Raw genomic sequence first — 57,671 nt, 5'->3', positions numbered from 1 at the left:
GGAATGTTGCTGACGATACCGGTCAGCGAGGCGCAGCCGCCCCACAGGATCAGGCACCAGAAGATCAGTTTTTTAACGCTGCGGCGTTCGGCGTAAATCGCCCCTGGGATCTGGAAAAAGAAGTAGCCCAGGAAGAACAGCGCCCCCAGCAGCGAGGACATGCCTTTGGTAATACCGAGATCGTCATTAATCCCGGCGGCGGAAGCGAAACTGAAATTTGCACGATCGAGATAGGCCAGGCTGTAGGTGATAAACACAATGGGCATGATGAACCACCAGCGTTTTGGCGCGATTGTCTGCGTTTTCATCGGGTACTCCTGTCTCTGTAGGGGGGCGCGAGCTATACATCGCCCAGTTGCTGACGTGTCGGCAGACCTTCGCTGTCGCCAATAACCTGAATCGCCATCGAACCAATTTTATTGCCGCGACGAATCGCCTGTGGCAGCGACTGACCTTCCAGCAGGGCGCTGATCACCCCGACCGCAAAGCCATCGCCCGCACCCACGGTATCGACGACGTTTTCCACTTTTATCGCCTCTACCTGTCCCTGTTCTCCGCTGGCGGTTTTATACCAGGCACCGTCACAGCCGGTTTTAATCACCACGGCTTTCACCCCTTTATCAAGGTAGAAATCCGCGATGGCTTCCGGCTGACGATAGCCGGTAAGGATCAGTCCCTCTTTCTCACCGGGCAGCACCCAGTCGGCATATTCCGCCAGCAGATTGAGCTGCTTACGCATCTCCTCTTCGCTGCGCCACAGCACCGGCCGCAGGTTAGGGTCAAAGGAGAGAGTTTTGCCGCGCGCCCGCATCTCTTTGGCGGCGTACTTCAGCAGTTCCAGTGAACTCTCTGACAGCGCCGCCGCCACCCCACTCAGGTGCAGATGGCGGGCGGAACCAAAATAGTCGGCGTCAAAATCATCGACCGACAGATGGCTGGCCGCCGAGCCTTTGCGGAAATATTCCACCAGCGGGTCAGAGCCGTCATCGACTCTGGACTTGAGCTGGAAACCGGTGGGATAGCGGTTATCTACCCGCACCTGGCGGTGATCGATACCCTCTTTCTCCAGCTGCTGGCAGATAAAACGGCCAAAGGCGTCATCCCCGACGCGGCTGACCCAGCCCACCTTCAGCCCAAGACGCGCCAGCCCGGTCGCCACATTGAGCTCTGCGCCCGCTGCGCGTTTAACAAAGGTTTCTGCCGCGGCCAGGTCGCCGGTTTCACGGGCGACAAACATCGCCATCGCTTCCCCGATAGTGACCACGTCCAGTGGACCCTTATGATGCATAGTGTGATGCGTCGTCATCTTCACTCCTTACACGTTACGCAGCAGCGACACATAGTGGCGGGTGACCGCCACCAGATCGTCGCCTTCCAGCGGAAACTCAATGCCGCGCGGCACCGAGCCGGGCAGCTGTTGCAGCAGGCTACGCCAGTGATCGTCAGCCTCATCCAGCGCAATCGCGCGGAAGCTATTCTGGTGCGGCACGGCGGCTTTGACATGCACATAGCCAACCTGCGCCGCCAGTTGCTGCGCCGCCTGGTCGGCGTCCTCGCCGGTCCAGCACCAGTTCCCCATATCAAAGGTCATGCTGATCGGCAGATCGGCCGCGCTGACCGCCTGGAAAAAGGCCACGGAGGGGGCCAGCCGGCCATGCTCAGTCTGGTCATTTTCCACTGTCAGCTGAAACGGCAGATCGGCCAGCAGCGCCTGCAACGGCTCGCGAGGCAGCACACCGCTGAACGCCCCCAGCGCCACTTTCAGTCGCTGCGCCTTTAGCTGGCGCGCTTCTTTAACGTAGTGGGTCAGGCGTGGATTGATCTCGCCGCCGTCACAAAACAGCGTATCGGGCACCGAATAGCTGGCGTGCAGCTGATGCTGCGCCACCGCCTCAGCCAGCGCCGGTAAATCGGCCAGCGCCGCCTCATCGAGCAGTTCACGGCGGATCTCCACCCCGTCAGCGCCCGCCTGCTGGATGATCGGCAGCAGCGCACGCTGTCCGCCGAGGGCGGCAATCTGCGCGTGGCCATAAGCGGCGGTCACCACGATGATGTCAGGTTTCATGTTGTGCTCCAGGACCAGATCCTATTCTTAACATAGTTAACAATCCTGGATGGAACCGGTTCCAAAGCAAAGCAGCAAAGGGTGAAATTATGATCGTGCTCACGAAGCGAGCACGCAGGCGGGGAGGAAAGTCTGAAAATCAGATAAGAGGCTGGCTGGAGCCGCGGACGATCAGTTCACCCGGAAAAACCCGTTCGGTTACCGGCAGCTCACTGCCCTCGATACGGGTAATCAGCAGTTCCAGCGCGCTGTGACCAATCTGCCAGGTGGGCTGCTTCAGCGTAGTAATTCCGACGCCAGCCAGCGCCGCCCACTCCAGTTCGTCAAAACCGAGCAGGCCAATATCGCGTCCCCAGTGCAGGTTGATGCGTTGCAGCGAGCGCGCCACCTGGAGCGTCAGAGCACCGTTGGCGACCATCACCGCCGCCCGTTTACCCGCGTGACGCTGATGGAACGCGCGCAGCGCCTCGTCCAGCGCGGCGGGCTGATGCAGCGACAGCTCGCTGTTCTCATGCGCAATCTGTGGATAGCCCGCCAGCAGCTGGCGGAACGCCTGTAAACGCTCGCGGCGCGTATTGACGCTGCCCAGCGGCTCACTCAGAAACAGCAGCGCCTCGTAACCATTCTCAACCAGATGGCGGGTGGCGGTTTCCGCCGCTTCGGCGTTGTTTAAGCCGACCACATCGCAGGGGAAGTCAGGAATTTTGCGGTCGATCAGCACCATCGGCAGCAGAGACTGTTGCAGGTGATTCAGCACCTCTTCACGCATCCCCACCGCGTTGACCACGATGCCTTCCACCTGATAGCTGCTCAGCAGTTGCAGATAGTGCTGCTCCAGATCCACTTCATTGTTGGTGTTACACATCAGCAGCGTGAAGCCCTGCTCGCGGCAGGCCGCTTCGATCCCGCTCATCACATCAACGGAATAGGGATTGGTAATATCGGCAATAATCAGTCCGATCAGACGGGTGCGCCCCCGCTTCAGGCCGCGTGCCATCTGGCTTGGCCGATAGTTAAGCGCGGTGATCGCCTGTTCGATTCGCGCTTTTAAATCAGCGGAGAGCAGATGCAGCTCACCGTTGAGATAGCGTGAAACGCTGGTTTTACCGGTTTGTGCCGCGTGAGCAACATCGCTGATGGTGGCGCGAGGCGGCCTGGTCTTCATGAGATACCCTGCGAAATAAGAAACCCGGCAGAGACTAGCACAAGCGAGGCCCGGCGCAAAAAAGCACGGGCGGAAACAGAGAGGTGGGAGGGGCCTGCCACGCCGTTTTAATCGGGCCGCCATAAAGCCCCTGCTGGATCTGTCCGCAGAATTTAACCGGCTGCGGGAAAGATCTGCGCCCCCGACAAGGGCGCAGCGGTTTATCCCAGCGGGCTGAGGGTGATCTCAACGCGGCGGTTTTGCGCTTTGCCTGCTTCACTGCTGTTGCTGGCGACCGGATTATCCGGGCCTGCACCCTGGGTGCGCAGACGATCGCTGGCGACGCCCTGCACGATCAACGCGCTGGCGACGCTCTCGGCACGCTGCTGCGACAGGCGCATATTCAGCGCGCGCGTACCGGTGCTGTCGGTGTAGCCCACCACGTTGACGGCGGTTTTCGGATACTCTTTCAGCACCATGCCGACGCCGGTCAGGGTATTGGCCCCCGCCGGTTTCAGATTGCTGCTGTTGGAGTCGAAGGTGACATTGTTTGGCATATTCAGGACGATGTTATCGCCTGCACGGGTCACGCTGACGCCGGTGCCGCGCATCTTGTCGCGCAGTTTCGCTTCCTGCACGTCCATGTAGTAACCCACGCCACCACCCAGTGCCGCGCCGCCTGCGGCACCAATCAGCGCCCCTTTACGGCGATCTTTCTTCGACGAGGAGAGCACGCCGACACCCGCTCCCACTAAAGCGCCCAGGCCAGCGCCTACGCCTGACTTACCCGCCTGTGATTCGCCGGTGTAAGGATTGGTGGTACAGCCTGGCAGGGCCAGGCTTCCGCTTAATAACAAGGTTATCGCAATTAATTTCTTCTGCATTTTTGTTCCCTTACATTCGACACACAGGGGAAAACTTTCCCCATAATCGGCACGATTATGCCGTGTGGCGATCGGGATGAGGTGAGGAAAAATCCTGATTTGCAGAGAATCACGCTTTAATGTTGTCAGGATGGCAAAAACAGCTGGTCTGATGATCGTTTATCAGGCCGCAGGCCTGTAAAAAGGAGTGGCAGATTGTCGGCCCGATGAATTTAAAACCACGCAGCTTTAACGCCTTCGACAGCGCAATCGCCTGCTCTGAGGTGGTGGGCGCCAGACGGTAGTCGGGGTAATGGTGAACGATTTGCGTGTTATCGACAAATTGCCAGACGAAGCGGCTAAAATCTTCGCCTTTGGCTTCCATCGCCAGATAAGCGCGGGCGTTGGCGATAATCGCGGCGATTTTACCCGGATGACGGATAATGCCGCTGTTAAGCAGCAGCGCCGCACTATCCGCGCTGTCCATCTGCGCGATGGCCTCCGGGTCAAACTGGTGGAACGCCGCCCGATAGTTCTCGCGCTTTTTCAGTACGGTGATCCAGGAGAGTCCCGCCTGCTGACCTTCCAGGCAGAGCATCTCAAACAGCGCACGCTTGTCTCGCTGCTCAACGCCCCATTCCCTGTCGTGATACGCCAGATAGAGCGGATCCTGCGTTACCCAGCCACATCGTTGCATCCCAAAGCTCCTTTTTTGAAAATATTCCAGCGGTCCGCTTGATCTTAGAAGTAATCGGTTGATAGTTAAACGATCAAAGGGTAAATAACAGATGTTAAGCAGATCTTAAGCAAGACCCCCGATAATCACTTCAGCTTTGACTGGAGAACCGATGTTGCAGAGAAACGGTTGGAAAGGTCTGTGGACCTGGTGTGGTGCAGGGCTGTTACTCTTAACGCAACCGACCTTTGCCGGCGGCGGCGCTTCTGCTGCGCCTCACCAGTCGGACTATCTGCCTGACTACAACACCATTCTGGCCGAGAAAATTTCCCGCTCTTCGCTTATCTTCAGTGATGACAACCGCGCCCTGTTTGAAGCCGCGCTCAACTCCCCTGCCGCCTCTCCGGTGTCGCTCTACAGTGAAACCGGCAGCGTAGGCAGCACGCCGCTGGGAAAACGCTACCGGGCGGGGGTCGAGATGCCGCTGTCTTCCTCACTCTCCACCGGCCCGATGGCGCAGTATGCGGTCGATCCTCAGCTGATGAGCTGTCTGCAATGCGACTACAGCGATCAGCAAAGTCGCGAGCAGAGCGCCAGCGTCGGCTGGCGCATTGATTCCCGCCAGGGCTGGATATCGCCCTGGGCGCAGCTGAGCTATCACTATTCGCTGACCGATGCGCCGCCGAACGAGCGGCAGACGGCGAACAGTTCGCCGGATCAGACCAATGGCATCGACCTGAGCGTCGGTGCACAGGTGCCGCTGAACAATAATCTGGCGGCTTTTGCCTCTTTTTCACAAAGCGAAGCGCTGAATAATCAGGAGCAGCTGCTTTACAGCTTTGGCTTCAGCGCCAGCTTCTAGCCGGGGCATGAAAAGAGAAAGGGAACCGGATGTTTAAAATATAATGAGTCCGCTAATCATTATACCGGTAACACTATGCGCAAAGATTTGACAATTATTGGCCGCGAAATCACGGTTTTTCTCATGGCTGCCCTGTTTCTCACCCTGACCATCGTTCCCATCTATATCGATGTCGCCTGGATGCACAACGCCTTACATGAAACCTCTTTTACTGAAACCACCCAGGAACTGATGCTGGCGTCGATCGCCCTGCTGTTTTTTATCGCGGCTCAGCGTCGCCCGGCCCAGCGCGGCGCGCTGACCCTGGTGGCAGGCTTCTACAGCTGTATGCTGATCCGCGAGCTGGACTTCGCCTTTGATACCATTCAGCACGGCAGCTGGGTCTGGTTTGCGCTGGCGGTCACGGCGGGCTCTCTGGCTGTCGCCCTGCGGACGCCGAAAAAAACCGTGCACGCACTGGCTAACCTGCTGCTGCATCGCAACTGGCCGGTGATGGCCTCCGGCTTTCTGGTGGTGCTGATCTTTTCGCGGCTGTTTGGCATTCATGCGCTGTGGCAGCATCTGATGCTGGGCGATTACAACCGCGTGGTGAAGAATATGGCCGAAGAGGGTACGGAACTGCTGGGTTACAGCCTGTGCTGGCTCGCCTCGGTGCGCTACCTGTGGCAGACCCGTGCGGCAACGGTGCCGGTCAGCGTCCAGGCCACTGAATCGGCCTCTGCCCGCCCCGCCTCTTCTCCGGCCACCTCGCACTGACAGGGTCGCGGTTTTTGAGCGATCCGCACCGCTAAAAAAGGTACAATAACCCCTTCTGCGTCGGCGGCTGGTCCCCGGCGCAAGGTGTTCGTTAACCTCAGGTCTTTTCATGTCAGCTAAAATCTTAACTTCAACACTCATTGGCATGGATGCCTTCCGACAGGATCCGCTGACTGCCCTGCAACAGGCGGAAAAGGGCACGCTGGCAGTGTTAGAAGATTATGCCCCGGTGATGTACGCCATCACCCCTGCGCGTCTGGCCGAGCTGCTGGCGCTGGAAGCCGCTGCCCGCCAGCCAAATGATGTGGCGCTGGATGAGAGTCTGTATGACGATATGCCCGCCGCCATCTCTACCCCGGCGGGCAAATTCGCCATGTATCCGGGCTGGCAACCGGACGCCGACTTTACCCGCCAGGCCGCCATCTGGGGCGTGGCGCTGAACGAGCCGGTCACTGCCACCGAGCTGGCCGCGTTTGTCGCCTACTGGCAGGCCGAAGGCCGGATGTTCCATCATGTGCAGTGGCAGCAGAAGCTGGCGCGCAGCATCCAGATGAACCGTGCCGCCAACGGCGGGCAGCCGAAGCGTGATATTACGCAGTTGCCTGATCCCGATCGTACCATTCCCGATGGTTTCCGAGGTGAGTAATGAAAACGCCGAACGATCTTTTTAGCCGTCTGAAAAAAATGATGCCCGCCGGTACCCGCCCTAAATTTTCCAGTGGCGAAGAGCTGCTGGCGTGGAACCAGGAACAGGGACGCCTGCGTTCAGAGGCGATCGTGCGGGAGAACCGCGCGATGAAAATGCAGCGCGTGATGGGCCGCTCCGGCATTCGTGAACTGCACATCAACTGCTCGTTTGATAATTACCGGGTAGAGAACGAAGGGCAGCGCAAAGCGCTGGAGCTGGCCCGCCAGTACGCCGCCGAGTTTGAAGGCAGCATCGCCAGCTTTGTCTTTTCTGGCCGTCCCGGCACCGGTAAAAACCATCTGGCGGCGGCGATTGGCAACGACCTGATCCTGCGTGGCAAAAGCGTACTGATTGTGACGGTTGCCGATCTGATGTCGAGCATGAAGGGCACCTTCAGCGGCAGCAGCGGCATTACCGAAGAGCGGCTGATTCAGGATCTCAGCAGCGTGGACCTGCTGGTGATTGATGAGATCGGCATGCAGAGCGAGTCACGCTACGAAAAAGTGATCATCAATCAGATTGTTGACCGCCGTTCCTCGTCGAAGCGTCCGACCGGGATGTTATCCAACCTCGACCACGCCGGGATGAACACGCTGCTGGGCGAACGGGTGATGGACCGTATGCGCCTCGGCAACAGTCTGTGGGTGCGTTTCGACTGGGAAAGCTATCGCAGCCGGGTGCGCGGCGACGAATATTGATGCCGATAGCGGAGGCGGGCAGAAAATCCACTTCGCTTAACCCGCTGACCCGACGCCGATCCCCTTCTTTGTCACAGGCTTCGGGTTGTGTGAAACAGCGCGCAAAAGTGTGGGATGACGAACAGGCACGGGCTGATAAACTAGATTCATCCTCCTCTGTTGGGTGAATCCGTGATGAAAACAAACGGCAAAGGCCCTGCACTGCTGCGACTGAATAACCAGAAACGGGTGATGACCCAGTTGCGTAAGCTGCGCGTCACCTCGCGTCAGGATCTGGCGCAGACGCTGGCTCTCAGCAAAAATACCGTCTCATTAATTATTGATGACCTGCTGGAGCAGCAGCTGATTGAGGAGCTGGGCCCGGTCAGCGTGGCGGCGGCCGGACGGCCCAAAATCGGCATTACCCTGCGCCCGGAGCGGCTGAAGAGCGCCGGGGTGATGGTCGAGCGTAACGTTATCCACTGGCGCATCTGCGACTACTTTTCCCAGGTGCTGGCTGAACAGACGCTGCGCACCGAGACCCGTAATCCAACCCGATTGCTGGCTGAACTGGCGATGCTGTGCCGTGAACTGACAGAGAAGCACCCCGATTTACTCGGCATCGGTATCGGTTTTCCCGGCATCGTCGACCCCCGACGCGGCTGGATGCACCTCTCATCCCATCTCGAATGGCAGGATGTTGACCTGCTGACCACGCTGCGCAAGCACATACGCCTGCCTGTCCGCATTATGAATAATGTCAAAGCCGCCGCGCTGCTGGCGGTACAGCAGGCGGGATTGTCAGTGGAAAGCGGTCACTTTTATCTGCGCATTTCAGAAGGGATTGGCGGCGCGCTGGTGCAGCATGGCGAGGTGTTTACCGGTCACAGCTGGACCGCAGGCGAAGCGGGGCATCTGATCGTCCAGCCCGGCGGCCCGCGCTGCTGTTGCGGTCGCCGCGGTTGTCTTGAAGCGCTGGTCAGCCAGCCGGCGGTTAAACAGCAGCTGGCGCAGCGTCAGCCCGGCCTGAGCTGGCAGAACCGCGACAGCGCCCCGCGCGTGGTGGATGAGGTGATGACCCAGGCGGGCAGCTATCTTGGCGCAGCGCTGAGCCAGATTATGCTGCTGCTTAATCCCGCCACCATCATTATTGATTGCCCCTGGAACGTCAGTGCCGCATTCTGCCAGGCAGTGCGCGAGACCGCGAATAGTAATGCGCTGGCGTTTACGGCTGCCCATACGCAACTCTGTTTTCCTGAACAGCGGATCGATCCGGCTAACGGGCTGGCGCTGGCGGTGATTGAGCAGAGTGAGCAGCGGGTGGGGTGACAGGGGTGAACCTGCCCTCACTTTCAATACTCTCCTCTCACGTCTGCGAGCCTGGCTTGAAGCCCTTTTCAGTCCTCATTACCCACTGAAAGAGTCCCCTACACCAGATTCTCCCCAAAATGCTGGCGATACTCTTTTGGCGTAGTGTCGTAGCTCTTACGAAATACCGAATAAAAATACTGAAGCGAAGGATAGCCGCACATCTGTGAGATCTCGTTGATGTTCAGCGACGACGAAGCCAGCAGTTCACGCGCTTTTTCCAGTTTTTCGCGGTGGATCATCGCATGAATGGTGTCGCCGGTCTCATCGCGGAAACGCTTTTCCAGGTTAGAGCGCGACAGCCCGACCGCATCCAGTACCTGCTCCACTTTAATTCCCTTGCAGGCGTTAAAGCGGATGTAGTGCATCGCCTGAATCACCGCCGGATCGCGCAGTGAACGGAAGTCGGTCGAGCGGCGGGCAATTACCTTCACCGGCGGCACCAGGATGCGCTGAAGCGGTAAAGGCTGCTTATCCAGCAGCCGGTGCAGCAGCTTCGCCGCCTGATAGCCCATCTGCCGCGTGCCCTGCGCCACCGAAGAGAGCGCCACCCGCGACAGGTAGCGGGTCAGCTCTTCATTATCAATCCCGATCACCGCAAGTTTCTCCGGCACCGGTATTTTCAGGTGTTCGCACGCCTGAAGCAGATGCCGCGCCCGGGCGTCGGTCACGGCGATAATCCCGGTCTGCTGTGGCAGGGTTTGCAGCCAGTCGGCCAGCCGGTTCTGGGCGTGCTGCCAGTTTTCCGGTGCCGTCTCCATGCCCTGATAGACCACGCCCTGATAGCGCTCCCGCATCATCAGCTGGCGAAACGCATGTTCCCGCTCCTGTGCCCAGCGCTTGCCGCTGGAGGCGGGCAGGCCGTAGAAAGCAAAGCGGTTGATGCCCTTCTCCTTCAGATGCAGAAAGGCTTTCTCCAGCAGCGCGGCGTTGTCAGTGGCGATGTAATGCACCGGCGGATAATCTTCCTGCCGATGGTAGGAGCCACCCACTCCGACAATCGGGACCGGGACATTCGACAGCAGGGTTTCGATGGAGCGATCGTCATAATCGGCGATCACCCCATCGCCCAGCCACTCACGGATGTTGTCGATGCGGCAGCGGAAATCCTCTTCGATAAAAATATCCCAGTCGGTCTGCGACGCCTGTAGATATTCCCCGACGCCCTCCACAACCTGGCGGTCATACACTTTGTTGGCGTTAAACAACAGGGTGATGCGATAGCGTTTATCATGCATGGTGGCGCGTTCCCTTAACTCTTCAGCGCATTGCATAACACGGCTGCAAAGGGCAAAAAAATTGTTTGCGCCACAATGTGATCGTCCGCGCGATTATACCCGGCGGCGCGTGGCGGTATCCATCCACACCGCCAGCAGCAGAATGGCCCCCTTGACGATGTACTGCCAGAAGGTAGGGACATCCATCATGCTCATGCCGTTATCCAGCGAGGCCATGATAAAGGCCCCCATCACCGCGCCAGCGACCGAACCGACACCGCCCGCCAGGCTGGTGCCGCCAATCACGCAGGCGGCGATGGCGTCGAGTTCGGCAATGTTACCCGCCGAAGGCGAACCGGCACCCAGTCGCGAACTGAGGATCAGCCCGGCAATCGCCACCATTACGCCGTTGATGGCAAACACCGCCAGTTTGGTGCGCGCCACATTAATGCCGGAGAGACGCGCCGCGTCGATGTTGCCGCCGATGGCGTAGATGCGACGGCCAAAGGCGGTGCGGGTGGCCATAAACATCCCGGCCAGCAGCAGCAACGCCAGCAGTAACACCGGGGTTGGCACACCGCGATAATCGTTCAGCAGCCAGATGGCCCCCAGCACCAGTATCGCGGTGATCGCCTGTTTACCCACCGTGCCGCTGGCCGCACTCTGCGCCAGGCCAAGCTGCTGGCGACGCAGCCGTAAGCGCCATTGCCATAGCATAAACAGCGCCAGACCGGCGAAGCCAAAGCCGAAGCCGACGCCGCCTGGCAGATAGCTCTGACCAATCTGCGACATCCCCGGCGTGATCGGCGCAACCGTGGTGCCATCGGTGATCCCCACCAGAATGCCGCGGAACGCCAGCATCCCCGCCAGCGTCACGATAAACGAAGGCACTTTGCGGTAGGCGACCCACCAGCCGTTCCAGGTGCCGAGCAGCAGCCCCATCACCAGCGTGACCACGATGGTCAGCGGCAGCGGCCAGCCAAGCCAGACGTCAAATATCGCCGCCGCCCCGCCCAGCAGACCCATCATCGAACCGACGGAGAGGTCGATCTCCGCCGAGATAATCACGAACACCATCCCCACCGCCAGAATGCCGGTAATGGCGGTCTGACGCAGCAGGTTGGAAACGTTACGCGCGCTGAGCCACGCGCCATCGGTGGTCCAGGTAAAGAACAGCGCAATCAGCACAATCGCGCCCAGCATCACCAGAACCTGTAGGTTAGGCAGCGTGAACCGGCCCGGTGACGGTTTGCCCGGCGTGCCGGAGAGACGACCTGGGGTACTTTCACTTTTAAGCATAATGTTCACTCCGCAGGGCGGCTTCCATCACCTGCTCCTGAGTCAGGTTATCGTTAATCAAATCAGCTTTGATCTGCCCTTCATGCATCACCAGCACCCGATCGCTCAGGCCCAGCACTTCCGGCAGCTCAGACGAAATCACAATCACCGCGATCCCCTGCTGAACCAGCGCATTAATCAGCAGGTAGATCTCCTGACGCGCGCCAACGTCAATCCCGCGCGTCGGTTCATCCAGGATCAGGATTTGCGGATTCAGCAGCAGACACTTCGCCAGAATCGCTTTCTGCTGGTTGCCGCCGCTCAGCCGCCCTATCGGCAGTTCCGATGAGGAGGTTTTCACCCGCAACCGGCTGATTGCCTCATTGATCGCCTGCTGCTCCTGCGCTTCATCCAGGGTTGAAAGCCGGTGGCTGAACTGATCCAGCGCCGCCAGGGTGATATTTTTGCCCACCGCCATCAGCGGCACGATGCCATCTTTTTTGCGATCTTCCGGCACCATCGCGATGCCGTGCGCAATCGCGGCGCGGCAATCGGTGATCCTGACCTGTTTGCCATTGATCCAGATGTCACCCTGCCAGCGCCCCGGCCAGACGCCAAACAGACACTGCACCGTCTCCGTTCTGCCCGCGCCAACCAGTCCGGCGATGCCGAGAATCTCGCCGCGCCGCAGGGTGAAAGAGACGTTGTTAACGCGGCGGATATGGCGGTTAACCGGATGCCAGGCGGTGAGGTTCTCCACTTTCAGCACCTGGTCGCCAATCTGATGCGGCGCATGGGGATAGAGCGCGGTCAGCTCGCGTCCGACCATCATGGTGATGATGTCATCTTCGCTCAGGCCCGCCGCCGCCCGCGTGGCGATATGCTGACCGTCACGAATCACACAGATGATGTCAGAGATCGCCTTAACCTCGTTCAGCTTGTGGGAGATGTAGATACAGGCGATGCCATGCTCACGCAGGTTACGGATGATGCCGAGCAGCACCTCCGTCTCCTGCTCGGTCAGGGAGGAGGTCGGCTCATCCAGGATCAGCAACCGCACCTGCTTGTTAAGAGCACGGGCAATCTCCACCAGCTGCTGCTGTCCCAGTCCCAGCTCACCCACCCGCGCCGCAGGCGAGACGTTCAGTCCGACTCGCGCCAGCAGCTGCTGACAGCGCAGGGTCATGGTTTCATCATCCACCATGCCGAAGCGCCCCAGCTCAGCACCAAGGAAGATGTTCTCCATCACCGTCAGCTGCCGCACCAGCGCCAGCTCCTGGTGAATAATCACAATGCCTTTGCGTTCGGTATCGCGAATGGTCTGCGCCTGAATTTCGTCACCGCCGAAGCGAATCTGTCCCTCAAACTCCCCGTGCGGATAGAGTCCGCACAGGATTTTCATCAGGGTCGATTTGCCTGAGCCGTTCTCGCCGCACAGTGACATCACTTCTCCCGCATCCAGTTGCAGGCTGACATCATTCAGCGCCTTCACCGCGCCGAAACGCTTGGTGATATTGTTCATTTCCAGCAGCATCGACTGTCCTCCCTCACGCGGTGCGCGGTCAGAGTTCGCTCTGTTTGTGGAAACCGTCTTTCACCACGGTGCTTTCAATATTGTCTTTGTTGACCGGAATCGGCTTCAGCAGTCGTGACGGCACCTCTTTCAGGCCGTTGTTGAGCTTGCCGTTGCTGGCTGGCGTTTTACCGTCGCCCAGCTCCACCGCAATTTTCGCCGCTTCGGTCGCCAGCTCGGTGATCGGTTTGTAGACCGTCATGGTCTGGGTGCCCGCTTTGATGCGCTTAATCGCCGCCAGATCGGCGTCCTGACCGGAGATCGCCACTTTGCCCGCCAGCCCCTGCGCGCTTAATGCCTGAATCGCCCCACCGGCGGTGGCATCGTTAGAGGCCACCACCGCATCGATATGGTTGCCGTTGGCGGTCAGGGCGTTTTCCATAATTTTCAGCGCGTTTTCCGGCAGCCAGGCATCGACCCACTGATCGCCGACAATTTTGATGCTGCCCTTGTCGATATAGGGTTTTAACACTTTCATCTGACCGGCACGGAACAGGCGCGCGTTATTATCCACCGGCGATCCGCCCATTAAAAAATAATTGCCCGTCGGCACCTGTTTAACAATACTCTCCGCCTGCAACTCACCCACTTTTTCATTATCGAAAGAGATATAAAAGTCGATGTCCGCGTTATTAATCATACGGTCATAGGCCAGCACCTTAATGCCTTCCCGTTTCGCTTCCGCGACAACGTTACTCAACACCTGACCGTTATAGGGAATAATCACCAGCACATCGACACCGCGGTTAATCATATTTTCAATCTGCGACATCTGGGTCTCTTCATTGCCGTTCGCAGACTGCACAAACACCTGCGCCCCCAGCGATTCCGCCTGTTTGACGAAAATATCGCGGTCTTTCTGCCAGCGCTCCAGACGCAGGTCATCAATCGCCATGCCGATCTTCACTTCTTTTGCCACGCTGGTCTGGCTGAACAGCGCCAGCGCCGCGCAGGCGGCGAGCAGTGCATGTTTCATTTTCATTATGATCATCCTGTAGGTTGAGGCTATTGTCGTTGCAGGCCGATGAACCAGGCGGATGAATTGTTGCCCCTATTTTCCCGTCACATCAATTACTGATTTTTATCCGGCTATTACGTTTTTTGGTTTATTTCTTTTTTTATGAGCGCGATCGAAATTTCATCTTTTTAAGACAAGGTTATTACCCCTGCAACATCTCACCGAAAAGAGATTATTTTGCGAGCCAGCGCACAAATAATAATTATCTTACACCCGGAGTGAAATATCGTAATTGAGCTGTGCCTGTCGCCATTATCAAATATCGCTTCAACGCAGACCATTCGGGTCCTGATGCTAAGGAGCAAACCATGCACGCTTATTTCGATCAGATCGATCGGGTTCGTTATGAAGGCCCCCAGTCGACTCATCCCCTCGCTTTCCGTCACTACAATCCTGATGAGGTGATCCTCGGCAAGACCATGGCGGAGCATCTGCGCTTTGCCGCCTGCTACTGGCACACCTTCTGCTGGAACGGCGCAGATATGTTTGGCGTCGGCGCGTTTGATCGCCCGTGGCAGAAAAACGGTGATGCCTTACAGCTGGCTAAGCAGAAAGCGGATGTCGCCTTTGAGTTTTTCCATAAGCTGAATGTGCCGTGGTACTGCTTCCATGACGTGGATGTCTCACCGGAGGGCGATTCCCTGCACAGCTATCAGGAAAACTTTGCCGTGATGACCGATAAGCTGCTGGAGAAGCAGCAGGAAACCGGGGTGAAGCTGCTGTGGGGCACCGCGAACTGCTTTACCCATCCGCGCTACGGAGCCGGGGCTGCCACCAATCCCGATCCCGAAGTCTTTGCCTGGGCCGCGACCCAGGTGTGCAGCGCGATGCAGGCCACCAAAACGCTGGGCGGCGAAAACTATGTGCTGTGGGGCGGTCGTGAAGGCTATGAAACCCTGCTGAATACCGATCTTCGCCAGGAGCGCGAGCAGATTGGCCGCTTTATGCAGATGGTGGTTGAGCATAAACACAAAATCGGCTTCCAGGGGACGCTGCTGATCGAACCGAAACCGCAGGAGCCGACCAAACATCAGTATGACTACGACGTCGCCACGGTTTATGGCTTCCTGAAACAGTTCGGGCTGGAGAAAGAGATTAAGGTCAACGTCGAGGCGAACCACGCCACGCTGGCGGGCCACTCGTTCCATCACGAAATCGCCACCGCGATTGCGCTGGGTATCTTCGGCTCGGTGGATGCGAACCGCGGCGATGCGCAGTGCGGCTGGGATACCGATCAGTTCCCGGTCAGCGTGGAAGAGAACGCGCTGGTGATGTATGAAATTCTCAAGGCGGGCGGCTTTACCACCGGCGGCTTAAACTTTGATGCCAAAGTGCGTCGTCAGAGCACCGACAAATATGATCTCTTCTACGGTCATATCGGGGCGATGGATACCATGGCGCTGGCGCTGAAAGTGGCGGCCCGGATGATCAGCGACGGTGAACTCGATAAACGTGTGGCGCAACGCTACAGCGGCTGGAATGGTGAGTTCGGCCAGCAAATTTTGAAAGGCGAGTTTTCACTGAGCGCGCTGGCGGCGCATGCTCAGCAGCAGCAGCTGAATCCACAGCACCACAGCGGACGCCAGGAGCAGCTGGAAAATCTGGTGAATCACTATCTGTTTGATTTCTAAACCTTCAGGAGCAGAGCATGTTTATCGGGATCGATTTGGGCACCTCTGGCGTCAAAGTGGTGCTGATGGATGCACAAGGCAACGTGGTGGCGACAGAGACTTCGCCGCTACAGGTTTCGCGTCCGCAGCCGTTGTGGAGCGAACAGGATCCCGAAAGCTGGTGGCAGGCGCTGGATCACGCGATGCAGGCGCTGAGCGCGCAGCAGGATCTGCGCGCTGTGGAGGCCATCGGGCTGAGCGGACAGATGCACGGTGCCACGCTGCTCGACAGCGCTAACCGTGTGCTGCGCCCGGCGATGCTCTGGAATGATGGCCGCAGCGAGGCGCAGTGCCGTGAGCTGGAGCAACGGGTGCCGGATTCGCGGGTGATCACCGGCAACCTGATGATGCCCGGCTTCACGGCACCCAAACTGTTATGGGTTCAGCAGCATGAACCCGCGATTTTCAGCCAGATAGCCCGGGTGCTGTTGCCCAAAGACTATCTGCGCTGGCGGATGAGTGGCGACTTCGCCACCGATATGTCCGATGCCGCAGGCACGATGTGGCTGGATGTGGCGCAGCGTGACTGGAGCGATGAGATGCTGCGCGCCTGCGATCTCAGCCGTGAACAGATGCCGCAGCTCTATGAGGGCAATGCCCTGACCGGCACCTTAGATGCCGGACTGGCCACGCGCTGGAAGATGAACGCCGTGCCGCTGGCGGCGGGCGGGGGCGACAATGCCGCCGGTGCCATTGGTGTCGGCATGACCGAACCGGGCCAGGGCATGCTGTCGCTGGGCACGTCAGGCGTCTACTTCGTGGTGAGCGACGGTTATCTCAGCAATCCGCAGCGCGCGGTACACAGCTTCTGCCATGCGTTACCCCAACGCTGGCACCTGATGTCGGTAATGCTCAGCGCCGCCTCCTGTCTCGACTGGGCGGCGACGCTGACCGGTTGCCGGGATGTGCCGGAACTGCTGGCCGAAGCGGAACGGGCGCGTGGCGATGTGCCATCGCTGTGGTTTCTGCCCTATCTCTCCGGTGAACGCACGCCGCACAACAACCCCAATGCCAGAGGCGCGTTTTTTGGCTTTACCCACCAGCATGGCCGTCCTGAACTGGCGCGGGCGGTGCTGGAAGGGGTGGGATTCGCGCTGGCTGAGGGGATGGATGCGCTGCATGACTGTGGCGTACAGCCGCAGAGCATTATGCTGATCGGCGGCGGTGCGCGCAGTGCCATGTGGCGTCAGATGCTGGCGGACATCAGCGGTCAGACGCTGGATTACTGTCATGGCGGGGAGGTTGGCCCGGCACTGGGTGCCGCCAGGCTGGCGCAGCAGGCGCTGGACGCGCAGGTTATCGTCCCCACGCCCGCGCTGGCAGAGCGCCACCAGCCGGACCCTGCGCGGCTGGCCGATTATCGGTCGCGCCGCGAGACATTTGCGCAGCTCTATCGACAGCTGCTGCCGCTGATGAACTAACTGATCTGGCAGGCGCTGCCTGCCAGTGGATCAGCCAATCGCGCCCAGCGTATCTTCCTGACCCTGTTTCTTTGGCAGCAGGAACAGCGTCGCCACAATATCCAGCAGGTAGATCAGCGCCAGCAGGGTGATCGCCGCCGCAAAGGAGAACTGACTCGCCAGCAGACCAATCACTACCGGGCCAAAGCCGCCCACGCCACGCCCCAGGTTGAACAGGACATTTTGCGCGGTGGCGCGCACCTGCGGCGGGAAGGTGTCGGAAATCAGCGCGCCGTAGCCACCAATCATGCCGTTAACAAACATCCCCATGATCGCGCCGGTAAACAGCATGATGGTCGGGTCGCGCAGCTGCGCATAGATCACCACCATCATCACCGCACCAAACTGATAGAGCAGGAAGATCTTCCAGCGGGCAAAGCGGTCCGCCAGCACGCCAAACAGCCAGATACCAAAGGTCATCCCGACCACCGTCACCGCCGTCCAGAGGCCCGATTTGGTCAGGCTGAAGCCAAAGCTGGAGGAGAGGTAGCTCGGCATCCAGATCATCAGGCCGTAGTAACCAAAGTTCTGCACCGAGCAGAGAATAAAAATGCCGAGGCTGGCTTTGGCGGTGGTGCGGTCACGCACCAGCAGCTTCAGGCGCGCCGGAAAAGAGAGGGAGGGCACATGCTTAATCTGCCGTTGAAACGCCTCCGGTTCGCCCATGCCGCGCCGGATGGCAAACGAGACCAGCGCAGGCAGCAGACCCACCAGAAACATGCCGCGCCAGCCGATGATATTCAGCAGCGGCGGCGTGATAAAGGCCGCCATCAGCACCCCCAGCTGCCAGCCGATGCCGACCCACGCCGACGCGCGATTACGCTTCTCTTCGGGCCAGGCTTCGGCAATCAGCGCCATGCCGATACCAAACTCTCCGCCCAGTCCCACACCCGCCAGCGTTCGCCAGGCGAGCAGATCCCAGTAGCCCTGCGCCACCGCACAGAGGCCGGTAAAGACCGAGAAGAGCAGGATGGTGACGGTCAGCATGCGGATGCGGCCGTAGCGATCGCTGAGATGACCAAACACAATACCGCCGATGACCGCGCCAATCAGCGTCCAGGTCACCAGCGATCCCGCCTGTGATGGATTGAGCGCCAGCGACACGCTGATCGCCGGCAGCATAAAGCCGAGGATCAGCAGGTCAAATCCATCCATGGCATAACCACTGACCGCAGCCAGCATCGCTTTAGCCGGCGTCACGTCCGGCTTTGATTGGGGAGAGGGGGACATCATTCAGCACCTTGTAGTGAAAAGTGCCGCAATTATAAAGAGAGTTCAGGATGTGACCAATTGAAAAGGCTTATTCCTGCGCCCAGGCGGGCGCAGGAGAGCCAGAGATCAGGAAGGGCGGTTGCTGCCGTCGTCGCCCGACAGCAGTTCGTCGAGCCGATCGCCGCCAACGTGACGGAAATCCTGACCTTTGACGAAATAGAAGATAATTTCGCAGATGTTCTGGCAGCGATCGCCAATACGCTCAATGGCGCGGGCGCAGAACAGCGCGGTCAGCACGCTGGGAATGGTACGCGGATCTTCCATCATGTAGGTCATCAGCTGACGCACAATGCCTTCGTACTCTTTATCGACCTTTTTATCTTCCCGGTAGATGGCGATCGCCTCGTTGAGATCCATACGGGCAAAGGCATCCAGCACGTCGTGCAGCATCTGCACGGTGTGACGACCCAGCGACTCCAGGCTGACCAGCAGCGGCAGATGCTGCTGGCCGAACTTCTCCAGCGCGGTGCGGCTGATCTTCTCCGCCACGTCACCAATCCGCTCCAGCTCAGAGATGGTTTTGATGATCGCCATCACCAGCCGCAGGTCGATAGCGGTCGGCTGACGTTTGGCGATGATGCGCACGCAGGCTTCATCAATCTCCACTTCCATCATATTGACCTTCTGGTCGCCGTCGATCACCCGCTGCGCCAGCTCGCCATCCAGATTGTGCATCGCGGTAATCGCGTCGGTCAGCTGCTGCTCGACCAGGCCGCCCATGATCATCACCTGGGTACGGATGTGCTCCAGCTCGGCATTGAACTGACCGGAGATATGTTTGTTCAGATTCAGATTATCCATGTCGATCTCCTGTCAGATCATCAGCCGTAGCGGCCGGTAATGTAGTCTTCAGTCTGCTTCTGCGCAGGCTTGGTGAACAGCGTGTCGGTATCGCTGAACTCAATCAGTTCGCCCAGATACATAAAAGCGGTATGGTCGGAACAGCGTGCGGCCTGCTGCATGTTGTGCGTCACAATCACCACGGTGTAATCCTGCTTCAGCTCGGTGATCAGCTCTTCAATACGGCCGGTCGAGATAGGATCGAGCGCCGAGCAGGGCTCATCCAGCAGCAACACTTCCGGGCGGATCGCGATGCCGCGCGCAATGCAGAGACGCTGCTGCTGGCCGCCGGAGAGACTGTAACCGCTCTGATGCAGCTTGTCTTTGGTTTCATTCCACAGCGCCGCTTTGGTCAGCGCCCACTGCACCCGCTCATCCATGTCGGCGCGCGACAGCTTTTCAAACAGGCGGACCCCAAAGGCGATGTTGTCGTAAATCGACATCGGGAACGGCGTCGGCTTCTGAAACACCATGCCGACGCGGGCGCGCAGCAGCGCAATATCCTGCTGCGCCGCGAGGATGTTGTCGCCATCCAGCAGAATATCCCCTTCCGCGCGCTGCTCCGGGTAGAGCGAATACATCTTATTGAAGGTCCGCAGCAGGGTCGATTTACCGCAGCCCGAAGGGCCGATAAACGCCGTTACCTGATTTTTAGCAATATCCAGATTGATGTTCTTCAGCGCATGAAACTTGCCGTAATAGAAGTTCAGATTACGGACCTGAATTTTACCGGCTGATGCCGTCGCGATACTCATCATTCATCTCTCTTATACAGCGCCGCCGCGGCCGCGCCGGAAGTTAACCGTGTTTACCTTTGGCGAAAATCACCCGCGCCACGATGTTCAGCAGCAGCACGCAGAGGGTAATAATCAGCACGCCCGCCCAGGCCAGGCTCTGCCATTCGGCGAACGGGCTCATGGCGAATTTAAAGATGGTGACCGGCAGGTTCGCCAGCGGCTGCATCATGTCGGTGCTCCAGAACTGGTTCGACAGCGCGGTAAACAGCAGCGGCGCGGTTTCACCGGCGATGCGGGCAATCGCCAGCAGTACGCCGGTGATAATGCCGGAGACCGAGGCTTTCAGGGTGATCGCCGAAATCATCTTCCACTTGGGCGTGCCGAGCGCATAAGCCGCTTCACGCATGCTGTCTGGCACCAGCCGCAGCATGTTTTCCGTGGTACGAATCACAATCGGCACCTGCAACAGCGCCAGCGCAATCACCCCGGCCCAGCCGGAGAAGTGCTGCATCTTTGACACCACAATGGTGTAGACAAACAGCCCCACCACAATCGAGGGTGCCGACAGCAGAATGTCGTTAATAAAGCGGATCACCTCCGACAGGAACGATTTCCGGCCATACTCCGCCAGGTAGATCCCCGCCATAATGCCCAGCGGCGTCCCGAAGAAGGTGGACCAGAAAATCAGTAATCCGCTGCCGGCCAGGGCGTTCGCCAGGCCACCACCCGCCGTATTCGGCGGCGGCGTCGATTCGGTAAACAGGGACCAGGAGAGTCCATCAATCCCCCGCGATACGGTGGTAAACAGGATCCAGACCAGCCAGAACAGGCCAAACGCCATGGTCAGCAGCGACAGCGTCAGCGCTATCCTGTTCTTGGTGCTGCGCCAGGACTGCATTTTACGGCGTGACGCATCAAGTTCGGCGCGCGCCTGTACTTCCATCGTTGTCATGACCGCGCTCCTTCACTTTTCGCCAGGCGCATAATCATCAGTTTTGAAATCGCCAGCACGATAAAGGTAATAACAAACAGAATCAGCCCCAGCTCCATCAGCGCGGCCACATGCACCCCGGACTCCGCTTCGGCGAACTCATTGGCCAGTGCTGAGGTGATGCTGTTGCCCGGCATAAACAGCGAAGGGCTGTCGAGCTGGTAGGTGTTGCCGATAATAAAGGTCACCGCCATGGTTTCACCCAGCGCGCGCCCTAAGCCGAGCATAATGCCGCCAATCACACCATTTTTGGTGAACGGCAGCACGATGCGCCAGATGACTTCCCAGGTGGTGCAGCCGATGCCGTAGGCGGACTCTTTCATCATCACCGGCGTCTGCTCAAACACATCGCGCATCACCGAGGCGATATAAGGGATGATCATAATGGCCAGGATCACCCCCGCCGCCAGAATACCGATACCAAACGCCGGGCCGGAGAAGAGTTCGCCGACAATCGGAATGCCCGACATCACGTCGTTGACCGGGGTCTGGAAATATTCGGCAAACAGCGGGGCGAAAACAAACAGGCCCCACATGCCGTAAACAATGCTGGGGATCGCGGCCAGCAGCTCAATGGCAGTGCCCAGCGGGCGACGCAGCCAGCCTGGCGCGAGTTCAGTCAGAAACAGGGCGATACCAAAGCTCACCGGCACCGCGATAATCAGCGCGATGATCGAGGTGACAAGGGTGCCGTAGATGGGAACCAGCGCACCAAATTGTTCGTTGGGGGCGTCCCAGGTTTTGGTCCACAAAAAGGAGAAACCAAACTTCTGGATGCTGGGCCACGAGGAGATGATCAGGGAGACGATAATGCCGCCCATCAGCAACAGGACGATCAGCGCGGCCAGCTTCACCAGCGCACCGAAAATTCTGTCACCTTGTTTGCCTGGGGCTTTGAACGCCGGCTTGGTTGCAGCCATAGAAGTCTCAGTCTTCAGGAGTTATCAGGGCGGCGCTACGCCGCCCGTGGGGTCTGACCGGCGCATTATCCGGTCAGGGTCGGTCAATTACTGATAAAGCGCCTTACCAGAACTGTCTTTGATGTTAGCTTTCCAGGCCGCGCGGATCTGAGCCGTCACGCTCTCTGGCAGCGCGGCATAGTCGAGCGCGGTCGCGGTTTTGCCGCCATTTTTGTAGGCCCAGTCAAAGAACTTCAGCACTTCACTGCCTTTGGCCGCATTCGCCTGATCTTTGTAGATCAGAATGAAGGTGGTTGAGGAGATTGGCCACGCATCCGCGCCCTTCTGGAAGGTCAGATCCTGAGCGAACGATTTGCTCCAGTCTGCGCCTTTGGCGGCGTTGCTGAAGCTGGTTTCGCTCGGGGCGACCGGCTTGCCATCGGCATCCATCAGTCTGGTATAGGTCAGGTTGTTCTGTTTGGCGTAGGCGTATTCCACATAGCCGATTGAACCTGGCAGACGCTGAACAAAGGCGGCGACGCCGTCGTTGCCTTTACCGCCCAGACCCACCGGCCAGTTAACGGTGTTGCCTTTACCAATTTTGCTGTTCCACTCTTCGTTCACTTTCGCCAGATAGCTGGTGAAAACGAAGGAGGTGCCTGAACCGTCAGCGCGGCGTACCACGTTGATGTTGGTCTCTGGCAGTTTTACGCCCGGATTGAGTTTAGCGATCGCCGGGTCGTTCCACTTTTTGATGGTGCCGAGGTAGATGTCGCCCACGGTTTTGCCATCCAGCGTCAGCTGGCCCGATTTGATGCCCGGCAGGTTAACCGCCAGCACCACCCCGCCGATCACCGTCGGGAACTGGAACAGGCCATTTTTTTGCAGATCTTCATCTTTCATTGGCGCATCGGACGCACCGAAATCGACGGTTTTGGCGATGATCTGTTTCACGCCGCCCGATGAACCGATGCCCTGGTAGTTGATTTTGCTACCGGTGGCTTGCTGATACTCTGCTGCCCACTTGGCATAAACCGGCGCCGGGAACGTCCCGCCTGCGCCCGTCAGATCGGTGGCCGCATAAGCAGATACCGCGCTGACGGCAAAGGTGGCGGCGAGAATTCGGGCTACGGTGCTACGCATCAGTGTCATATTCCCTCCAGGGGAGAAAAGTCAGGCTCGGGGCCGTTTTAGTAAGAGTCAGTGATTGCTGCTGGAGGGAAAATAGGACAGTTTGATGACAGTGAAATGTACGAAATATGACAGTTATGTGACAGGGAGTGCAGCAGAATTGCGCTGACATTTTTCTGGTAAAGCCTTTTTGCACCAGTTTAATCGGCCAGGCAACGACCTGACCGTCAACAGGCTGATTAATGGTGTGGCGACACCTCAGGGCATTGATAAACCGGGAGCTTAGGAGGCTTTTTCGCTGGCGGCGTTACCTTAGGCTGTTCAGGGATCAGACCGGAAATCGCCTGAACAGGAACATTATAATTATTGATGACTATTGTAGGTTGCCTTTCGCCAGCAGGCGCATCAACAACCTTTTTTGGCGTATCGGATGGCGGCTCAACTAAGGGAGGTTCAGTCTGTTTATTCTCTTTGTCGGCTTTCAGGCATGATTCCGTTCTCATACCGCGAGCCAAATGGCGTGACTGACCGCGCATGTTATAGCCATCTTTGGGTAATTCAGCATAAACATACTCTCCATTATTGTTACAAAACCGGATGAAATGTTTATCGCCTGTGCCCCACAAAATATCGACCTGCTTAAGCGTTGCAGTAAATTCTCTCTCTTTACTATCTTTATTTAATGTTGTTAAGCCAGATAACTCTCTATCACAGCTTCTACAGGATAATTCGATTATTTCCTCGCTGTCTTTCTTCAGCAGAATTTCAATATTGGTTTTCCTGAAGCCCGCCATTTCCATGCTGTTTTTGACAAAATTATTCAAGCCAAACCAGCCCAAACAAGTATAAGCAATGAAATAAAACAAAAAGAATAGTAACAACGCTGCGAGGAAGTTAAAAGCTTTATAAATTGTGTAGGTATGAACACTGGTTGAAGGTGCTGATGGTAGTAACGCATTTTTTCCCAGCCGTGAAACAGGGAAATAGACAAATATCAGCCAAAACGATGCAGAAACCAGTGTAAGTAAAACACCCTGCCCCAGGAAAGACAATGAAGAATTATTTATTACGTGATCTTTATTTAAAAAATAGTTCACATATAAAACAACCAAAAAAGCCACGATAAAAAAAACGAAAAAAACAGAATTTTTCGTTGCTGCTTTTTTCTTTATCTGGCGCAAATCAGATATTAAAAAAGCATAATTGATTAAAATCACCCCAATCGAGACTGGAATAAAAAGGCGAAGGACAATAGCCAGAATAGCAAGAGAATTACCAAATGAAAGCCCATCCGGGGCATAATTAATAATATGGTAACAGTAATAATAGATAAAAGCGAAACCCACCACCGCCGATGATGAAAAAAATCCAGCTAAGAATTTTTTTAAACTATACACAATTTTCCCCAAGAGCGTGATTAGCCCGTAAAGATAAAAAGGCCCACCTGATTAGATGGGCCTTAAACATTATTCTACCGTAACCGATTTCGCCAGGTTACGCGGCTGGTCGACGTCGGTGCCTTTGATCAGCGCGACGTGATAAGAGAGTAACTGCAACGGCACGGTGTAGAAGATTGGCGCGATTACCTCTTCAACGTGCGGCAGCGGGATAATCTTCATCCCGTCACTGTCGCTGAAGCCCGCGTCCTGATCGGCAAACACATAGAGCAGGCCGCCGCGGGCGCGCACCTCTTCGATGTTGGATTTGAGCTTCTCCAGCAGTTCGTTGTTGGGTGCCACCACGATCACCGGCATATCCGCATCAATCAGCGCCAGCGGGCCATGTTTCAGCTCACCTGCGGCGTAGGCCTCCGCATGAATGTAGGAGATCTCCTTCAGCTTCAGCGCCCCTTCCATCGCAATCGGGTATTGATCGCCACGTCCCAGGAACAGCGCGTGATGCTTGTCAGAGAAGCCTTCCGCCAGGTTTTCAATCAGCTTATCCTGCGCCAGCATCTGCTCAATCCGGCTCGGCAGCGCCTGTAACGCATGGACAATCTCATGCTCGGTGTCGGCAGACATGCCTTTCAGCCGCCCCAGCTTCGCCACCAGCATCAGCAGCACCGCCAGCTGGGTGGTAAAGGCTTTGGTGGAGGCGACGCCGATTTCGGTGCCCGCTTTGGTCATCAGCGCCAGATCGGATTCGCGCACCAGTGACGAACCGGCCACGTTGCACACCGCCAGCGAGCCGAGGTAGCCCAGCTCTTTAGAGAGGCGCAGCGCCGCCAGGGTATCCGCCGTCTCACCCGACTGTGACAGGGTGATCAGCAGGCTGTTCCTGCGTACCGCGGATTTGCGGTAGCGGAACTCCGAGGCGATCTCAACATCACAGGGAATATTGGCCAGCGACTCAAACCAGTAGCGTGACACCATGCCGGAGTTGTAGGAGGTGCCGCAGGCGATAATCTGAATATGCTCCACCTGGCTCAGCAGCGCTTCTGCGCCCGCGCCCAGCTCGCTGAGATCGACCTGGCCGTGGCTGAAACGCCCGCTCAGGGTGCTTTTCAGCGCCATCGGCTGTTCGTAGATCTCTTTCTGCATGTAGTGACGGTAAATCCCTTTGTCACCGGCATCATATTGCAGGTTCGACTCGATCTCCGGGCGGGCGACGGTGTTGCCTTCGCGGTCAACGACCGTGACATCGCGACGGCTGATCTCGGCAATATCGCCCTCTTCCAGATAGATGAAGCGGCGGGTCACCGGCAGCAGCGCCAGCTGATCGGAGGCGATAAAGTTTTCGCCCATACCGCGGCCAATCACCAGCGGGCTGCCGGAACGGGCGGCCACCAGCAGCGACGGATCGCGGCTGTCCATGATCACCATGCCATAGGCACCGCGCAGCTGCGGAATAACGCGCAGCACCACTTCACGCAGCGAGCCGCCCTGCTTCTGCTCCCAGTGAACCAGATGCGCCACCACTTCGGTGTCGGTTTCTGAGACAAACACGTAACCGCGCGCAATCAGCTCAGCGCGCAGCGGCTCATGGTTCTCAATGATGCCGTTGTGCACGATGATAATGTGCTCAGAGACGTGCGGATGCGCATTGGCTTCCGATGGTTCTCCGTGCGTTGCCCAGCGCGTGTGCGCGATACCGGTGCCACCAATCAGCGGCTGCTGTTCAGCGGCTTCCGCCAGTTTCTGCACTTTGCCTAAACGGCGCAGGCGCGTGACGTGCCCCTGCCGATCGACCACGGCCAGACCAGCCGAATCATAACCGCGATATTCAAGACGACGCAGACCTTCCAGCAGGATCTCTGCAATATCGCGTTGTGCTACTGCACCAACAATTCCACACATAATGATGTTTTCCTGACTACATGGCTTTTCGCCACTTTCGTTGTCATGCGACCTGATTCCGGCTTTGCCGGTTCCCCGAGCCTTGTAGAGAGTGGGGATTATAGTTTTGGCACTGCACTGCATCGGCCCGCATAAAGCGGGCCGTTAAAAATTTATTTTTTCTTCACCGGACGCTGCCAGCTGGCTTTGTGGTTCTGCTCTTTGCGGTTGTAGACCAGACCCGCCTCAGTCACATCCTTCATGACGGTGGAGCCGGCCGCAATGGTAGCGCCTGCCGCGACGCTGACCGGTGCCACCAGTTGGGTATCCGAGCCGACAAAGACGTTATCGCCAATCACGGTTTTAAATTTGTTCGCGCCATCGTAGTTGCAGGTGATGGTGCCTGCGCCGATGTTCACGTTGTTGCCAATCTCGGCATCACCCAGATAGGAGAGGTGACCCGCTTTCGAGCCTTCACCGAGCCGCGCTTTTTTCATCTCGACGAAGTTACCGACGTGGGCGGCGTGCGCCAGTTCGCTGCCGGGACGCAGGCGGGCAAAAGGTCCGACGGTGCAGGCGGTGGCGAGATTTGCATCCTCGATCACCGAATAAGGACTGATTTCACAATCGTCGCCGATCACGCTGTTGCGGATGATGCAGCCCGCACCGATTCTGACGCGCGCGCCCAGCGTCACCTGACCTTCAATGATAACGTTGGTGTCGATTTCAACATCCCGGCCATGCGTCAGGGTGCCGCGCAGGTCAAAACGCGCCGGATCGCGCAGCATCACGCCCGCCAGCAGCAGACGCTCCGCCTGCTCAGCCTGATAAACCCGCTCCAGCTTCGCCAGTTGCAGGCGATTATTCACGCCGTCGGTTTCGCTGATGCGGGCCGGATGCACCGCCTCAATCCGGCGGCCCTCCTGGTGGGCCAGCGCGATAATATCGGTGATGTAATATTCGCCCTGCGCGTTGTTGTTGGTGAGCTGCGCCAGCCAGCGTTTTAAATCGCCGCCGCTGGCGATCAGAATGCCGGTGTTGATCTCATTGATGCTGAGCTGCGCCGGGCTGGCATCTTTCTGTTCGATAATCCCGACAATGGTGCCGTTCTCACGCACAATGCGGCCATAGCCGGTCGGGTCGTCCAGTACCACGGTGAGTAAACCAATACCGCCCTGCGGTTTCGCCTCACGCAGCCGCTCCAGTGTCGCCTGAGAGATCAGCGGCACATCGCCGTAGAGCATCATAATATCTTCATCATCGGCGAAGGCGGGCGCGGCCTGCTGCATGGCGTGGCCGGTGCCGAGCTGCTCGGCCTGCAATACCCAGTTGAGCGTGCTGTCGGTCAGGGTCGCTTTCAGGCGATCGCCGCCGTGACCATAAACCAGATGTATCTGCTGCGCCCCCAGCCCTTTGGCCGCGTCAATGACGTGCTGAACCATCGGCTTACCTGCCAGCGTATGCAGAACTTTAGGCAGATCGGAATACATACGGGTGCCCTTGCCAGCGGCCAGGATCACCACACTCATCGCACTGTTAGACATAACCATCCTGAGTGAATTTTTACGGGTGAAAGTAAAACGGTTTGAGGTTGAGATTACTACATTTTTCTCAGGCCGAAATTAGGCGGACGGGCAGATCGCGACTGACAGGCAAAAAAAATGCCAGCCCGAAGGCTGGCATTTCATGACGCATAAAGCTGGATTACATCGCTTTTTTGGTCAGTTCGATCACGCGCAGTTTGGCAATGGCTTTCGCCAGCTCGGCAGAGGCCTGAGCATAGTCCACGTCGCCGTGGCTGCTGTTCATGTGCTCTTCTGCTTTGCGTTTTGCTTCCAGGGCTCGCGCTTCGTCCAGATCGGTACCGCGGATAGCGGTATCGGCCAGAACGGTGCTGCTGCCCGGCTGCACTTCCAGCACGCCGCCAGAGAGGTAGATATACTCCTCTTCGCCGTGCTGTTTCACGATACGGATCATTCCAGGCTTAATGGCAGTCAGCAGCGGCGCATGGCCAGGGAAAATCCCCAGTTCACCTTCGCTACCTGACACCTGAATTTTCTGTACCAGACCAGAGAACAACTGCTCCTCTGCGCTGACCACATCCAGGTGATAAGTCATAGCCATAATCTTCCTCCCGGGAAACCGTTATTACAGTTTCTTCGCTTTTTCCACGGCTTCTTCGATGGCACCAACCATGTAGAAGGCCTGCTCTGGCAGGTGGTCAAACTCACCTTCCATGATGCCTTTAAAGCCACGGATAGTGTCTTTCAGCGAAACGTATTTGCCCGGTGAACCGGTGAATACTTCCGCAACGAAGAACGGCTGAGACAGGAAGCGCTGAATCTTACGCGCACGAGCCACCAGCAGTTTGTCGTCTTCAGACAGCTCATCCATACCGAGGATGGCGATGATGTCTTTCAGCTCCTGATAACGCTGCAACAGTGACTGCACGCCACGGGCAACATCATAGTGCTCCTGACCCACTACCAGCGGATCCAGCTGACGGCTGGTGGAATCCAGCGGGTCAACGGCCGGGTAGATACCCAGAGAGGCGATCTGACGGCTCAGCGTAACGGTTGAGTCTAAGTGCGCGAAGGTGGTTGCTGGTGACGGGTCAGTCAGGTCATCCGCAGGGACGTAAACGGCCTGTACGGAGGTGATTGAACCGGTTTTGGTGGAGGTAATACGCTCCTGCAACACACCCATCTCTTCTGCCAGCGTCGGCTGATAACCTACCGCAGAAGGCATACGACCCAGCAGTGCCGAAACTTCTGTACCGGCCAGGGTATAACGGTAGATGTTATCGATGAACAGCAGAACGTCGCGGCCTTCATCACGGAATTTTTCCGCCATGGTCAGACCGGTCAGTGCAACGCGCAGACGGTTACCCGGCGGCTCGTTCATCTGGCCATAGACCAGCGCAACTTTATCGATAACGTTAGAGTCGGTCATTTCGTGGTAGAAGTCGTTACCTTCACGGGTACGCTCACCCACACCGGCAAATACCGAGTAACCTGAGTGCTCAGCCGCGATGTTACGGATCAGCTCCATCATGTTAACGGTTTTACCGACACCCGCACCGCCGAACAGACCGACTTTACCGCCCTTGGCGAACGGACACATCAGGTCGATAACCTTGATGCCGGTTTCCAGCAGTTCCTGCGAGTTAGACTGATCTTCATAAGAAGGCGCCGCGCGGTGAATAGAGGCGATCTCTACTGCACTGCCGTCTTCTTCTTTCAGCTCGCCTTTCATGTCGATCGGCTCGCCGAGTACGTTCATGATGCGGCCCAGGGTCGCTTTACCGACCGGTACCTGAATCGGCTTTTGCAGGTCTTTAACGTCCAGACCACGCTTCAGGCCGTCAGACGTACCCATAGCGATGGTACGAACCACGCCGCCACCCAGCTGCTGCTGAACTTCCAGCACCAGACGCGCGTCACCATTCATCACCTCAAGGGCACTGTACACTGGCGGTACTGCGTCCTGAGGGAATTCGACGTCAACAACGGCGCCGATAATCTGGACAATCTTTCCAGTTGCCATCTTGAATCCTCTACCTAATTCCAAACCTGGTTAAACCGCGGAGGCTCCACCGACAATCTCGGTAAGTTCCTGGGTGATGCTGGCCTGACGAGCTTTGTTGTACACCAACTGCAACTCTTTGATCAGATTTCCGCCGTTGTCGGTTGCGGCTTTCATCGCCACCATACGTGCGGCCTGCTCACTGGCCAGATTTTCCACCACACCCTGATAAACCTGCGATTCGACATAACGGCGCAGCAGGGTATCCAGCAGCGCTTTCGGATCGGGCTCATACAGGTAATCCCAGGTCTTCGCCTTCATCTCTTCTTCACCTTCCGCTGACGGTAACGGCAGCAGTTGGGTGATGGTCGGAGTCTGAGACATGGTGTTATTGAATTTGTTACTGACGATCATCAACCTGTCGATGCGGCCTTCATCATAAGCCTGCAACATCACTTTTACCGGGCCAATCAGGTCAGACAGGGCAGGTTTATCGCCCATGCCGCTGACTTGCGCCACGATGTTGCCACCCACAGCGTTGAAGAATGAGGCCCCTTTTGAACCGATAATCGACAGATCGCTCTGCACGCCTTTATCGGACCAGGACTTCATATCCGCCAGTAATTTTTTGAACAGGTTAATGTTCAAACCACCACAAAGCCCGCGGTCTGTAGAAACGACCAGGTAGCCGACGCGCTTCACGTCGCGCTCTTCCAGGTAAGGGTGCTTGTATTCCAGATTACCCAACGCAAGGTGACCAATCACTTTGCGCATGGTTTCTGCATACGGACGGCTGGCCGCCATGCGTTCCTGCGTTTTACGCATCTTGGAGGCGGCGACCATTTCCATCGCTTTGGTGATCTTCTGCGTATTTTTTACGCTTCCAATCTTGCTTCGTATCTCTTTTGCGCCGGCCATTAGCTTCTCCTCAAAGCCTTGCGGCCTGCCTTTTCAGACAAGCCGCCAGACATTACCAGGACTGGGTTGCTTTAAACGTCTCGAGCAGGCCTTTCAGCTTGGCTTCGATGTCGTTATTAAAGTTACCCGACTGGTTGATTTCAGCCATCAGCTCAGCGTGGTCGCGATCGGCGAAGGCCAGCAGCGCAGCTTCAAAGCTGCCAATTTTTGCCAGTTCAACGTCGTTCAGATAGCCACGCTCTGCGGCGAACAGCACCAGACCCTGCTGCGCGACAGACATCGGCGCATACTGTTTCTGCTTGAGCAGCTCGGTCACTTTCTGACCGTGGCTCAGCTGTTTGCGGGTTGCATCATCCAGATCGGAGGCGAACTGCGAGAACGCCGCCAGTTCACGATACTGTGCCAGCGCGGTACGGATACCACCGGACAGTTTCTTGATGATCTTGGTCTGGGCTGCACCACCGACACGCGATACCGAAATACCTGGGTTAACCGCCGGACGAATACCGGAGTTAAACAGGTTCGATTCCAGGAAGATCTGACCATCGGTAATCGAGATTACGTTGGTCGGAACGAACGCAGAAACGTCGCCCGCCTGGGTTTCGATGATTGGCAGCGCGGTCAGTGAACCGGTTTTACCTGTCACTGCGCCATTAGTGAAACGCTCAACGTAGTCAGCGGTGACACGTGATGCACGTTCCAGCAGACGGGAGTGGAGATAGAACACGTCACCAGGGAAAGCTTCACGACCTGGTGGACGACGCAGCAGCAGAGAAATCTGACGGTAAGCGACAGCCTGTTTAGAGAGGTCATCGTAAACGATCAGTGCATCTTCGCCGCGGTCGCGGAAGTATTCGCCCATCGCACAACCGGCGTAAGGAGAGAGATATTGCAGCGCAGCGGATTCAGACGCAGAGGCCACCACAACGATGGTGTTCTGCAACGCGCCATGCTCTTCCAGCTTACGTACCACGTTAGAGATGGTAGAGGCTTTCTGACCAATCGCCACGTAGACACACTTGATGCCGGAGTCGCGCTGGTTGATGATCGCATCGATCGCCATCGCGGTTTTACCGGTCTGACGGTCACCGATGATCAGCTCACGCTGGCCACGGCCGATTGGAATCATCGCATCGACGGACTTATAACCGGTCTGAACCGGCTCGTCGACGGACTGACGGTCGATAACGCCTGGTGCAATCACTTCAACCGGTGAGAAACCGTCGTTGTCGATTGCGCCTTTACCGTCGATAGGTGCACCCAGGGTGTTCACCACGCGGCCCAGCAGGCCACGGCCTACCGGTACTTCCAGAATACGGCCAGTACACTTAACCTTCATGCCTTCGGCGAGGTCAGCGTAAGGACCCATCACCACTGCACCTACCGAGTCACGCTCGAGGTTCAGGGCGATAGCGTAACGGTTGCCCGGCAGGGCAATCATCTCACCCTGCATCACATCGGCCAGGCCGTGTACGCGGATGATACCGTCACTTACAGAAACAATCGTACCTTCGTTGTGAGCTTCACTCACGACATTGAACTGAGCAATGCGCTGCTTGATCAGTTCGCTGATTTCGGTGGAATTCAGTTGCATATGCTCCAGTCCCCTTAAGACTGCAAGACGTCAGCCAGACGGTCAAGACGGCCGCGTACGCTGCCATCAATAACCAGATCACCCGAACGGATGATCACGCCTGCCATCACAGACTTATCAATTTTGCAATTCAGCTTAACTTTGCGTGACAGACGTTTTTCCATCGCGGCGCTGATTTTGGTCAGCTGGTCGTCACTCAGCGTACTGGCGGAGATAACATCAACTTCAGCGGTGGCTTCATGAGCGTCACGCAGTTCGATGTATTGGGCCAGTACAGCCGGAAGCGCTGTCAAACGTCCGTTTTCCGCCATCACCTTAATCAGGTTCTGCGCGGGTTCATCCAGTTGATCACCACAGACTGCGTTAAACGACGCTGCCAGCGCTTCAGGGGCTAATGCACCTGAGAGCAGATCAGCCATCTGTTCATTGCGAGCCACTTCTGCGGCAAACGCCAGCATCTGTTGCCAGCGTTCAATACTTTGATGCTCAACAGCAAAGTCAAAAGCTGCTTTGGCGTAGGGGCGAGCTACAGTAATCAGTTCAGACATCAGCCCCTCCCTCCTTACAGTTCAGCGACCAGTTTATCAACGATGTCGCTGTTAGCAGCTTCATCCACGGAACGTTCGATGATCTTCTCGGCACCGGCCATTGCCAGCATCGCGACGCGCGAACGCAGTTCTTCGCGAGCACGTTTGCGTTCGGCGTCAATTTCCGCCTGCGCTTGTGCCACGATGCGATTACGTTCGTTTTCAGCTTCGGTTTTCGCTTCGTCCAGAATCTGCGCGCGACGCTTGTTCGCTTGCTCGATAATGACCTGGGCTTCTTCTTTAGCTTTTTTCAGCTGGTCGGTCGCATTGGCCTGCGCGAGATCCAAATCTTTTTTCGCACGTTCAGCAGAAGCAAGGCCTTCAGCAATTTCTTTCTGGCGCTTTTCGATGGCAGCCATAATCGGCGGCCATACGTACTTCATGCAGAACGCGACAAACAGGATGAACGCGATAGCCTGGCCGAGGATTGTTGCATTAATGTTCACAGCACAATGCCTCTAGATTGAGTATTTAACTTTTCTGCCGTTATCAGCGATAAGCGGCAGAATCCGTTCACCCTTGCACACTGTGCGCTGAGTGAACACAGGGCTTTAGGCGACAGCAAACATCACGTACAGACCCAGACCAACAGCGATCATCGGGATTGCATCCACCAGACCCATTACAACAAAGAACTGCGTGCGCAGCAGAGGAATCAGGTCAGGCTGACGAGCAGCGCCTTCCAGGAATTTTCCTCCGAGGATGCCGATACCGATCGCAGCACCGATTGCCGCCAGGCCCATCATCACAGCGGCAGCCATGTACAGCAGATCCATATTCAGGTTTTCCATGACAGTCTCCAGTTTGTTTCAGTTAAATGCTCCCTTCATCTTCCGGGCTTCAGCGGCGTGCGCTGCCACCCGGAATCAGGAGGGAAAGTAGTGTTGAAAAAAAATCAATGTTCTTCAGATGCCATCGACAGATAGACAATCGTGAGGACCATGAAAATGAAAGCCTGTAGCGAAATGATCAGGATGTGGAAAATGGCCCACGGCACATTCAGCACCCACTGCGACCACCACGGCAACAGACCGGCAATAAGGATAAAGATCAGCTCACCCGCATACATGTTACCGAACAGTCGTAAACCCAGTGATACCGGTTTAGACAGCAGGCTCACACCTTCCAGAATCAGGTTGATCGGGATGAAGATCGGGTGATTAAAAGGCTGCAGCGTCAGCTCTTTCGTGAAGCCGCCAATGCCTTTCATTTTGATGCTGTAGAACAGAATCAAAATAAATACGCCCAACGCCATAGATAGCGTGATGTTCACGTCTGCTGACGGCACGACGCGCAGCGCCGGCAGGCCCAGCCAATGCTCACCGATATACGGCAGCAGATCGATAGGCAGCAGATCCATGAAGTTCATCAGAAAGACCCAGACAAAAATTGTCAGAGCCAGCGGGGCGATAAGTTTACTCTTACCGTGATACATGTCGCGCACGTTGTCATCGACAAAGCCGACAACCAGTTCGATAGCCGCCTGCATTTTCCCTGGCACACCGCTGGTGACGCTTTTCGCCACGCTACGGAACAACACCAGGAAGATCACTCCCAGCACCAGAGAGAAAAACATGGAATCGATATTTAATACCCAGAACGTCGCGGGAACGTCGTGCGGATTCACTAACTCGAAAGTACGCAGGTCCAGCTGAAGGTTGTTCAGATGGTGACCTATGTATTCTTGCGGAGTAGAGATTTCTCCTGCAGCCATGATGCCTCTTACCCTTTGTTGTTAATTACCGCCGGTGCCAACATCTGTACCACCAGCACCGATAACCAGGTTATTCCGACCGGCCAGAAAACCGCTCCGAATAGACCCAACGCCACAATGAGCAAAATGATGGTCGCGAACACTTTGGCTATTTCACCCAAAGCGAAGCTCCACGCGACTCGCCCCGAAGCTGGGGGTTGCCCCTGCAGGCGCCAGGCTAAAAACAAAAACAACACGTTCGGCAGCCAGGCTGCCGCTCCGCCAGCCAGAGCAGAAACACCCCAGGTGACATCTTTAAGAGCAAAGAGCACGCCGATGATGACTATCGTCACCAGCTGAATCATCAGCACCGTTCTGGCGAATTTCACACTGTAAAGAGACACTGACATGACGCTGATACTCTCCTGCCCCGTAAGGGGTATGTCGCGTGTCGTATAAGACTGCCTTTGCGCAGTTGAGTCAAGCAGCAAAAGCCGTGCAAATTATACGGGCCGCACCTGCGATTTCAATCAGTAAGTAGCGAAAAGGTGAACAATTATTTAAATTTCTTTCCAGAGCACTCTTTTTTGAAATTTCAGCCCGCGGCAAAGGGTTGTTATCTGCCGTAAAATTCACGCAGAATGGCCGGTTAAAGCGTGCTTTAGATCACATAATAAGCACCTGTGGCGCTCTGAATTTTGCTTAACGGCTATTTAAGAAAAATCTGTTAACATAAAAAACACAGTAAAATCAATTACATGAAATTAACCCTCTGCATTGAAAAGGCTATTTCTGCCGAAAACAGGCTATTGACATCGAACAGTGGTTGAAAATCATAAAATTGATATTATGTACGCAGAGTTATTACCACGATATATTTTCAGCCGTGACTACTTTTATTCGGCAGCCCGGCTATACAAGTGATATTTCTGCTAAACAAATGTGAATTAAACGTTAAATGTAACAGAGCTTTTCGGATAGTTTCCGTCGGCTTTTTTAACCTGTCGCCCTGCTGAGCTTAATAAAAATCTTTTATTGATAGCGCATCATCTGCGCTTTTTTCAGCCGTCGGCAGAGCCGGAAAATCCCTGTTAACCGCAAGCCTGTTCGCGGCCAATTATCACCAGATGACGATCGCCCTCTAACCGGGGCACGTTCAGCTTAACCACCTGTGACACATAGCCTGCCGGTAACGCGGCGATCTCATCGTCCGGGCGCACCCCTTTCAGGGCGAAAAAGCGCCCTTCTGCCCCGGGCAGATGGTGACACCAGTTCACCATATCGGTTAGCGAAGCGAACGCCCGGCTGATCACGCCATCAAACGGCGGTTCGGCCGGAAACGCCTCAACCCGGCTCTGCACCGGCTCAATGTTAGTGAGTCCTAACTCATGCTGAACCTGGCGCAGGAAGCGGACCCGCTTACCGAGACTGTCGAGCAGCGTAAAGTGGGCATCGGGCATCACGATAGCCAGCGGAATGCCTGGTAAGCCCGGTCCGGTGCCGACATCAATAAAGCGGGAGCCTGTAAGATGCGGAGCGACCACGATGCTGTCGAGAATATGGCGAACCAGCATCTGCTGCGGGTCGCGCACCGAGGTCAGGTTGTAGGCTTTGTTCCACTTGTCCAGCAGGCCGACATAGGCTACCAGCTGCTGTTTTTGTTGATCGGAAAGAGAAATACTGGCTGCCTGTAGCAGCGACGTGAGTGTGTTGATCACAGCATAAGTCCATTCAGCGGGGGCGGGATAACCCGCCCCGTTTCAAATCAGGCGCTTTTGCGCAGCAGACCCTGTTTTTTCAGATAGATAAGCAGAATTGAGATCGCCGCCGGGGTAATGCCGGAGATGCGCGTCGCCTGACCGATAGAGGTCGGTTTGTGATCGTTCAGCTTGGCGATCACCTCATTCGAGAGTCCGTTCACCTGGCGATAGTCCAGCTCAACCGGTAACAGGGTGTTCTCGTTACGCAGCTGGCGATCGATCTCTTCCTGCTGACGCGCGATGTAACCTTCATATTTGACCTGGATTTCAACCTGCTCGGCCGCCTGCTCATCCGCCAGCGCCGGACCAAAGCTCTCCAGCGTCATCAGTTTCAGATAGGTCAGCTCAGGGCGACGCAGCAGATCTTCGCCGCTCGCTTCTTTGGTCAGCGGCGCGCTGAGCACCGTGTTCACCTCAGCGACGTGCTCCGATTTCGGATGCACCCAGATGTCGCGCAGGCGCTGACGCTCCTGTTCAATCGCTTCCAGCTTCTGATTGAAACGCGCCCAACGCGCATCATCGACCAGACCCAGCTCACGGCCGGTTTCGGTCAGACGCAGATCGGCATTGTCCTCGCGCAGCATCAGACGGTATTCGGCGCGGGAGGTGAACATCCGGTAAGGCTCTTTGGTGCCGAGCGTGCAGAGATCGTCAACCAGCACGCCGAGATAGGCCTGATCGCGACGCGGTGCCCAGCCCTCTTTATCCGCTGACTGGCGAGCCGCATTCAGACCGGCCAGCATCCCCTGCGCTGCCGCTTCTTCGTAGCCGGTGGTGCCGTTGATCTGTCCGGCAAAGAACAGGCCGTGAATAAATTTACTCTCCAGCGTCGGTTTGAGATCGCGCGGATCGAAGAAGTCATACTCGATGGCATAACCCGGACGCACGATCTTCGCGTTCTCCATGCCCTGCATCGACCGGACGATCTGCATCTGCACGTCAAACGGCAGGCTGGTTGAGATACCGTTCGGATAGATCTCATTGCTGGTCAGCCCTTCCGGCTCCAGGAAGATCTGATGCGAGTTGCGATCGGCAAAGCGCATGACTTTGTCTTCGATCGACGGGCAGTAACGCGGGCCGATCCCTTCGATGATCCCGGCATACATCGGACTGCGATCGAGGTTGTTGCGGATCACCTCATGGGTTTTCTCATTGGTATGGGTGATCCAGCACGGCACCTGTTGCGGATGCTGTGCGGCACTGCCCATGAATGAGAACACCGGCATCGGGTTGTCACCATGCTGCGGCGTCAGTACGGAAAAATCGATAGAGCGCGCGTCAATACGCGGCGGCGTGCCGGTCTTGAGGCGGTTAACCCGCAGCGGCAGCGCACGCAGTCGTTTTGCCAGCGGAATGGACGGGGGATCGCCAGCGCGACCGCCACTGTAGTTGTCCAGTCCGATATGAATTTTGCCGTCCAGGAAGGTGCCGACGGTGAGTACTACGGTTTTGGCGCGGAACTTCAGCCCCATCTGGGTGACGGCACCCACGACCCGATCGTTTTCCACGATCAGATCGTCGACCGCCTGCTGAAAGATCATCAGATTGGGCTGGTTCTCCAGCGCGGTCCGCACCGCCTGGCGATAGAGCACGCGATCGGCCTGTGCACGGGTCGCCCGCACAGCCGGCCCTTTGCTGGCGTTTAGTATCCTAAACTGGATGCCCGCCTGATCGATCGCATGGGCCATCAGCCCCCCCATGGCATCCACTTCCTTCACCAGATGTCCTTTGCCAATGCCACCAATCGCCGGGTTACAGGACATTTGTCCAAGCGTATCAATGTTATGGGTGAGTAACAGGGTTTGCTGACCCATTCGGGCCGCCGCCATTGCGGCTTCGGTGCCCGCATGACCACCACCAATTACGATGACGTCAAAAGGATCCTGATAAAACATGAAGTGGTACCTCGGTTGATGAACGTGCAGGATCGTCGTCCTGGGGCGTGGATTCTACTCAAATTCCGTCTGGGGTGAAAGCCGCGGGATCGTCAGGTTTTAAAAGAAAGGATCTTAGATCTGTATATGATCTTTCTGTTAGATCTCTTATTAGGATCGCCGGTTTCTGTGGATATGTGCCAGAACCGCTTCCATTACAGGATATTAGCCAGGATCACTAGCTGTGAATGATCGGTGATCCTGATCCGTATAACCTGAGATCAAAATGGGCTGTTATCCACAGCTCAAAAAAGATACGACGGTTGTTCTTTGGATAACTACCGGTTATACGCAGTAAAATAGGGTAGTTATCCACAAAAGAAACGTCGATGAAAGAGCAAAATCAGCATCTTTCACTGGGGATCGTGGCTATTTCGCGATCCCCGACCGGCTTCAGATCGCGTTTTTCCACTCTGTCAGCCAGGCTTCAGCCGGATCTTCAGGGATCTCATGTTCCAGCACATCAATTTCCAGACGATCGCCGATCCGCTGCGCACCCTGGGCGATCAGCAGTGCCTCTATCTGGCGGATCGCGCCGCAGAAGAGATCATATTCATGATTACCGAGTCCGACCGCACCAAAACGCAGCTGCGAGAGATCGGGCTGGCTTTCACTGATGGCTTCGAACAGCGGCAGCAGATTGTCAGGAATATCGCCTGCGCCGTGGGTTGAACAGACGACCAGCCAGATGCCTTCATGCGGCAGCTCATCCAGCGCCGGGCCATGCAGCATCTGCGTTGAGAAACCCGCTTCCTGTAACTTTTCTTCCAGATGCTCAGCCACATACTCGGCACTGCCCAGAGTACTGCCACTGATTAAGGTAATATCGGCCATCTTGCTCTCCTGGAGATTAAGGCGAGCATTGTACGCTGTGATCAAGCGGTGATCCACCTGTGGAAAACAGGGTTAATAGATCGGGAGAAACGAACGCAGCCGTTGTCAGCCGCCGCGTTCGTCCGGGATAAGGTTGTGCACAGGAGAAGAGAAGATCAGGGTTTGATGGTTCGCATGATCGGGTTTTGCAGCGAGATCAGGGTTTCTGTCGACTGAATCTCATCGATGGTCTGGATCTTGTTGATCAGCACCTGTTGCAGGGCATCAATGGAACGACACATCACTTTAATAAAGATGCTGTAGTGGCCGGTGGTGTACCAGGCCTCCACCACTTCATCCAGCGCATCGAGTTTACTCAGCGCCGCCGGATAATCGCGGGCGCTCTTCAGGATGATGCCGATAAAACAGCAGACATCAAACCCCAGCTGGCGCGGATCAATATCAACCCGGGTGCCGAGTATGATGCCCGCCTGCTTCATCTTTTCTACCCGCACGTGAATGGTGCCGGGACTGACGTTGAACTGTTTGGCCAGCTCGGCATAAGCGGTACGCGCATTGTCCAGCAGCGCATTCAGAATGCCGCGATCCAGGTTATCGAGCTGCAGATGTTCGGCCATGGCCATCCTCGTTATCGGTCTGCTTGAGTGAACAAGGGTGAATGTGCAGCAAAAGCGCGGTTCAGGCAAGGATCGGCAGCGACGGGCGCCGCTGCCGGTTCGCTTAGCGTTTGCGCCAGACCGTGACCTGCGCCAGCGTATGCTGGAACTTGCGCGCCGTTTCCCGGATGACAAACGGCTGATCCTGCGGTTCAGCCAGCAGATCGAACTCCGCCGCCAGCAGCCGTTGCAGCGCCTGGAGCGTCGTCAGCGCCTCGCCATTCTCGCGCACGCCGCCCAGCCAGTTCTCTTTCGGCGTGAAATCCTCCAGCCAGGTGTAGGGCGAGGAGAGCAGCAGAATGCCGCCCGGACGCAGCATCGGCGTCACATCCCGCAGAAAACGCGCCGGCTGACGCAGGCGATCGATCAGGTTGGACGCGAGCACCAGATCGTAACGGCCCGGTTGCGGTTTAAGGTTGCAGGCGTCGCCCTGCATAAACTGGATCCGCTGCGCCAGCTCGCCATCCAGCGCGAAGTCTTTCAGCCGCGCCTGACGATACTCCACCAGCTCGCCCTCCTGCGGCAGCAGATAGCGGAAATCTTCCCCGCTGGCCAGTTGCAGCGCCACATCAATAAAGCGCGCCGAGTAATCCATCCCGGTCACCCGATCAAAATGGCGGGCCAGCTCAAAACTGGCGCGACCGGTGGCGCAGCCAATATCCAGCGCGTCGCCGCGCGCCGTGGTGTAGTTCAGCGCCAGTTTCACCAGGCTTTCAGCATAGTTATCCACGCCGAAATAGCGCGGGCCATACTGGAAGTCGAGATACTGCGACACCATCGCGTCAGATTCATACGGATTCAGCGTCATGGTCTCCTGATGGCTGGAGACCACGTAACGGAAACCGGCATGCTGGAAGAAGTGACGGCGGAAAGCATAGCGCGCCGATTTCAGCGCCTCGTTGCCGGTTGAGATCCAGCTGCCGCCTTTGATCAGCGAATGTTTGCCATCAAAAGTCGGGGTGGAGAAGTCGTCATAGAGCGGATGGACTTTGAAGCCTTCAAAGCCGTTGGTCGGCGTGGTGGTCCACTGCCAGACGTTGCCGACAATATCGAAAAACTCGCCCTGGGCGAAGAGATCGACCGGGCAGGACGAGGCCCAGTAAGCCAGGTTAATGTTGCCTGGCGCCCGTTCCCAGTCCGGCTGATCGCCCGCCACCTGTTCGCGCAGCTGAGCCCACTCCGCTTCACACGGCAGCTGAACCGGCAGGCCGGTCTCTGCGGCTTTCCAGCGGCAGAAGGCCGCCGCTTCCAGCTGGTTGACCTCGGCTGGCCAGTCCCACGGCATCGCCACTTCTTCGCACATCAGACGCAACTTAAGCTGATCGGGCATCGCAGGCGTGCCGACCCAGAACGTCGGCATCTCCGCTTTGGCAAACTGACACCAGCCCCAGCCCTCATCATCCCACCAGCGGACGTCCTGATAACCGCCCGCCTCGACGAAGGTCAGGAACTCCGCGTTGCTGACCAGCATTTTGCTGGCCTGGAACGGTTGCAGGGTGATCTGCTGGCGGCCATATTCGTTATCCCAGCCATAGGTATCATCGGTTTTGCCCAGCGTCACGCTGCCGCCTGGCATCGGCAGCAGCGCGTTCGCGGGCACCTCCTCGCGCTGGTGGCGCGCCAGCGGACAGATCGGCCACGCCGCCTGGGGTTGCACCCACTCCACCGGCAACTGGCGGATCAGGACGCTGGAGGTTTCCAGATGGATGCGCTCATGCTCAATCCCCATCAGGATCACCCAGGCCGGGCTCTCCCAGGTAATCGGCAGCGTGAGCGGCATGCTCTGGATCAGATCGCTGACCAGCGCTTTGACGCGGCTGCGGTAGTGGCGCACCTCATCAATGGTCGGCCATTCATAGTGGCTGTCGTTGAGATCGTCCCAGCTCATCTCATCGACGCCAATCGCCATCATCGCTTCGATGCGATCGTCCAGACGCGCATCGATATAGCGCCCGGCCATCAGCTTATTAATGTAGAAGGTGGCGGTATGACCGAAATAGAAGATCAGCGGATGGCGCAGCGGAATGGCTTTGGTAAACCAGCCCTGCGGATCGGCCAGACAGGTAAACAGGTTTTCGTACTGCTCCCAGGTCTGATGAAAATAGGCCAGCAGCTCGGCACGTTTTTGTTCAATGTTCTGGCCGGAGAGCAATAGCGTTCGCGTCGGCGCAGGCAGATCGCGGTGAGGTTGAGCAAGCGTCACAGGAAGCTCCAGATTGCTGAGTAAGTGAAACGGCAATTTACTATAGCAAATGTGGATTTCTGTCTGGGGCGTTAACGACGCCAGTGACGTAACAGGCGGCTTTTCATCCCGGTGTCGAAGCGCCAGATATGGTCGAAGATGCGCAGAATACCTGGCTTTCCGTGGGCGGACATCGCCACGGCGTGAAAACGTTGCTGATTATGTCGCTGACGTTTTTTGATTGCCCCAATCACCTCTTCCGGCAGGCGCTGGGCAATAAAATCGGAGACGATCACCGCATCGGCTTCCTGCCAGAGCGGGCCTTCCATGCGGGTGACCACCGAAGAGAGACAGGCCGCCAGATCGGTGCCGCCGCGGAAGCGCTGACTGAGAAAGCGGATCGCCTGTTCCAGCCCGTCATCGCCGGTGAGTTCGTAGCCGATCACCTCATGCGCGAACAGCATAATGTAGCAGCGACGGCGATCGGCCAGCGCGATCCTGAGCAGCGCCAGACAAAACGCTTTGGCACAGCGCTCGTTGAAACCGCCCATTGAACCGGAGGTATCGACACAGACAATAAAAGGTCCGCGCGGCTGCTCTTCCTGCTGCTGGTGGCTGGCCGGGCGCATCGTCACCTTTTCATGCCAGGCGTCCCCCTGTAGCTTGTAGGTCAGCAGCCGCTTCTCCACCAGCCGCCGGTAAAACTCCAGCTCCAGCTCGCTGATGCTCAGCGCGGCCAGCTCCGGTGGCAGCAGTCGCAGCACGTCGTCGCTCTGATGAATGCCGCTGACCTCTTCCGGTACGGCCGCCGGTTCCTGCACCATCTGGTGAAACGCCTCCATTGGCGCATCCTGCGACGGCACCGATTTGGCTTCGCGGCTGCGTCCGAGCTGCTGTGCCAGCTTCAGCAGCTCCGGTTGCTGCGCCAGAAAATCGCCATATTGCAGCATCAGCTGAGAGTCGCCCGGCTGAAGCGAGGCTTTACTCATGTCCCACAACCGGCCTGCGGCGGCTTCATCGTCGTCACCGAGGATCGGCGCAAGCTGGCCGCTCAGCGCCATGCGCTGTTGCAGTTCCGCCAGCAGGCGTTCGCGCTGCTGCTCCAGCAGTTGCTGATTCAGCGTCAGGGTCTGTAAGGTCAGGCTAAGCCGCCAGCGCTGTAAAAAAAGCTGGTGCTGCGCGCTGCTGAGATGGCTGACATCGGTGTGTTGCAGCAGCCGGCGGGCTTCATCCATAAAGGGAGAAGGCAGGCTTTCCAGCGTCTGGAGTGTGGCGGCCAGCTGCTGGCTGAACTCACGATCGCTGAGCAGCTGTACCCGCTGGAACAGCTGAAACTCCTCAGCCAGCGTGGCCGGAACCGGCGTGGTTTTAAGTTCCGCGCTGATTTCTGCTTTCCAGCGTGGCACATCGCGCAGCAGCGCTTTTTTCAGTCCGGGGAATTTTTCAAAAAACAGCGCGAGTTGTGGCGACGCCAGCAGGGCAATAATCAGCTCTTCAATCAGTTCGCTTTCACCCACCGAGAGCAGCGTACTGAGCGTATCCAGAGAGATCATTTACGCGCCTGTTTGAGCTGTTCCGCCACATCCTGAAGGCTGGTTTCAACCCGTGCCAGCCAGTCATCGCTGATAAACAGACAGCGCTGATGCTGACTGAAGAGATGGCGCTGTGACCGCAGTTCACTCTCCAGCGCATCCAGTGCCTCGGTTATCTCACCGGGCATCGGCTCGCTGTGGCTGACGCCGGGCAGCGTCAGCCGGGAAGATTGCAGGCTGACATCACGGATGGTGAGACAGTGCTGCGCATCGACCTGAAGATCCAGGCTCTGGGCAAAGCCGATACCGTTGAGCTTGCCGCGCACCTCGCCACCTTTTTGCAGCCACTGCGTCAGGGCATCACGGGCGATGACCAGATGAGTCACCTGCATGTCATGCAGCATCAGCGGCTTTTGCAGCATCAGCGTCAGCTGTTCGTCGGTAAAACTTTCCGGCAGCTCATAATGCGGCTTGCGGCTGAACATGCCGCTGTGTTTTTCCAGCGTGATCGCCTGCGCGATACTCTGCTGCTGTTGCAAAGCCAGGCGGCGCGCTTTTATCTGCTGTAATCTGAGCAGCATCGGCTGCTGCTGCCAGGCGTGCTGCGTCATCAGCTGGTCGATTTCGCGCTCCAGCAGCTGCATAGAGGCGACATCGTGCCACAGGCAATCTTTCAGCAGGATCAGATCTATCGGCGCAATGGCGGTGCGCCCGCTGTAAAAGGCGCTGGCCTGCAACAGATGAATCGCTTTCTTCCAGCGACGGTCGGAAATGTAGGGGGCGGCGGGCTGGCTCTCCAGCTGCTGGCGCAACTGATAGATCAGTTCGAACACCGGGTCGGGCAGTCCGACCTGGCTGATGCCGAGCTGCCACTGGGCATACTCTTCATCGCTGATGCGCAGGGATTCCGCCACCGGATTGGTATGCTCATCCTGCTGGTGGGTCAGCATGCTGCGGAAGTTCTGCTTTTCATGGACGTTATCCAGCCACAGGCGGATCAACATCCGGTCATAGAGCGCTTCCAGGCCGCTGTCCGCTTCCGGCAGTTCGTTGGAGGCGGTGACCAGTAGCCGCATCGGGATGGTCTCTTCGCTGTCGCCGTTGCGGAAGCGGCGTTCGTTGATGGCGGTCAGCAGGGTGTTGAGGATGGCCGGACCGGCTTTCCAGATCTCATCCAGAAAGACAATTTCCGCGTCGGGCAGATACCCTTTGGTCAGACGCTGATAGCGCCCTTCATCTTTCAGCGCCTGAATGGATAGCGGACCAAACACCTCTTCCGGCGTGGAGAAGCGGGTCATCAGATATTCAAAGGCGCGGGCGTGCTGAAAGGCATATTTGAGGCGGCGGGCAATCAGGCTCTTGGCGATGCCGGGCGGCCCCAGCAGGAACACGCTTTCACCGCTTAACGCCGCCAGCAGGCAAAGGCGAATAGCGTGATGCCGCTCATAAAGGCCTTTTTCTAACGCATTGCTAAGGCGAGAAATTCTTTCTGCCAAAAGATGGGGTTGAGCCATAATCACATCAATGTCCTTACAATCGTCGGGCCGCCGCGCTTAAGCAAGCGCCTTACTCTATAGATCATCATGCGTGAAAGCGTTGATAGCTGTCAGCTTTTTTGTTTCAGAAGGTTTGCTGTAAAAAAGCGTCGGCAAATGGCGCTTCAGCGGGTAAAACCGCCCTGTCACGCAGTCAGGCAGACGAAGCGGGGATAGGAATTTTCAGCAATACGTGCATACTGTGCGCTTTTTGATGGCCTGAGCGAGAGGTGTTGACGCCTCTTAGACTCCAACAAAAGATAACTCTATGAGCTCGGATAATAAGCAGTCGCTTGGCGGTTTAACGCTGGCCGCTATTGGTGTGGTTTACGGGGATATTGGTACCAGTCCGCTCTATACCCTGCGTGAATGTCTCTCAGGGCAGTTCGGCTTCGGCGTCGAGCGGGACGCGGTTTTTGGCTTTCTGTCGCTGATTTTCTGGCTGCTGGTGCTGGTGGTCTCGCTGAAATATATCAGCTATGTGATGCGCGCCGATAACGCCGGTGAAGGCGGGATCCTGACCCTGATGTCGCTGGCGGGGCGTCATACCGGTGCGCGCGCGACCGCGGCGCTGGTGATCATGGGGCTGATTGGCGGCAGTTTCTTCTATGGCGAGGTGGTGATCACCCCGGCGATTTCGGTGATGTCAGCCATTGAAGGGCTGGAGATAGCCGCGCCCTCGCTGGACCCCTATATTGTGCCGATGTCGATTGCGGTCCTCACGCTGCTGTTTGCGATTCAGAAACATGGCACCGGGATGGTGGGCAAGCTGTTCGCGCCGGTGATGTTAGCCTGGTTCCTGGTGCTGGCGATTCTGGGGGTCGGCGGCATCATGAAAAACCCGGAGGTGCTGCATGCGCTGAATCCCTCCTATGCGGTGCAGTTTTTCCTGCACTACAAGTCAGTCTCGTTCTTTGCGCTGGGCGCGGTGGTGCTGGCGATTACGGGCGTTGAGGCGCTTTACGCCGATATGGGCCACTTCGGTAAAATCCCTATCCGGCTGGCGTGGTTCTCGGTGGTGCTGCCATCGCTGGTGCTGAACTATTTTGGTCAGGGTGCGCTGTTACTCAGCGATCCTACCGCGATTAAAAACCCCTTCTTCCTGCTGGCACCCGACTGGGCGCTGATCCCGATGCTGATTCTGGCGACCCTGGCCACGGTGATCGCGTCGCAGGCGGTGATCTCCGGCGTCTTCTCGCTGACACGTCAGGCGGTGCGTCTGGGCTATCTGCCGGGGATGCGTATCATCCACACCTCTGAGCGCGAATCGGGCCAGATTTATATTCCGATGATCAACTGGGTGCTCTATTTCGCGGTGCTGATTGTGATTATCAGCTTTGAGCATTCGAGCAACCTGGCGGCCGCCTACGGTATTGCGGTGACCGGCACCATGGTGCTGACGGCGATGCTCTCCTGCACCGTGGCGGTTAAAAACTGGCACTGGCACAAGCTGGCGGTGGCTGTGATCCTGGTGCTGATGCTCTGTATCGACATTCCGCTGTTTACCGCCAACCTGGTGAAAATCTTCTCCGGCGGCTGGCTGCCGCTCTGCCTCGGCCTGGTGATGTTTATCATCATGACGACCTGGAAAAGCGAACGTTTCCGCCTGCTGCGCCGGATGCACGAGCATGGCAATTCGCTGGAGGCGATGATCGCCTCGCTGGAGAAATCGCCGCCGGTTCGGGTACCGGGCACCGCGGTTTATATGTCGCGCGCGCTGAACGTGATCCCGTTTGCCATGCTGCACAACCTCAAGCACAACAAAGTGTTGCATGAGCGGGTGGTGCTGCTGACGCTGCGGACAGAAGATGCCCCTTACGTGCACAACGTGCGACGCGTCACCATTGAGCAGCTATCGCCGACCTTCTGGCGGGTGGTGGCCAGTTACGGCTGGCGTGAAACGCCCAACGTGGAGGAGATTTTCCACCGTTGCGGGCTGGAAGGGCTGAACTGCCGGATGATGGAGACCTCATTCTTTATGTCGCATGAGTCGCTAATTATCGGTAAACGACCCTGGTATCTGCGCCTGCGCGGCAAACTGTTTATGGCGTTGCAGCGCAATGCGCTGCGTGCGCCAGACCAGTTTGAGATCCCGCCTAACCGGGTGATTGAACTCGGCACCCAGGTTGAGATTTGACCCACGCTACCCGCCTGACCGGCGGGTATTTTTTTACCAGCGCAGCGTGACGCACAACCCGCCGCCGGGGCGCTGGCTGAAGCTGAGCTGCATCCCGTGCAGCTGGGCAATGTTACGCACAATCGATAACCCCAGCCCGCTGCCGCTCTTCTCCTGACCGGGTGGTCGCCAGAAACGTTCACCCAGCCGTTGCAGGTCGGCATGGCTCAGGCCATCACCATTATCCTCTACCGACAGGCTGCTGGCCTCTAACCGTACATCCACTTCGCTGCCGGCTGGCGTATAGCGAATCGCGTTATCCAGCAGATTGCGTACCAGCAACGACAGCAGCAGCGGATGGCCCTGGATCAGCGGATCGGCGTCTGCGTGCAGCCGCAACGTGACGCCGCTTTTATCCGCCAGCGGCAGCTGTGCGGCCAGCGTCTCCTGCAACGTCTGTTTTAGCGCCACCGGTTTAAACGCGCTGCGCGCATCATCGGCTTCCACCCGCGACAGCGTCAGCAGCTGATCCACCAGCCGGGTGGCGCGACCAATGCCGGCATCCAGCTGTCGCAGCGCGTGGCTTCGCATCGCCTCATCGTCGGCGGCCAGCTGGATCACTTCGCTTTGCACCTGCAACGCCGCCAGCGGACTGCGCAGTTCGTGGGCGGCGTCGGAGGTGAAGCGCCGTTCGCGTTGCATCATGGTGCTGATGCGGCTGAACAGACCATTCAGCGCCACCATCAGCGGCTGCACCTCTTTTGGCATCCGCTCCGCCTGAAGCGGCGTATCATCATCGGGCGCGCGTTGCGCCAGCTGCTTCGCCAGGCTCTTCAGCGGCCGCAGTTCAGACCAGACCAGCGCGATCAACAGCAGCAGCATAAAGGGCAGTGCGATCAGCCACGGCACGACGCTGGCCTGCATCACATCCTGCGTCATCTCGTCGCGATATTCTTTCTCCTGACCCACCACCACGCGGAACTGCTTATCAGGCGTCGTCAGCCAGACAAAGCGCCAGCGGTCGTCATCATTGGTCAGCTCTCCCTCATGAAACCCCTGATACTCCGCTTCAAACGGCAGATAGCGGCCGTTATCCCCGTCGTTCAGCACCTGTCTGCCGTCGCGCGTAAAGACCGCAAACGCCAGCGCATCATCATCCTGGTCGCCACGATGGTGGCGCAGCATCTCTTTAGTTCCCGGCAGCGTGGTGTTGTCCAGCGAAGAGAAGTCCAGCGTCAGCAGACGCTTCGCCAGCAGCATCTGCTGGGTATCGAAGAGTTCATCCAGGGTTTCACGGGTCTGATGCCAGGCGCTGAGGCTGGCGCTGACCCAGCAGAGGCCGAGCAGCAGCACAAAACCGATGCCCAGCCGCAGAAACAGGCTCATTGATCGCATTCAGCGGCTCCCAGGGTGTAACCGACGCCGTGCAGCGTGCGGATAAAGTGGCTGCCCAGTTTTTTACGCAGGTGATGGATGTGGACCTCCACCGCGTTGCTGGAGACGTCGGCATCCCAGCTGTAGAGCTTCTCTTCCAGCTGGCTGCGCGTCAGCACCCGGCCGGGGTTGCGCATAAACAGCTCCAGCAGCGCCAGTTCGCGGCTTTTTAATAAAATCGCCTCACCTGCGCAGGTCACGCTGTGGCTGCCGGGGATCAGCACCACATTGCCGTGACGTAACTCAGGCTGGAGCTGACCGTGACGCCGGCGGATCAGTGCCTGTAAGCGAGCGGCCACTTCGGTTAAGGCGAAGGGTTTGCACAGATAGTCATCGGCTCCCCGTTGCAGCCCTTCGACCCGCTGGTCGAGCGCGTCGCGCGCGGTGAGTATCAAGACCGGCACATCTTCACCCTGCTGCCGCCACTGCCGCAGAATATCGAGTCCGTCGCGTTCCGGCAGGGAGAGGTCCAGGATCACCGCGTCCCAGGGCGCAGCGTGCAGCGCGTTAAAACCGGCCTCGCCGGAGGTAAACCAGTCGACGCTGAAGCCCAGTTTACTCAGTCCGGCCCGGATACCGTCGCCAATTAAGCGATCGTCTTCAATCAGTAAAATACGCATCACGTCTCCCTGTTCCGATAGCGCTTTATACGAAGCCATTCCCTGCCTGTACAGCGAATTTCGGCGAAACTGGCTTATTTTTTCCCATTAAGAAGCTGTTAAGAACTTTGTGGTTAACTGGCCCTATTCCACAGGAACAGACCATCAAAAAGGGGTAACAAGATGAAAAAGCACGCTGCAATTCTGGCCGTCGTTATGCTGGCTTCTGCGCCGGTTTTTGCTGCACAGCAGGGCGGCTTCGTTGATCCCACTGCGCCCGCCGCGCAGACGCAGGCCGCAGCCGGTCAGGGCGGCTTCAGTGCCGATCACACCAGTGTGGTGACGGTGAAGCAGGCGGAAGAGATGAAGGATGACAGCTGGATCACAGTGCGCGGTAAGCTGGAGAAACAGATTGGCGATGAAGATTATCTGTTTCGCGATCAGACCGGCACCATGAAAGTGGAAATCGACCATAAGCACTGGAAGGGTCAGACACTCACGCCTAAAGATAATGTGGAACTGACGGGTGAGCTGGATAAGGATTTCAACAGCATTGAGATGGATGTCAAACAGGTTAAAAAGCTGCCGTAATCCTCCTCTTCCGGGCCGCCTTCGCGGCCCTTTCTTCCGCCCATGACCTGCCTTAATGCAAATTTTCCCCTGCGTGAGCGAAACGTTTCGATAGCGATCACAAATTTCTTATCCGCCGGTTGAGTTGATGGCGGCTTTTCATACACTCCTGACAGCGAAACGTTTCGCTGTGGAGTGAAAAAATGAAAAAAGGTCGCCTGTTAAACGCTGAACTCTCTCATGTGATTGCCCGCCTGGGACACACGGATACGCTGACGATTGCCGATGCAGGCTTGCCCATTCCGGCGGGTCCGCAGCGTATCGATCTGGCGCTGACGCCGGGTACGCCCGATTTTATGCAGGTGGTGAATGCGGTTGCACTGGAGATGCAGGTGGAAAGCGCCCTGATCGCGGAGGAGATTAAGCAGCACAATCCGCAGCTCCACAGCGCGCTGATCGCCATGCTCGATGCCTTGCAACAGCACCAGGGAAACACCATCACGATTAGCTACACCAGTCATGCGCAATTCAAACAACAAACGCAGCGCAGTCAGGCGGTCATTCGCAGCGGAGAGTGCTCTCCGTTTGCGAATGTCATCCTCAGCGCCGGTGTGACCTTCTGAGGCCGCTATGCAACCTTTACTGCAACTCGACGGCATTGAAAAATCGTTCCCCGGCGTGAAAGCGCTGAAGGGTGCCTCGCTCAACGTCCGGGCCGGACGGGTGATGGCGCTGGTGGGCGAAAATGGCGCGGGCAAGTCCACCATGATGAAAGTGCTGACCGGGATCTACCAGTATGATGCCGGTTCCCTGCGCTGGCTGGGTAAAGAGACCCGTTTCAGCGGACCCAAAGCGTCTCAGGAAGCGGGTATTGGCATCATTCATCAGGAGCTGAACCTGATCCCGCAATTAAGCGTGGCGGAGAACATTTTTCTTGGCCGCGAATATGTAAACCGGTTTGGCCGCATCCAGTGGCCGCGTATGTACGCCGAAGCCGATGCGCTGCTCAAACGGCTCAATCTGCGCTTCAACAGCCACAAGCTGGTGGGCGATTTATCGATTGGCGACCAGCAGATGGTGGAAATCGCCAAAGTGCTGAGCTTTGAGTCGCAGGTGATCATCATGGATGAGCCGACGGATGCGCTCACCGATACCGAAACGCTGTCGCTGTTTCGGGTGATCAATGAACTGAAAGCGCAGGGCTGCGGCATTGTCTATATCTCGCATCGCATGAAAGAGATCTTCGAGATCTGCGATGACGTCACGGTGTTCCGCGACGGCCAGTTTATTGCTGAACGTCCGGTCAGCGAGCTGACCGAAGAGAGCCTGATTGAGATGATGGTCGGACGCAAACTGGAAGATCAATATCCCCATCTCGATCAGACGCCAGGCGAAGTGCGGCTGAAAGTGGAGAACGTCAGCGGACCGGGCGTGGATAACGTCAGCTTCACCCTGCGCAAAGGTGAAATCCTCGGCATCTCAGGATTGATGGGCGCGGGCCGTACCGAACTGATGAAGGTGCTCTACGGCGCATTGCCGCGTCGCGCAGGCACCCTGTGGCTCAGTGGCCGCGAAGTGGTGACCCGCTCGCCGCAGGATGGGCTGGCTAACGGCATCGTCTATATCTCCGAAGATCGCAAGCGTGATGGCCTGGTATTAGGCATGTCAGTAAAAGAGAACATGTCGCTGACCGCGCTGCGCTATTTCAGCCATACCGGTGGCACGCTGAAACACGCCGCCGAGCAGCTGGCGGTCGGCGATTTTATCCGGCTGTTCAACGTGAAAACCCCCTCGATGGAGCAGCCGATTGGCCTGCTTTCAGGCGGTAACCAGCAGAAAGTGGCGATTGCCCGCGGCCTGATGACCCGACCTAACGTGCTGATCCTGGACGAACCGACACGCGGTGTGGATGTCGGTGCGAAGAAAGAGATCTATCAACTGATTAACCAGTTTAAAGCCGAAGGGCTGAGCATTATCCTGGTCTCCTCGGAAATGCCGGAAGTGCTGGGCATGAGCGATCGGATTCTGGTGATGCATGAAGGCCGTATCAGCGGCGAATTTACCCGAGAAGAAGCCACTCAGGAGAGCCTGATGGCAGCCGCCGTAGGCAAGCAACACAGCGAGGATTTAGTGGTATGACGACCCAAACTTTACCGGCCAGCCGTCGCTGGTTTAGCAAAAGCTGGCTGCTGGAACAGAAGTCACTGATTGCGCTGATGGTGCTGATCGCCGTGGTGGCGAGCCAGAGCCCGAACTTCTTTACCGTGGCGAACCTGTTCAACATCCTGCAACAGACCTCGGTCAACGCCATCATGGCGGTCGGGATGACGCTGGTGATCCTGACCTCCGGCATCGACCTCTCAGTGGGATCGCTGCTGGCGCTGACCGGCGCGGTGGGCGCCTCGCTGGTGGGCATGGAGGTGAATGCACTGGTCGCCGTGGCGGCGTCACTGGCGCTCGGCGCGGCTATCGGCGCCCTGACCGGCACCATTGTGGCACGCGGTAAGGTGCAGGCGTTTATCGCCACGCTGGTCATGATGTTACTGCTGCGCGGCGTCACCATGGTCTATACCGACGGCAGCCCGATTAACACCGGCTTCAGTGCCAACGCCGACCTGCTCGGCTGGTTTGGTATCGGTCGTCCGCTGGGGGTGCCCGCACCGGTCTGGCTGATGGCGCTGGTCTTTATCGCCGCCTGGTACATGCTGCATCACACCCGCCTCGGCCGCTACATCTATGCGCTGGGTGGCAACGAAGCGGCAACCCGCCTCTCCGGCATCAATGTCAATCGCGTCAAAGTCATCGTCTATTCCCTGAGCGGGATGCTGGCGGCGCTGGCGGGCACTATTGAAGTGGCGCGCCTCTCCTCGGCTCAGCCAACAGCGGGAACCGGCTATGAGCTGGATGCGATTGCCGCCGTGGTGCTGGGTGGAACCAGCCTGGCGGGCGGTAAAGGGCGCATTTTTGGCACCCTGATTGGCGCGCTGATCCTCGGTTTCCTGAATAACGGCCTGAACCTGATGGGCGTCTCTTCGTACTACCAGATGATCGTTAAAGCGGTGGTAATCCTGCTGGCGGTGCTGGTGGATAATAAAAGCAGTAAATAACTCTGACCTACACAGGATGACATGATGAAAAAGTTAACCGCACTGGCCATGATCCTTGGCGCAACGCTCAGTACCAGCGCCATGGCAAAAGATACCATCGCGCTGGTGGTTTCAACCCTGAATAACCCGTTCTTTGTGTCGCTGAAAGAGGGCGCGCAGAAAGAAGCGGATAAGCTGGGCTACAACCTGGTGGTGCTCGATTCACAGAACAACCCGGCGAAAGAGCTGGCGAACGTGCAGGATCTGACGGTGCGTGGCACCAAACTGCTGCTGATCAACCCGACGGATTCCGATGCGGTTGGTAATGCAGTGAAGATGGCTAACCAGGCGAAGATTCCGGTTATCACCCTGGACCGCGTCGCGGCACAGGGCACCGTGGTCAGCCACGTCGCCTCTGATAACCGTTTCGGCGGCAAAATGGCCGGTGACTTCATCGCCAAAAAAGTGGGTGAAAACGCCAAAATTATTGAGTTGCAGGGTATCGCCGGGACTTCAGCGGCCCGTGAACGTGGCGAAGGCTTCAAACAGGCGGCAGATGCGCACAAGTTCCAGATCCTCGCCAGCCAGCCTGCTGACTTTGACCGCACCAAAGGTCTCAACGTGATGCAGAACCTGTTACAGGCCCACCCGGATGTGCAGGCGGTGTTTGCCCAGAACGATGAAATGGCGCTGGGTGCGCTGCGCGCCCTGCAAACCGCCGGGAAAACCGGTGTGATCGTCGTAGGGTTTGACGGCACCGCCGATGGCGTTAAAGCCGTAGAAGGTGGCAAACTGTCCGCGACCGTGGCACAGATGCCAGAAAAAATTGGCATGATCGGCGTGGATACCGCTGATAAAGTGCTGAAGGGTGAAAAAGTGAAGGCGATCAACCCGGTCGACCTGAAGCTGGTCACTCAATAACTCAAAGAAAAGCAGGGCACCGCGCCACCCTTCCGGTGGCGCACTTATTCCGGACTCCCCCTAATGAGCAAAAACGCAAAACTGGCCGTTCTTGGCAGCATTAACGCTGACCACATCCTTAATCTGGCGCACTTTCCTCGTCCCGGTGAAACGGTGATCGGGCAGAATTATCAGATTGCGTTTGGCGGTAAAGGTGCGAACCAGGCCGTGGCCGCTGGTCGCGCCGGCGCAGACATCGCTTTTATCGCCTGTGTGGGCGCGGATGACACGGGCGAACGTATTCGTCAGCAGCTGGCGCAGGACAATATCGATACGTCGCCGGTCGAGGTGGTGGCAGGCGAGTCGACCGGTGTGGCGATGATTTTCGTCAACCGTGAAGGCGAGAACACGATTGGCATCTACTCCGGGGCCAACGCAGCGTTAACACCCGACTGCGTGGCGCGTCACCAGCAGGTGATCGCTGATGCCGATGCGCTGCTGATGCAGCTGGAATCTCCCCTGGAGAGCGTGCTGGCGGCAGCCACCCTCGCCCGCCAGCAGCAGACCCAGGTGATACTCAACCCGGCACCGGCGACTCCGCTCTCTGACGAACTGCTGGCCCTGGTGGACATTATTACCCCGAATGAGACCGAAGCGGAGAGCCTGACCGGCATTGCGGTAAACAGTGATGAGGATGCTGCCCGCGCGGCGGCGGCACTGCATGCGAAAGGTATCGGCACGGTGCTGATCACCCTGGGTCGTCGCGGTGTCTGGCTGAGCGAGCAGGGTGAAGGTGAGCGTATTGCGGGCTTTAGCGTAAAGGCTATCGACACTATCGCGGCGGGCGATACCTTCAACGGTGCCTTTATTACCGCGCGACTGGAGCAGAAACCGATGCGTGAAGCAGTGCGATTTGCCCATGCCGCGGCCGCTATCGCCGTTACCCGACCGGGTGCGCAGCCCTCCGTGCCGTGGCGCGCGGAGATCGATGAATTTTTGCAGCAGCAGGGCTAAGCACTTGAGCACCATGAAAGATGTCGCCCGCCTGGCGGGCGTCTCTACCTCGACTGTCTCGCACGTTATCAACAACAACCGCTTTGTCAGCGAAGGCGTGCGGGAAAAAGTTGAGCAGGCCATCCGCCATCTCAACTACGCCCCTTCCGCACTGGCGCGCAGCCTGAAAATCAATCAGACGCACACCATTGGCATGCTGCTGACCACCAGTAGTAACCCGTTTTATGCCGAAGTGGTGCGCGGGGTGGAGGAGAGTTGCTACCAGCGCGGCTACAGCCTGATCCTCTGCAACACGGCGGGGGATGAGGATCGAATGAACCGTAGCCTGGAAACGCTGATGCAGAAGCGCGTGGATGGCTTACTGATCATGTGCACCGAAAGTCATCTCCCTTCGGCTGATATTCTGAACCGTTATCCCTCGGTCCCGACGGTGATGATGGACTGGGCTCCCTTTGAAGGCCGTGGTGACATTATTCAGGATAACGCGCTGCTGGGCGGTGAGCTGGCTACCCAGCATCTTATCGACAGCGGCTATACCCGCATCGCCTGCATCGCCGGGCCACAGGATAAAACCCCGGCACGTATGCGCCTGGAGGGCTATCGCAATGCGATGGCAAAGAGCGGGCTGGAGATTATGCCGGGCTATGTGGTGAGCGGTGACTTTGAGTTTCAGGGTGGCTACAACGGGATGGTCGAGCTGCTGGCGCTGGAAACGCCGCCGGAAGCGGTCTTTACCAGTAACGACGCCATGGCAGTCGGGGTTTACCATGCGCTCTACCAGGCCGGGATGCAGGTTCCCCATCAGATGGCGGTGATGGGATATGACGATATTGAACTGGCACGCTATCTTTCTCCGCCCCTGAGCACCATTCATCAGCCTAAAGATGCCCTGGGCGAACTGGCGATAGACACTTTAATCCACCGGCTGAGCGATCCCGACGCCAGCCAGCAAACGCTGGTGCTGACGCCGGAGCTGGTGGTGCGTGGTTCGGTTTAGCGCTTTTTCTTCTTATCACGATTGGAGATCAGGTTACGGCCATCACCGTTTCTCAGCAGCATAAAGGTGAGCGCCGAGAGCACCGTCACCACACCCATGGTCAGAAACGTCGCGTGGAACTGCACCACGGTGCCGGTTTCAAACTCCTGATAGAAACGCAGCACCGCAGCGCTGACGGCGACCCCAAAACTGATCGCTAACTGCTGCGTGACGGCCAGCACGCTGTTACCACCGCTGGCGTTATCGTCATCCAGATCGGCCAGGGTAATAGTGTTCATCGCGGTAAACTGGGTGGACATCGCCATGCCCAGAATAAACAGCGGCAGTAATAAGAAGAGCATACTCTCAGCTGGCGATTGCAGGGAGAAGCTGGCGATCAGAATCCCGATGATCATGGTGATGCCAACCAGCAGGCGGCGATAGCCCAGCCAGCGCAGCAGCTGTGTCACGGTCGACTTTGCCAGAATAGAACCGACGGCGGTGGGGGCCATCATGCAGCCCGCGATAATCGCTGAGTAGCCGAAGCCCACCTGCAACATCAATGGCATCAGAAAGGGCACGCAGCCGGTGCCGAGCCGCGAGGCGATATTGCCGACGATGCCAACCGAGAAGGTGCGGGTTTTGAACATCGGCAGATTGATCAGCGGTGAAGGGTGACGGCGGGCGTGCACTATATAGAGAAGCAGCAACAGGATCCCGCCGAGCAATATCCCGCCTGCCAGCCAGGCAGAGACAATCCGCTCACCAAACAGCTCAATCCCAATCGAGATCATGACCAGCCCGGAACCAAACAATAAAAAGCCGGGAAAGTCGAAGCGGCGTTTCGGGGTGGTAAAGTCCGGCATATATTTGCGTGCGTAGACGATGCCGAGGATGCCTATCGGGATATTAATCAGGAAGATCCAGTGCCAGGTGGCGTAGGTAACTAACACCCCACCCAGCATCGGTCCCAGTATCGGCCCCACTAATCCCGGCATGGTGACAAAGTTAAGGACCGGCAACAGCTCGCTGCGCGGATAGGCGCGTAACAGTGCCAGTCGTGCGACCGGCATCATCATCGCACCCCCAATACCCTGAACGATACGCGCAGTGACCAGCACCGGCAGCGTGGGTGAGAGCGCACAGGCCAGCGAACCCAGGGTAAAGAGTGAAACGGCGATAATGAAGACTTTGCGGGTGCCGTAGCGATCGGCGAGCCAGCCGCTGACCGGAATCAACATGGCAACCGTCAGGGTGTAGCTGATGACCGCGGATTGCATGGCCAGGGGAGAGCGGTTAAGGCTGGTGGCGATAGCGGGTAGTGCAGTATTCAGTATGGTGGCGTCCAGTGACTGCATGAAAAAGGCCATGGCAGCGATCCATGGCAAACCTGCCATGCTGCGCGCGGATTTTATCATTGAGTGTCCTTCCTGGGGTTATCCTGCGAGAAGAAGCAAAAGAATAGCACTGGCAGGCGGCTGCGGCAGTCCTCTTTACACCCTTTCATGGTGGTTTTTGTGCGTTATTCCGTCACAAAACGCCGCTTTTTAATGCGTTCGTTTAAAAAAGATGCGTTCAGCAAATTAATTCCAGGAAACACTTGTCAGCCCGCGGAAACTCCCTATAATGCGCCTCCATCAACACGGCACACCGGCAACGGGAAACGGGTTGAGAGGTTCAGGAGACTGCGCCGCCGGAGAAAAACTTCTGAAAAAGAGGTTGACTCTGAAGGAGGAAAGCGTAATATACGCCACCTCGCGACAGGA

53 protein-coding genes and 1 pseudogene (1 of these 54 running past the window's edge) are annotated in these 57,671 nt (G+C 57.3%); 16 read left to right on the top strand and 38 right to left on the bottom strand.

Features of this window, described 5'->3' with window-relative positions:
* The 6 genes from ACCW71_RS16645 to ACCW71_RS16620 form a co-directional block, all read right to left on the bottom strand.
* Nucleotides 1-308: the start of an MFS transporter gene (locus ACCW71_RS16645; RefSeq protein ID WP_436373290.1), read on the bottom strand. The gene continues 973 nt to the left of window position 1, outside the view; the window shows 308 of its 1,281 coding nt (coding positions 1-308); the start codon lies at nt 306-308; its stop codon lies off the left edge, out of view.
* A 32-nt stretch (nt 309-340) separates the two neighbouring features.
* On the bottom strand, nt 341-1,306 hold the full coding sequence (locus tag ACCW71_RS16640; RefSeq protein ID WP_436373289.1) for a sugar kinase: 966 nt from the start codon (nt 1,304-1,306) through the stop codon (nt 341-343).
* Between the two features lie 9 nt (nt 1,307-1,315).
* A complete protein-coding gene (locus tag ACCW71_RS16635; RefSeq protein WP_436373287.1) occupies nt 1,316-2,065 on the bottom strand; it encodes a sugar phosphate isomerase/epimerase in 750 nt (249 codons plus the stop codon).
* Nucleotides 2,066-2,204: 139 nt separating this feature from the next.
* Nucleotides 2,205-3,230 carry a LacI family DNA-binding transcriptional regulator gene (locus ACCW71_RS16630; RefSeq protein ID WP_436373285.1) on the bottom strand — a complete coding sequence of 342 codons (1,026 nt, stop codon included), beginning with the start codon at nt 3,228-3,230 and terminating at the stop codon, nt 2,205-2,207.
* Between the two features lie 200 nt (nt 3,231-3,430).
* Nucleotides 3,431-4,093, bottom strand: a complete 663-nt coding sequence (locus ACCW71_RS16625) for an OmpA family lipoprotein (RefSeq protein ID WP_436373283.1) — start codon at nt 4,091-4,093, stop codon at nt 3,431-3,433.
* Nucleotides 4,094-4,202: 109 nt separating this feature from the next.
* Nucleotides 4,203-4,769 (bottom strand): DNA-3-methyladenine glycosylase I, encoded by a 567-nt coding sequence (locus ACCW71_RS16620; protein ID WP_436373281.1) that lies wholly within the window; start codon nt 4,767-4,769, stop codon nt 4,203-4,205.
* 151 nt (nt 4,770-4,920) lie between these two features.
* Between ACCW71_RS16620 and ACCW71_RS16615 the strand changes: the two genes are divergently transcribed.
* The 5 genes from ACCW71_RS16615 to ACCW71_RS16595 all read left to right on the top strand — a co-directional run bounded on the left by ACCW71_RS16615 (nt 4,921) and on the right by ACCW71_RS16595 (nt 9,060).
* A complete protein-coding gene (locus ACCW71_RS16615) occupies nt 4,921-5,610 on the top strand; it encodes an autotransporter (protein ID WP_436373279.1) in 690 nt (229 codons plus the stop codon).
* A gap of 75 nt (nt 5,611-5,685) precedes the next feature.
* A complete protein-coding gene (locus ACCW71_RS16610; RefSeq protein ID WP_436373277.1) occupies nt 5,686-6,366 on the top strand; it encodes a hypothetical protein in 681 nt (226 codons plus the stop codon).
* Nucleotides 6,367-6,475: 109 nt separating this feature from the next.
* Nucleotides 6,476-7,012, top strand: a complete 537-nt coding sequence (dnaT, locus tag ACCW71_RS16605) for a primosomal protein DnaT (protein ID WP_436373275.1) — start codon at nt 6,476-6,478, stop codon at nt 7,010-7,012.
* On the top strand, nt 7,012-7,752 hold the full coding sequence (gene dnaC / locus ACCW71_RS16600; protein WP_436373274.1) for a DNA replication protein DnaC: 741 nt from the start codon (nt 7,012-7,014) through the stop codon (nt 7,750-7,752). The genes dnaT and dnaC overlap by 1 nt, the downstream gene beginning before the upstream one ends.
* A 174-nt stretch (nt 7,753-7,926) precedes the next feature.
* Nucleotides 7,927-9,060 (top strand): ROK family protein, encoded by a 1,134-nt coding sequence (locus ACCW71_RS16595; RefSeq protein ID WP_436373273.1) that lies wholly within the window; start codon nt 7,927-7,929, stop codon nt 9,058-9,060.
* Nucleotides 9,061-9,158: 98 nt separating this feature from the next.
* Here ACCW71_RS16595 and xylR read toward each other — a convergent pair whose 3' ends face one another.
* From xylR to xylF, 4 genes are all read right to left on the bottom strand, one after another.
* Nucleotides 9,159-10,337, bottom strand: a complete 1,179-nt coding sequence (xylR, locus tag ACCW71_RS16590) for a D-xylose utilization transcriptional activator XylR (protein ID WP_436373271.1) — start codon at nt 10,335-10,337, stop codon at nt 9,159-9,161.
* A 93-nt stretch (nt 10,338-10,430) separates the two neighbouring features.
* Nucleotides 10,431-11,615 carry a xylose ABC transporter permease XylH gene (gene xylH / locus ACCW71_RS16585; protein WP_436373269.1) on the bottom strand — a complete coding sequence of 395 codons (1,185 nt, stop codon included), beginning with the start codon at nt 11,613-11,615 and terminating at the stop codon, nt 10,431-10,433.
* Nucleotides 11,608-13,128, bottom strand: coding sequence for a xylose ABC transporter ATP-binding protein (locus ACCW71_RS16580; RefSeq protein ID WP_436373268.1), 1,521 nt, complete (start codon nt 13,126-13,128; stop codon nt 11,608-11,610). The genes xylH and ACCW71_RS16580 overlap by 8 nt, the downstream gene beginning before the upstream one ends.
* Before the next feature lie 28 nt (nt 13,129-13,156).
* Nucleotides 13,157-14,149: a D-xylose ABC transporter substrate-binding protein gene (xylF, locus tag ACCW71_RS16575; protein WP_436373267.1), complete on the bottom strand. Its 993-nt coding sequence runs from the start codon at nt 14,147-14,149 to the stop codon at nt 13,157-13,159.
* 344 nt (nt 14,150-14,493) lie between these two features.
* Between xylF and xylA the strand changes: the two genes are divergently transcribed.
* Nucleotides 14,494-15,816 (top strand): xylose isomerase, encoded by a 1,323-nt coding sequence (gene xylA / locus ACCW71_RS16570; RefSeq protein ID WP_436373265.1) that lies wholly within the window; start codon nt 14,494-14,496, stop codon nt 15,814-15,816.
* A 17-nt stretch (nt 15,817-15,833) separates the two neighbouring features.
* Nucleotides 15,834-17,276 carry a xylulokinase gene (gene xylB / locus ACCW71_RS16565; RefSeq protein ID WP_436373264.1) on the top strand — a complete coding sequence of 481 codons (1,443 nt, stop codon included), beginning with the start codon at nt 15,834-15,836 and terminating at the stop codon, nt 17,274-17,276.
* Between the two features lie 30 nt (nt 17,277-17,306).
* On the opposite strand, the gene ACCW71_RS16560 is transcribed toward xylB, so the two are convergent.
* The 25 genes from ACCW71_RS16560 to ravA form a co-directional block, all read right to left on the bottom strand.
* A complete protein-coding gene (locus ACCW71_RS16560; protein WP_436373262.1) occupies nt 17,307-18,548 on the bottom strand; it encodes an MFS transporter in 1,242 nt (413 codons plus the stop codon).
* 105 nt (nt 18,549-18,653) lie between these two features.
* A complete protein-coding gene (phoU, locus tag ACCW71_RS16555; RefSeq protein ID WP_436373261.1) occupies nt 18,654-19,388 on the bottom strand; it encodes a phosphate signaling complex protein PhoU in 735 nt (244 codons plus the stop codon).
* Nucleotides 19,389-19,408: 20 nt separating this feature from the next.
* Nucleotides 19,409-20,182, bottom strand: coding sequence for a phosphate ABC transporter ATP-binding protein PstB (gene pstB / locus ACCW71_RS16550; RefSeq protein WP_436373397.1), 774 nt, complete (start codon nt 20,180-20,182; stop codon nt 19,409-19,411).
* A 43-nt stretch (nt 20,183-20,225) separates the two neighbouring features.
* Nucleotides 20,226-21,116 (bottom strand): phosphate ABC transporter permease PstA, encoded by an 891-nt coding sequence (pstA, locus tag ACCW71_RS16545; protein WP_436373259.1) that lies wholly within the window; start codon nt 21,114-21,116, stop codon nt 20,226-20,228.
* Nucleotides 21,113-22,075, bottom strand: a complete 963-nt coding sequence (pstC, locus tag ACCW71_RS16540) for a phosphate ABC transporter permease PstC (protein ID WP_436373257.1) — start codon at nt 22,073-22,075, stop codon at nt 21,113-21,115. The genes pstA and pstC overlap by 4 nt, the downstream gene beginning before the upstream one ends.
* An 87-nt stretch (nt 22,076-22,162) precedes the next feature.
* Nucleotides 22,163-23,206, bottom strand: coding sequence for a phosphate ABC transporter substrate-binding protein PstS (pstS, locus tag ACCW71_RS16535; RefSeq protein ID WP_436373255.1), 1,044 nt, complete (start codon nt 23,204-23,206; stop codon nt 22,163-22,165).
* Between the two features lie 218 nt (nt 23,207-23,424).
* On the bottom strand, nt 23,425-24,582 hold the full coding sequence (locus ACCW71_RS16530; protein WP_436373253.1) for a hypothetical protein: 1,158 nt from the start codon (nt 24,580-24,582) through the stop codon (nt 23,425-23,427).
* 69 nt (nt 24,583-24,651) lie between these two features.
* Complete coding sequence (gene glmS / locus ACCW71_RS16525; RefSeq protein WP_436373252.1) at nt 24,652-26,481, bottom strand: glutamine--fructose-6-phosphate transaminase (isomerizing); 1,830 nt, start codon at nt 26,479-26,481, stop codon at nt 24,652-24,654.
* 152 nt (nt 26,482-26,633) lie between these two features.
* A complete protein-coding gene (gene glmU / locus ACCW71_RS16520) occupies nt 26,634-28,004 on the bottom strand; it encodes a bifunctional UDP-N-acetylglucosamine diphosphorylase/glucosamine-1-phosphate N-acetyltransferase GlmU (protein WP_436373250.1) in 1,371 nt (456 codons plus the stop codon).
* A 160-nt stretch (nt 28,005-28,164) separates the two neighbouring features.
* Nucleotides 28,165-28,584 (bottom strand): F0F1 ATP synthase subunit epsilon, encoded by a 420-nt coding sequence (locus ACCW71_RS16515; RefSeq protein WP_008926374.1) that lies wholly within the window; start codon nt 28,582-28,584, stop codon nt 28,165-28,167.
* A gap of 24 nt (nt 28,585-28,608) precedes the next feature.
* Complete coding sequence (atpD, locus tag ACCW71_RS16510) at nt 28,609-30,006, bottom strand: F0F1 ATP synthase subunit beta (RefSeq protein WP_436373248.1); 1,398 nt, start codon at nt 30,004-30,006, stop codon at nt 28,609-28,611.
* Between the two features lie 30 nt (nt 30,007-30,036).
* Nucleotides 30,037-30,903, bottom strand: coding sequence for a F0F1 ATP synthase subunit gamma (gene atpG, locus ACCW71_RS16505; protein ID WP_436373246.1), 867 nt, complete (start codon nt 30,901-30,903; stop codon nt 30,037-30,039).
* Nucleotides 30,904-30,955: 52 nt separating this feature from the next.
* Entirely contained in the window at nt 30,956-32,497 is a 1,542-nt protein-coding gene (atpA, locus tag ACCW71_RS16500) for a F0F1 ATP synthase subunit alpha (protein ID WP_436373244.1), read from the bottom strand.
* Nucleotides 32,498-32,511: 14 nt separating this feature from the next.
* Entirely contained in the window at nt 32,512-33,045 is a 534-nt protein-coding gene (atpH, locus tag ACCW71_RS16495) for a F0F1 ATP synthase subunit delta (protein WP_436373242.1), read from the bottom strand.
* 14 nt (nt 33,046-33,059) lie between these two features.
* Complete coding sequence (gene atpF / locus ACCW71_RS16490) at nt 33,060-33,530, bottom strand: F0F1 ATP synthase subunit B (RefSeq protein ID WP_436373241.1); 471 nt, start codon at nt 33,528-33,530, stop codon at nt 33,060-33,062.
* 105 nt (nt 33,531-33,635) lie between these two features.
* Nucleotides 33,636-33,875, bottom strand: coding sequence for a F0F1 ATP synthase subunit C (atpE, locus tag ACCW71_RS16485; RefSeq protein ID WP_003849523.1), 240 nt, complete (start codon nt 33,873-33,875; stop codon nt 33,636-33,638).
* 104 nt (nt 33,876-33,979) lie between these two features.
* Entirely contained in the window at nt 33,980-34,798 is an 819-nt protein-coding gene (gene atpB / locus ACCW71_RS16480; protein WP_436373239.1) for a F0F1 ATP synthase subunit A, read from the bottom strand.
* Nucleotides 34,799-34,806: 8 nt separating this feature from the next.
* The gene (gene atpI, locus ACCW71_RS16475; RefSeq protein ID WP_436373237.1) at nt 34,807-35,187 is read right to left on the bottom strand and encodes a F0F1 ATP synthase subunit I; all 381 of its coding nucleotides are present in this window, start codon (nt 35,185-35,187) and stop codon (nt 34,807-34,809) included.
* Nucleotides 35,188-35,868: 681 nt separating this feature from the next.
* A complete protein-coding gene (gene rsmG / locus ACCW71_RS16470; protein WP_436373235.1) occupies nt 35,869-36,495 on the bottom strand; it encodes a 16S rRNA (guanine(527)-N(7))-methyltransferase RsmG in 627 nt (208 codons plus the stop codon).
* A gap of 47 nt (nt 36,496-36,542) precedes the next feature.
* Nucleotides 36,543-38,432, bottom strand: coding sequence for a tRNA uridine-5-carboxymethylaminomethyl(34) synthesis enzyme MnmG (gene mnmG / locus ACCW71_RS16465; protein WP_436373234.1), 1,890 nt, complete (start codon nt 38,430-38,432; stop codon nt 36,543-36,545).
* Between the two features lie 432 nt (nt 38,433-38,864).
* Nucleotides 38,865-39,305 carry an FMN-binding protein MioC gene (mioC, locus tag ACCW71_RS16460; RefSeq protein ID WP_436373233.1) on the bottom strand — a complete coding sequence of 147 codons (441 nt, stop codon included), beginning with the start codon at nt 39,303-39,305 and terminating at the stop codon, nt 38,865-38,867.
* A 155-nt stretch (nt 39,306-39,460) separates the two neighbouring features.
* Complete coding sequence (gene asnC / locus ACCW71_RS16455; protein ID WP_003849496.1) at nt 39,461-39,922, bottom strand: transcriptional regulator AsnC; 462 nt, start codon at nt 39,920-39,922, stop codon at nt 39,461-39,463.
* A gap of 103 nt (nt 39,923-40,025) precedes the next feature.
* Nucleotides 40,026-42,164: a 5-histidylcysteine sulfoxide synthase gene (ovoA, locus tag ACCW71_RS16450; RefSeq protein WP_436373231.1), complete on the bottom strand. Its 2,139-nt coding sequence runs from the start codon at nt 42,162-42,164 to the stop codon at nt 40,026-40,028.
* Nucleotides 42,165-42,235: 71 nt separating this feature from the next.
* Entirely contained in the window at nt 42,236-43,696 is a 1,461-nt protein-coding gene (viaA, locus tag ACCW71_RS16445) for an ATPase RavA stimulator ViaA (protein ID WP_436373229.1), read from the bottom strand.
* Nucleotides 43,693-45,189 carry an ATPase RavA gene (gene ravA / locus ACCW71_RS16440; protein ID WP_436373227.1) on the bottom strand — a complete coding sequence of 499 codons (1,497 nt, stop codon included), beginning with the start codon at nt 45,187-45,189 and terminating at the stop codon, nt 43,693-43,695. The genes viaA and ravA overlap by 4 nt, the downstream gene beginning before the upstream one ends.
* A gap of 289 nt (nt 45,190-45,478) precedes the next feature.
* Here ravA and kup point away from each other — a divergent pair, with 289 nt between their 5' ends.
* On the top strand, nt 45,479-47,347 hold the full coding sequence (gene kup / locus ACCW71_RS16435; RefSeq protein ID WP_436373226.1) for a low affinity potassium transporter Kup: 1,869 nt from the start codon (nt 45,479-45,481) through the stop codon (nt 47,345-47,347).
* A gap of 33 nt (nt 47,348-47,380) precedes the next feature.
* Here kup and qseC read toward each other — a convergent pair whose 3' ends face one another.
* Nucleotides 47,381-48,721: a quorum sensing histidine kinase QseC gene (gene qseC, locus ACCW71_RS16430; protein WP_436373224.1), complete on the bottom strand. Its 1,341-nt coding sequence runs from the start codon at nt 48,719-48,721 to the stop codon at nt 47,381-47,383.
* Nucleotides 48,709-49,380 carry a quorum sensing response regulator transcription factor QseB gene (gene qseB, locus ACCW71_RS16425; protein ID WP_436373222.1) on the bottom strand — a complete coding sequence of 224 codons (672 nt, stop codon included), beginning with the start codon at nt 49,378-49,380 and terminating at the stop codon, nt 48,709-48,711. The genes qseC and qseB overlap by 13 nt, the downstream gene beginning before the upstream one ends.
* Before the next feature lie 162 nt (nt 49,381-49,542).
* Here qseB and ACCW71_RS16420 point away from each other — a divergent pair, with 162 nt between their 5' ends.
* The 7 genes from ACCW71_RS16420 (at nt 49,543) to rbsR (ending at nt 55,926) form a co-directional block, all read left to right on the top strand.
* Complete coding sequence (locus ACCW71_RS16420) at nt 49,543-49,950, top strand: YgiW/YdeI family stress tolerance OB fold protein (RefSeq protein ID WP_436373220.1); 408 nt, start codon at nt 49,543-49,545, stop codon at nt 49,948-49,950.
* A 182-nt stretch (nt 49,951-50,132) separates the two neighbouring features.
* On the top strand, nt 50,133-50,552 hold the full coding sequence (gene rbsD / locus ACCW71_RS16415; RefSeq protein WP_436373219.1) for a D-ribose pyranase: 420 nt from the start codon (nt 50,133-50,135) through the stop codon (nt 50,550-50,552).
* A 7-nt stretch (nt 50,553-50,559) separates the two neighbouring features.
* On the top strand, nt 50,560-52,068 hold the full coding sequence (gene rbsA / locus ACCW71_RS16410) for a ribose ABC transporter ATP-binding protein RbsA (protein ID WP_436373217.1): 1,509 nt from the start codon (nt 50,560-50,562) through the stop codon (nt 52,066-52,068).
* Nucleotides 52,065-53,036, top strand: coding sequence for a ribose ABC transporter permease (gene rbsC, locus ACCW71_RS16405; RefSeq protein ID WP_436373216.1), 972 nt, complete (start codon nt 52,065-52,067; stop codon nt 53,034-53,036). The genes rbsA and rbsC overlap by 4 nt, the downstream gene beginning before the upstream one ends.
* Before the next feature lie 24 nt (nt 53,037-53,060).
* Complete coding sequence (gene rbsB / locus ACCW71_RS16400; protein WP_436373214.1) at nt 53,061-53,936, top strand: ribose ABC transporter substrate-binding protein RbsB; 876 nt, start codon at nt 53,061-53,063, stop codon at nt 53,934-53,936.
* A 63-nt stretch (nt 53,937-53,999) separates the two neighbouring features.
* Entirely contained in the window at nt 54,000-54,929 is a 930-nt protein-coding gene (gene rbsK / locus ACCW71_RS16395) for a ribokinase (protein ID WP_436373212.1), read from the top strand.
* A 13-nt stretch (nt 54,930-54,942) separates the two neighbouring features.
* Nucleotides 54,943-55,926 carry a ribose operon transcriptional repressor RbsR gene (gene rbsR / locus ACCW71_RS16390; protein WP_436373395.1) on the top strand — a complete coding sequence of 328 codons (984 nt, stop codon included), beginning with the start codon at nt 54,943-54,945 and terminating at the stop codon, nt 55,924-55,926.
* Here rbsR and mdtD read toward each other — a convergent pair.
* The gene (gene mdtD, locus ACCW71_RS16385; protein ID WP_436373211.1) at nt 55,923-57,323 is read right to left on the bottom strand and encodes a multidrug transporter subunit MdtD; all 1,401 of its coding nucleotides are present in this window, start codon (nt 57,321-57,323) and stop codon (nt 55,923-55,925) included. The two genes, rbsR and mdtD, sit on opposite strands and share 4 nt — an antisense overlap.
* 99 nt (nt 57,324-57,422) lie before the next feature.
* Here mdtD and ACCW71_RS16380 point away from each other — a divergent pair.
* Nucleotides 57,423-57,671: pseudogene (locus ACCW71_RS16380) on the top strand (hypothetical protein); the annotation flags it as partial.

The sequence above is a fragment of the Pantoea sp. C2G6 genome, assembly GCF_051336815.1.
Classification (GTDB): Bacteria; Pseudomonadota; Gammaproteobacteria; order Enterobacterales; family Enterobacteriaceae; genus Pantoea.
Note: the sequence above shows the minus strand (reverse complement) of the source record. Positions and strands in the feature narration are given on the sequence as shown.

Excerpts from the sequence above, each read along its gene's own strand:
- ACCW71_RS16640 (WP_436373289.1), bottom strand. The coding sequence starts at position 1,306 with ATGACGACGCATCACACTATGCATCATAAGGGTCCACTGGACGTGGTC.
- viaA (WP_436373229.1), bottom strand. The coding sequence starts at position 43,696 with ATGATCTCTCTGGATACGCTCAGTACGCTGCTCTCGGTGGGTGAAAGC.
- ACCW71_RS16635 (WP_436373287.1), bottom strand. The coding sequence starts at position 2,065 with ATGAAACCTGACATCATCGTGGTGACCGCCGCTTATGGCCACGCGCAG.
- ACCW71_RS16610 (WP_436373277.1), top strand. The coding sequence starts at position 5,686 with ATGCGCAAAGATTTGACAATTATTGGCCGCGAAATCACGGTTTTTCTC.
- pstC (WP_436373257.1), bottom strand. The coding sequence starts at position 22,075 with ATGGCTGCAACCAAGCCGGCGTTCAAAGCCCCAGGCAAACAAGGTGAC.
- atpE (WP_003849523.1), bottom strand. The coding sequence starts at position 33,875 with ATGGAAAACCTGAATATGGATCTGCTGTACATGGCTGCCGCTGTGATG.
- glmU (WP_436373250.1), bottom strand. The coding sequence starts at position 28,004 with ATGTCTAACAGTGCGATGAGTGTGGTGATCCTGGCCGCTGGCAAGGGC.
- xylA (WP_436373265.1), top strand. The coding sequence starts at position 14,494 with ATGCACGCTTATTTCGATCAGATCGATCGGGTTCGTTATGAAGGCCCC.
- rbsB (WP_436373214.1), top strand. The coding sequence starts at position 53,061 with ATGAAAAAGTTAACCGCACTGGCCATGATCCTTGGCGCAACGCTCAGT.
- ravA (WP_436373227.1), bottom strand. The coding sequence starts at position 45,189 with ATGGCTCAACCCCATCTTTTGGCAGAAAGAATTTCTCGCCTTAGCAAT.
- mdtD (WP_436373211.1), bottom strand. The coding sequence starts at position 57,323 with ATGATAAAATCCGCGCGCAGCATGGCAGGTTTGCCATGGATCGCTGCC.
- qseC (WP_436373224.1), bottom strand. The coding sequence starts at position 48,721 with ATGCGATCAATGAGCCTGTTTCTGCGGCTGGGCATCGGTTTTGTGCTG.
- atpD (WP_436373248.1), bottom strand. The coding sequence starts at position 30,006 with ATGGCAACTGGAAAGATTGTCCAGATTATCGGCGCCGTTGTTGACGTC.
- atpG (WP_436373246.1), bottom strand. The coding sequence starts at position 30,903 with ATGGCCGGCGCAAAAGAGATACGAAGCAAGATTGGAAGCGTAAAAAAT.
- rbsR (WP_436373395.1), top strand. The coding sequence starts at position 54,943 with ATGAAAGATGTCGCCCGCCTGGCGGGCGTCTCTACCTCGACTGTCTCG.
- mioC (WP_436373233.1), bottom strand. The coding sequence starts at position 39,305 with ATGGCCGATATTACCTTAATCAGTGGCAGTACTCTGGGCAGTGCCGAG.
- atpB (WP_436373239.1), bottom strand. The coding sequence starts at position 34,798 with ATGGCTGCAGGAGAAATCTCTACTCCGCAAGAATACATAGGTCACCAT.
- mnmG (WP_436373234.1), bottom strand. The coding sequence starts at position 38,432 with ATGTTTTATCAGGATCCTTTTGACGTCATCGTAATTGGTGGTGGTCAT.
- ACCW71_RS16515 (WP_008926374.1), bottom strand. The coding sequence starts at position 28,584 with ATGGCTATGACTTATCACCTGGATGTGGTCAGCGCAGAGGAGCAGTTG.
- rbsA (WP_436373217.1), top strand. The coding sequence starts at position 50,560 with ATGCAACCTTTACTGCAACTCGACGGCATTGAAAAATCGTTCCCCGGC.
- ACCW71_RS16560 (WP_436373262.1), bottom strand. The coding sequence starts at position 18,548 with ATGATGTCCCCCTCTCCCCAATCAAAGCCGGACGTGACGCCGGCTAAA.
- ACCW71_RS16595 (WP_436373273.1), top strand. The coding sequence starts at position 7,927 with ATGAAAACAAACGGCAAAGGCCCTGCACTGCTGCGACTGAATAACCAG.
- xylH (WP_436373269.1), bottom strand. The coding sequence starts at position 11,615 with ATGCTTAAAAGTGAAAGTACCCCAGGTCGTCTCTCCGGCACGCCGGGC.
- phoU (WP_436373261.1), bottom strand. The coding sequence starts at position 19,388 with ATGGATAATCTGAATCTGAACAAACATATCTCCGGTCAGTTCAATGCC.
- rbsC (WP_436373216.1), top strand. The coding sequence starts at position 52,065 with ATGACGACCCAAACTTTACCGGCCAGCCGTCGCTGGTTTAGCAAAAGC.
- rbsD (WP_436373219.1), top strand. The coding sequence starts at position 50,133 with ATGAAAAAAGGTCGCCTGTTAAACGCTGAACTCTCTCATGTGATTGCC.
- atpA (WP_436373244.1), bottom strand. The coding sequence starts at position 32,497 with ATGCAACTGAATTCCACCGAAATCAGCGAACTGATCAAGCAGCGCATT.
- pstS (WP_436373255.1), bottom strand. The coding sequence starts at position 23,206 with ATGACACTGATGCGTAGCACCGTAGCCCGAATTCTCGCCGCCACCTTT.
- pstB (WP_436373397.1), bottom strand. The coding sequence starts at position 20,182 with ATGAGTATCGCGACGGCATCAGCCGGTAAAATTCAGGTCCGTAATCTG.
- ACCW71_RS16420 (WP_436373220.1), top strand. The coding sequence starts at position 49,543 with ATGAAAAAGCACGCTGCAATTCTGGCCGTCGTTATGCTGGCTTCTGCG.
- asnC (WP_003849496.1), bottom strand. The coding sequence starts at position 39,922 with ATGGCCGAACATCTGCAGCTCGATAACCTGGATCGCGGCATTCTGAAT.
- xylR (WP_436373271.1), bottom strand. The coding sequence starts at position 10,337 with ATGCATGATAAACGCTATCGCATCACCCTGTTGTTTAACGCCAACAAA.
- ACCW71_RS16630 (WP_436373285.1), bottom strand. The coding sequence starts at position 3,230 with ATGAAGACCAGGCCGCCTCGCGCCACCATCAGCGATGTTGCTCACGCG.
- dnaC (WP_436373274.1), top strand. The coding sequence starts at position 7,012 with ATGAAAACGCCGAACGATCTTTTTAGCCGTCTGAAAAAAATGATGCCC.
- ACCW71_RS16580 (WP_436373268.1), bottom strand. The coding sequence starts at position 13,128 with ATGCTGCTGGAAATGAACAATATCACCAAGCGTTTCGGCGCGGTGAAG.
- atpH (WP_436373242.1), bottom strand. The coding sequence starts at position 33,045 with ATGTCTGAACTGATTACTGTAGCTCGCCCCTACGCCAAAGCAGCTTTT.
- rbsK (WP_436373212.1), top strand. The coding sequence starts at position 54,000 with ATGAGCAAAAACGCAAAACTGGCCGTTCTTGGCAGCATTAACGCTGAC.
- xylF (WP_436373267.1), bottom strand. The coding sequence starts at position 14,149 with ATGAAAATGAAACATGCACTGCTCGCCGCCTGCGCGGCGCTGGCGCTG.
- ACCW71_RS16615 (WP_436373279.1), top strand. The coding sequence starts at position 4,921 with ATGTTGCAGAGAAACGGTTGGAAAGGTCTGTGGACCTGGTGTGGTGCA.
- atpI (WP_436373237.1), bottom strand. The coding sequence starts at position 35,187 with ATGTCAGTGTCTCTTTACAGTGTGAAATTCGCCAGAACGGTGCTGATG.
- pstA (WP_436373259.1), bottom strand. The coding sequence starts at position 21,116 with ATGACAACGATGGAAGTACAGGCGCGCGCCGAACTTGATGCGTCACGC.
- ACCW71_RS16625 (WP_436373283.1), bottom strand. The coding sequence starts at position 4,093 with ATGCAGAAGAAATTAATTGCGATAACCTTGTTATTAAGCGGAAGCCTG.
- ACCW71_RS16620 (WP_436373281.1), bottom strand. The coding sequence starts at position 4,769 with ATGCAACGATGTGGCTGGGTAACGCAGGATCCGCTCTATCTGGCGTAT.
- qseB (WP_436373222.1), bottom strand. The coding sequence starts at position 49,380 with ATGCGTATTTTACTGATTGAAGACGATCGCTTAATTGGCGACGGTATC.
- xylB (WP_436373264.1), top strand. The coding sequence starts at position 15,834 with ATGTTTATCGGGATCGATTTGGGCACCTCTGGCGTCAAAGTGGTGCTG.
- kup (WP_436373226.1), top strand. The coding sequence starts at position 45,479 with ATGAGCTCGGATAATAAGCAGTCGCTTGGCGGTTTAACGCTGGCCGCT.
- dnaT (WP_436373275.1), top strand. The coding sequence starts at position 6,476 with ATGTCAGCTAAAATCTTAACTTCAACACTCATTGGCATGGATGCCTTC.
- glmS (WP_436373252.1), bottom strand. The coding sequence starts at position 26,481 with ATGTGTGGAATTGTTGGTGCAGTAGCACAACGCGATATTGCAGAGATC.